Source organism: Vibrio ulleungensis, assembly GCF_016900875.1.
Classification (GTDB): Bacteria; Pseudomonadota; Gammaproteobacteria; order Enterobacterales; family Vibrionaceae; genus Vibrio; species Vibrio ulleungensis.
In genome coordinates, this window is record NZ_JAFEUM010000002.1 from 346,030 (window position 1) to 403,700 (window position 57,671).

Annotated in this window: 49 protein-coding genes; 15 read left to right on the forward strand and 34 right to left on the reverse strand. The window is 45.9% G+C overall.

Translation table 11 applies throughout. The annotated features are described in order from the left end of the window. Window positions 1-407 precede the first annotated feature (407 nt). A complete protein-coding gene (locus tag JQC93_RS06450; protein WP_205157654.1) occupies window positions 408-2,060 on the forward strand; it encodes a sulfatase-like hydrolase/transferase in 1,653 nt (550 codons plus the stop codon). Window positions 2,061-2,406: 346 nt separating this feature from the next. Further along, on the forward strand, window positions 2,407-3,342 hold the full coding sequence (locus tag JQC93_RS06455) for a universal stress protein (RefSeq protein ID WP_205157655.1): 936 nt from the start codon (window positions 2,407-2,409) through the stop codon (window positions 3,340-3,342). Window positions 3,343-3,611: 269 nt separating this feature from the next. Here the strand turns inward: JQC93_RS06455 and JQC93_RS06460 are convergent, their stop codons facing one another. Together JQC93_RS06460 and JQC93_RS06465 are read right to left on the reverse strand one after the other, a co-directional pair. Further along, on the reverse strand, window positions 3,612-4,106 hold the full coding sequence (locus JQC93_RS06460; protein WP_205157656.1) for a peptidylprolyl isomerase: 495 nt from the start codon (window positions 4,104-4,106) through the stop codon (window positions 3,612-3,614). A gap of 342 nt (window positions 4,107-4,448) precedes the next feature. Next, entirely contained in the window at window positions 4,449-5,636 is a 1,188-nt protein-coding gene (locus tag JQC93_RS06465; RefSeq protein ID WP_205157657.1) for a serine hydrolase domain-containing protein, read from the reverse strand. Window positions 5,637-5,753: 117 nt separating this feature from the next. Here JQC93_RS06465 and JQC93_RS06470 point away from each other — a divergent pair, with 117 nt between their 5' ends. Beyond that, window positions 5,754-6,665, forward strand: coding sequence for a LysR family transcriptional regulator (locus JQC93_RS06470; RefSeq protein ID WP_205157658.1), 912 nt, complete (start codon window positions 5,754-5,756; stop codon window positions 6,663-6,665). 737 nt (window positions 6,666-7,402) lie between these two features. Here JQC93_RS06470 and JQC93_RS06475 read toward each other — a convergent pair. Genes JQC93_RS06475 through rimK form a run of 5 tightly spaced genes read right to left on the reverse strand, consistent with a single transcriptional unit; the run spans window position 7,403 to window position 12,080 of the window. Then, window positions 7,403-8,290, reverse strand: a complete 888-nt coding sequence (locus JQC93_RS06475) for a LysR family transcriptional regulator (RefSeq protein ID WP_328833537.1) — start codon at window positions 8,288-8,290, stop codon at window positions 7,403-7,405. A 58-nt stretch (window positions 8,291-8,348) separates the two neighbouring features. Continuing rightward, window positions 8,349-9,692, reverse strand: a complete 1,344-nt coding sequence (locus JQC93_RS06480) for a magnesium transporter (RefSeq protein WP_205157660.1) — start codon at window positions 9,690-9,692, stop codon at window positions 8,349-8,351. Between the two features lie 19 nt (window positions 9,693-9,711). Continuing rightward, window positions 9,712-10,155, reverse strand: coding sequence for an ATP-dependent zinc protease family protein (locus JQC93_RS06485; RefSeq protein ID WP_205157661.1), 444 nt, complete (start codon window positions 10,153-10,155; stop codon window positions 9,712-9,714). Between the two features lie 9 nt (window positions 10,156-10,164). After that, the gene (locus tag JQC93_RS06490; protein ID WP_205157662.1) at window positions 10,165-11,175 is read right to left on the reverse strand and encodes a succinylglutamate desuccinylase/aspartoacylase family protein; all 1,011 of its coding nucleotides are present in this window, start codon (window positions 11,173-11,175) and stop codon (window positions 10,165-10,167) included. After that, window positions 11,175-12,080: a 30S ribosomal protein S6--L-glutamate ligase gene (gene rimK, locus JQC93_RS06495; protein WP_084887585.1), complete on the reverse strand. Its 906-nt coding sequence runs from the start codon at window positions 12,078-12,080 to the stop codon at window positions 11,175-11,177. Before rimK ends, JQC93_RS06490 begins: the two co-directional genes overlap by 1 nt. A gap of 382 nt (window positions 12,081-12,462) precedes the next feature. Here rimK and JQC93_RS06500 point away from each other — a divergent pair, with 382 nt between their 5' ends. Both JQC93_RS06500 and JQC93_RS06505 read left to right on the forward strand, forming a co-directional pair. Then, window positions 12,463-13,050 (forward strand): mechanosensitive ion channel family protein, encoded by a 588-nt coding sequence (locus tag JQC93_RS06500; RefSeq protein ID WP_205157663.1) that lies wholly within the window; start codon window positions 12,463-12,465, stop codon window positions 13,048-13,050. A 123-nt stretch (window positions 13,051-13,173) separates the two neighbouring features. Continuing rightward, a complete protein-coding gene (locus JQC93_RS06505) occupies window positions 13,174-13,581 on the forward strand; it encodes a VF530 family protein (protein ID WP_084887581.1) in 408 nt (135 codons plus the stop codon). Window positions 13,582-13,693: 112 nt separating this feature from the next. Here JQC93_RS06505 and phnE (JQC93_RS06510) read toward each other — a convergent pair whose 3' ends face one another. From phnE (JQC93_RS06510) to phnD, 4 genes are read right to left on the reverse strand one after another with little or no spacing between them, the layout of a single operon-like run. Then, on the reverse strand, window positions 13,694-14,494 hold the full coding sequence (gene phnE / locus JQC93_RS06510) for a phosphonate ABC transporter, permease protein PhnE (protein WP_205157664.1): 801 nt from the start codon (window positions 14,492-14,494) through the stop codon (window positions 13,694-13,696). After that, on the reverse strand, window positions 14,495-15,316 hold the full coding sequence (phnE, locus tag JQC93_RS06515) for a phosphonate ABC transporter, permease protein PhnE (RefSeq protein WP_205157665.1): 822 nt from the start codon (window positions 15,314-15,316) through the stop codon (window positions 14,495-14,497). Continuing rightward, window positions 15,313-16,128, reverse strand: coding sequence for a phosphonate ABC transporter ATP-binding protein (gene phnC / locus JQC93_RS06520; protein WP_205157666.1), 816 nt, complete (start codon window positions 16,126-16,128; stop codon window positions 15,313-15,315). The genes phnE (JQC93_RS06515) and phnC overlap by 4 nt, the downstream gene beginning before the upstream one ends. A gap of 13 nt (window positions 16,129-16,141) precedes the next feature. Further along, window positions 16,142-17,080 (reverse strand): phosphate/phosphite/phosphonate ABC transporter substrate-binding protein, encoded by a 939-nt coding sequence (phnD, locus tag JQC93_RS06525; RefSeq protein ID WP_205157667.1) that lies wholly within the window; start codon window positions 17,078-17,080, stop codon window positions 16,142-16,144. A gap of 263 nt (window positions 17,081-17,343) precedes the next feature. Between phnD and JQC93_RS06530 the strand changes: the two genes are divergently transcribed. Next, on the forward strand, window positions 17,344-18,537 hold the full coding sequence (locus JQC93_RS06530) for a TsoY family (seleno)protein (RefSeq protein ID WP_205157668.1): 1,194 nt from the start codon (window positions 17,344-17,346) through the stop codon (window positions 18,535-18,537). A gap of 55 nt (window positions 18,538-18,592) precedes the next feature. Here JQC93_RS06530 and JQC93_RS06535 read toward each other — a convergent pair whose 3' ends face one another. The 4 genes from JQC93_RS06535 to punR form a co-directional block, all read right to left on the reverse strand. Next, a complete protein-coding gene (locus tag JQC93_RS06535; RefSeq protein WP_205157669.1) occupies window positions 18,593-19,222 on the reverse strand; it encodes an SGNH/GDSL hydrolase family protein in 630 nt (209 codons plus the stop codon). Between the two features lie 65 nt (window positions 19,223-19,287). Then, complete coding sequence (locus JQC93_RS06540; RefSeq protein ID WP_205157670.1) at window positions 19,288-20,286, reverse strand: succinylglutamate desuccinylase/aspartoacylase family protein; 999 nt, start codon at window positions 20,284-20,286, stop codon at window positions 19,288-19,290. A 177-nt stretch (window positions 20,287-20,463) separates the two neighbouring features. Beyond that, on the reverse strand, window positions 20,464-21,813 hold the full coding sequence (locus JQC93_RS06545) for a ferredoxin reductase family protein (protein ID WP_205157671.1): 1,350 nt from the start codon (window positions 21,811-21,813) through the stop codon (window positions 20,464-20,466). 230 nt (window positions 21,814-22,043) lie between these two features. Then, a complete protein-coding gene (gene punR / locus JQC93_RS06550; RefSeq protein ID WP_205157672.1) occupies window positions 22,044-22,952 on the reverse strand; it encodes a DNA-binding transcriptional activator PunR in 909 nt (302 codons plus the stop codon). 170 nt (window positions 22,953-23,122) lie between these two features. On the opposite strand from punR, the gene punC reads away from it, so the two are divergent. From punC to JQC93_RS06575, 5 genes are all read left to right on the forward strand, one after another. After that, complete coding sequence (gene punC / locus JQC93_RS06555; RefSeq protein WP_205157673.1) at window positions 23,123-24,304, forward strand: purine nucleoside transporter PunC; 1,182 nt, start codon at window positions 23,123-23,125, stop codon at window positions 24,302-24,304. 1,070 nt (window positions 24,305-25,374) lie between these two features. Then, window positions 25,375-26,766: a carbohydrate porin gene (locus tag JQC93_RS06560; RefSeq protein WP_205157674.1), complete on the forward strand. Its 1,392-nt coding sequence runs from the start codon at window positions 25,375-25,377 to the stop codon at window positions 26,764-26,766. 815 nt (window positions 26,767-27,581) lie between these two features. Next, window positions 27,582-28,865, forward strand: coding sequence for a carbohydrate porin (locus tag JQC93_RS06565; protein WP_205157675.1), 1,284 nt, complete (start codon window positions 27,582-27,584; stop codon window positions 28,863-28,865). 78 nt (window positions 28,866-28,943) lie between these two features. After that, window positions 28,944-29,792 (forward strand): MalM family protein, encoded by an 849-nt coding sequence (locus JQC93_RS06570; protein ID WP_205157676.1) that lies wholly within the window; start codon window positions 28,944-28,946, stop codon window positions 29,790-29,792. A gap of 286 nt (window positions 29,793-30,078) precedes the next feature. Continuing rightward, the gene (locus tag JQC93_RS06575) at window positions 30,079-30,975 is read left to right on the forward strand and encodes a homocysteine S-methyltransferase family protein (RefSeq protein ID WP_205157677.1); all 897 of its coding nucleotides are present in this window, start codon (window positions 30,079-30,081) and stop codon (window positions 30,973-30,975) included. Between the two features lie 47 nt (window positions 30,976-31,022). Here the strand turns inward: JQC93_RS06575 and JQC93_RS06580 are convergent, their stop codons facing one another. From JQC93_RS06580 to urtA, 14 genes are all read right to left on the reverse strand, one after another. Beyond that, the gene (locus JQC93_RS06580; protein ID WP_205157678.1) at window positions 31,023-33,017 is read right to left on the reverse strand and encodes a HAMP domain-containing methyl-accepting chemotaxis protein; all 1,995 of its coding nucleotides are present in this window, start codon (window positions 33,015-33,017) and stop codon (window positions 31,023-31,025) included. Between the two features lie 255 nt (window positions 33,018-33,272). After that, on the reverse strand, window positions 33,273-33,902 hold the full coding sequence (gene ureG, locus JQC93_RS06585) for an urease accessory protein UreG (RefSeq protein ID WP_205157679.1): 630 nt from the start codon (window positions 33,900-33,902) through the stop codon (window positions 33,273-33,275). An 18-nt stretch (window positions 33,903-33,920) separates the two neighbouring features. Then, window positions 33,921-34,616, reverse strand: a complete 696-nt coding sequence (locus tag JQC93_RS06590) for an urease accessory protein UreF (RefSeq protein WP_205157680.1) — start codon at window positions 34,614-34,616, stop codon at window positions 33,921-33,923. Between the two features lie 22 nt (window positions 34,617-34,638). After that, window positions 34,639-34,851, reverse strand: a complete 213-nt coding sequence (locus JQC93_RS06595) for a hypothetical protein (RefSeq protein WP_205157681.1) — start codon at window positions 34,849-34,851, stop codon at window positions 34,639-34,641. A 37-nt stretch (window positions 34,852-34,888) separates the two neighbouring features. Then, the gene (ureE, locus tag JQC93_RS06600) at window positions 34,889-35,338 is read right to left on the reverse strand and encodes an urease accessory protein UreE (RefSeq protein ID WP_205157682.1); all 450 of its coding nucleotides are present in this window, start codon (window positions 35,336-35,338) and stop codon (window positions 34,889-34,891) included. Window positions 35,339-35,373: 35 nt separating this feature from the next. Then, complete coding sequence (gene ureC, locus JQC93_RS06605) at window positions 35,374-37,077, reverse strand: urease subunit alpha (protein WP_205157683.1); 1,704 nt, start codon at window positions 37,075-37,077, stop codon at window positions 35,374-35,376. Between the two features lie 62 nt (window positions 37,078-37,139). Then, window positions 37,140-37,472, reverse strand: a complete 333-nt coding sequence (locus tag JQC93_RS06610) for an urease subunit beta (RefSeq protein WP_205157684.1) — start codon at window positions 37,470-37,472, stop codon at window positions 37,140-37,142. Window positions 37,473-37,495: 23 nt separating this feature from the next. Further along, complete coding sequence (ureA, locus tag JQC93_RS06615) at window positions 37,496-37,798, reverse strand: urease subunit gamma (RefSeq protein WP_084887545.1); 303 nt, start codon at window positions 37,796-37,798, stop codon at window positions 37,496-37,498. 50 nt (window positions 37,799-37,848) lie between these two features. After that, window positions 37,849-38,781 carry an urease accessory protein UreD gene (locus JQC93_RS06620; RefSeq protein ID WP_205157685.1) on the reverse strand — a complete coding sequence of 311 codons (933 nt, stop codon included), beginning with the start codon at window positions 38,779-38,781 and terminating at the stop codon, window positions 37,849-37,851. Next, window positions 38,778-39,473: an urea ABC transporter ATP-binding subunit UrtE gene (gene urtE, locus JQC93_RS06625; protein WP_205157686.1), complete on the reverse strand. Its 696-nt coding sequence runs from the start codon at window positions 39,471-39,473 to the stop codon at window positions 38,778-38,780. Before urtE ends, JQC93_RS06620 begins: the two co-directional genes overlap by 4 nt. A gap of 1 nt (window position 39,474) precedes the next feature. After that, window positions 39,475-40,326 (reverse strand): urea ABC transporter ATP-binding protein UrtD, encoded by an 852-nt coding sequence (gene urtD, locus JQC93_RS06630; RefSeq protein ID WP_084887539.1) that lies wholly within the window; start codon window positions 40,324-40,326, stop codon window positions 39,475-39,477. Further along, a complete protein-coding gene (gene urtC, locus JQC93_RS06635) occupies window positions 40,323-41,480 on the reverse strand; it encodes an urea ABC transporter permease subunit UrtC (RefSeq protein WP_205157687.1) in 1,158 nt (385 codons plus the stop codon). The genes urtD and urtC overlap by 4 nt, the downstream gene beginning before the upstream one ends. A gap of 10 nt (window positions 41,481-41,490) precedes the next feature. Then, on the reverse strand, window positions 41,491-43,122 hold the full coding sequence (gene urtB, locus JQC93_RS06640) for an urea ABC transporter permease subunit UrtB (RefSeq protein ID WP_205157688.1): 1,632 nt from the start codon (window positions 43,120-43,122) through the stop codon (window positions 41,491-41,493). 114 nt (window positions 43,123-43,236) lie between these two features. Next, on the reverse strand, window positions 43,237-44,514 hold the full coding sequence (gene urtA / locus JQC93_RS06645; protein ID WP_205157689.1) for an urea ABC transporter substrate-binding protein: 1,278 nt from the start codon (window positions 44,512-44,514) through the stop codon (window positions 43,237-43,239). A gap of 256 nt (window positions 44,515-44,770) precedes the next feature. On the opposite strand from urtA, the gene JQC93_RS06650 reads away from it, so the two are divergent. The 3 genes from JQC93_RS06650 (at window position 44,771) to JQC93_RS06660 (ending at window position 50,747) form a co-directional block, all read left to right on the forward strand. Further along, window positions 44,771-48,154: an ATP-binding protein gene (locus JQC93_RS06650; protein ID WP_236009383.1), complete on the forward strand. Its 3,384-nt coding sequence runs from the start codon at window positions 44,771-44,773 to the stop codon at window positions 48,152-48,154. Beyond that, the gene (locus JQC93_RS06655; protein ID WP_205157690.1) at window positions 48,132-49,034 is read left to right on the forward strand and encodes a response regulator transcription factor; all 903 of its coding nucleotides are present in this window, start codon (window positions 48,132-48,134) and stop codon (window positions 49,032-49,034) included. The genes JQC93_RS06650 and JQC93_RS06655 overlap by 23 nt, the downstream gene beginning before the upstream one ends. A gap of 777 nt (window positions 49,035-49,811) precedes the next feature. Continuing rightward, window positions 49,812-50,747 (forward strand): GNAT family N-acetyltransferase, encoded by a 936-nt coding sequence (locus JQC93_RS06660; protein WP_205157691.1) that lies wholly within the window; start codon window positions 49,812-49,814, stop codon window positions 50,745-50,747. A gap of 272 nt (window positions 50,748-51,019) precedes the next feature. Here JQC93_RS06660 and JQC93_RS06665 read toward each other — a convergent pair whose 3' ends face one another. The 5 genes from JQC93_RS06665 to JQC93_RS06685 form a co-directional block, all read right to left on the reverse strand. After that, complete coding sequence (locus JQC93_RS06665) at window positions 51,020-51,898, reverse strand: patatin-like phospholipase family protein (RefSeq protein ID WP_205157692.1); 879 nt, start codon at window positions 51,896-51,898, stop codon at window positions 51,020-51,022. Between the two features lie 249 nt (window positions 51,899-52,147). Further along, window positions 52,148-53,221: an ABC transporter ATP-binding protein gene (locus tag JQC93_RS06670; protein ID WP_205157693.1), complete on the reverse strand. Its 1,074-nt coding sequence runs from the start codon at window positions 53,219-53,221 to the stop codon at window positions 52,148-52,150. 3 nt (window positions 53,222-53,224) lie between these two features. Continuing rightward, on the reverse strand, window positions 53,225-54,052 hold the full coding sequence (locus tag JQC93_RS06675) for a carbohydrate ABC transporter permease (protein ID WP_205158028.1): 828 nt from the start codon (window positions 54,050-54,052) through the stop codon (window positions 53,225-53,227). A gap of 64 nt (window positions 54,053-54,116) precedes the next feature. Further along, window positions 54,117-55,025 (reverse strand): carbohydrate ABC transporter permease, encoded by a 909-nt coding sequence (locus JQC93_RS06680; RefSeq protein WP_205157694.1) that lies wholly within the window; start codon window positions 55,023-55,025, stop codon window positions 54,117-54,119. An 83-nt stretch (window positions 55,026-55,108) separates the two neighbouring features. Continuing rightward, window positions 55,109-56,344 (reverse strand): ABC transporter substrate-binding protein, encoded by a 1,236-nt coding sequence (locus tag JQC93_RS06685; protein WP_205157695.1) that lies wholly within the window; start codon window positions 56,342-56,344, stop codon window positions 55,109-55,111. Between the two features lie 177 nt (window positions 56,345-56,521). On the opposite strand from JQC93_RS06685, the gene JQC93_RS06690 reads away from it, so the two are divergent. Further along, a complete protein-coding gene (locus tag JQC93_RS06690) occupies window positions 56,522-57,526 on the forward strand; it encodes a LacI family transcriptional regulator (protein WP_205157696.1) in 1,005 nt (334 codons plus the stop codon). The last annotated feature ends 145 nt before the right edge of the window (window positions 57,527-57,671 follow it).

A 57,671-nucleotide genomic window follows, 5' to 3' on the forward strand; every position in this document is an offset into this window, starting at 1 on the left:
AAATCAAAAATGTCCAAAAACTCGCAACTAGTTATGAATGCTTGTAGATCGTAGTGATCCTAAAAGTTACGGTGCACAGATGCAGTCAAACAGATAACTATGCTGAATAGCCGCAACCCCAAAATAGAAGCTCCCATTAGAGCAGGTAACAACTTCACTTTTGCTACTAAACTCTATTACCACTTGTTGTCGCACAACTGTTTAAAAGAACATGCGCAGTAATTGCTGCCTTTTCCAGTCAAACCATCTAACAACATGTTTCTCCGTGTTTTACCCAGTGTTCTAGTCTTCTCATTATTATTGTGAAGCCTTATATCGAAAACTACGTTTTGCGCCTATAGTTTGATGAATTGATGTTAATTTTCTTCTCAAGTTAAGTCTAATCAACAATGGAAGTGAGTATAGATATGCGAAAAAAAGTAGTCGCTAGGAGCTTAGTCGGTACTATGGCCACATTGATGGCAGTCAGCACCGTTTATGCAGAAGAGATTGTGCACGACGCCCAGTACAATATTTTAGAGCGTCAACACGGTGAGAAGTGGCAAGCAGAAGACATCGAAATCGACGCTAAACTGGCAGAAATTCGCGATAACAATGGTGGTAAACGCCCAAACATTGTTTACATACTGGTTGATGACTTAAGCTATGGTCAGATGGGCAACCGAAAAATGAACCACGTAATGGGTGTAAAAACTGAAAACATCAATCAGTTTGCGACAGAAGGATTAGCGTTAGAAAGAATGTATACAGAGCCTTCCTGTACCCCTACTCGAGCTGCGATGATGACAGGACGACACCCTATTCGCAGTGGTTCAAGTGAAGTGAAAGTGACATTGGTTGGCGAAGGCCTGTCTAAAGAAGAAGTGACCATTGCTGAGGTACTCTCAGAAGCCGGATACAATACCTCTCATGTAGGAAAATGGCACCAAGGTGATATCGAAGAATCTTACCCACATAATCAAGGATTCGATTACGCCGCTTTTCCTGCGCATCAACAAGTTCAACTCTCATTAATGACAAAAGAAGCCGCGTTCGCAAATAACTTATTTGGTTTCGAACCGAGCATTCAAAGTAACGATTTTGTCATTGATGATACGTTTAGACCCAATGGTATGGTCACAGGCTTAGAAGCACGCAAAGGCGAGAAAGCCAAAGAAGTCGCGATGCCTGCTGGACATGTTTGGTCACAAGCAGACTATCATGCAATGAACGTTAGATACCAAGCTCAAGCTATAGAGCAACTGCAAGAGCTGTCAAAGTCTGAAGACCCATTTTACCTTCAATACTGGCCACTCTATCCTCTTAACTTCGTCCATGACCAAACGCCCAATGAGTCTCTTAATGGGGGCTTTATGGCTGAGAAGCTACAGCTATTAGACACCTGGTTTGGTGAGTTTTTACAAGAAATGGATAACCTTGGCATCACCGATAACACCATCGTAGTTTTAATGGCAGATAATGGTTTAATGTACCATTATGGTGGTCCATCAGGCTTAAGTGAGCTCATTTATCGTGGTGGTAAAACAGACTTTTTAGAAGGCGGCATTCGTACCGACGCATACGTACGCTGGCCCGCTGCAATAGAAGCGAATAGTTCAGCAGGCGATATTATCCATGTTAGCGATTTATTCACGACACTAGCGACTATAGGCCAGGCCACCGATCATATCCCTCGCGATAGAGTTATTGATGGCATTAACCAGACACCACTGCTTTTAAACGGAGAATTCCACGGACGTAGAGATTATGTCTATGTGTATCAAGGGTTCCGCCTTGCAGCCGTTGTTAAGGATGAGTTTAAAATGCATATGCCGGCACCAGGAATGCCAGGTGCTGCCGCTCCTGTTTTCAATGTATATCGCGATCCGAGAGAAGAAAACGCGCATATAGGCATGGCGTTATGGTCAGGGGCGTCGTTTCAGGACATGATCAAGCGACATCAATTGACCATTGAAAAATACCCTCACCTTCCATTAGGAAAGGGCGCACCATACTCTGGTATTGAGAACTTGCGACCAGAAACTGAAAAGTTGGTAGCTGATTTTATGTCTTGGCACTAAAAGCCTAACTCGTAATACTGCTAAAAAGCTCTAATAGGTAAAGCCTGTTAGAGCTTTTTTTGTGCTACTGACTATGAGGGTGTTTGATACCACCTTTCCTACTCTAGGGCCATTAACATTGAAGAGTTCATAAGTGTATTGAGTCATCCTAGCGGCTAGCAAAGTGCTTTCTAGCTCGTTTAGTCTCTCTTAATTCACACAGCTGACAATTAGCAATGGTTATCGCCATAGCCAACCTTGTACGAGTATCACCTTGCATACTGCATAAACAAATCTACAAGGTTTCCTATCTGGTAAGTGGCGCATTACTCAGTTGAGGGCGACAATTATGTAAATGGAGGTGATTATGCAAAAATTTAAAAATATTCTTTATGTCGATCACGGGTTGGATAAAGACCGTGACTCAATATTGCGTGTTTTGGAGCTTGCCGAGCGCAACAATGCAAGACTAAAAGGCTTGATTGTTTGCCCCGCATTACCACCTGATATGGCGGAATATCACGAGGCATACCATCAATCATTGATCAACACGTTGCAAACAGGGGTGCGGGAGCTTCAGTCGATGCGCCACTATGATGCACCGACACTGCCCATATCTATTGAAATCGCAAGTGGTGGTAACCCTGCAATTAATATTATTCACGCCATAACTGAACATGATCACGATCTGTTAGTTAAAGATGCCGAACCTCTTGAAACTGGAAACAAAGGCTTTAAAGCGTTAGATATGAAACTATTGCGTAAATGCCCTTGCCCAGTTTGGCTAAATAGGCATACACATCAATTAGAACACAACGGCCGTGTTGCGGTCGCGATCGACCCCATGGTGACTGAGCCAGAACAAGTTGAATTGGCAATTCGACTATTACAGTTAGGTCATTCCATCGCAGACAATTACGACAGTAATTTACACATTGTTTCTTGTTGGAACTTTGAAATGGAAAATTACCTACGTCATCATGTCTGGATAAACATTGAAGATGACGTACTTGATGAGCAGATCGAAACAACACGGATTAAGCATCGAGCAACTCTCGATTCTTTGATACATCAATCAGGCATTGGGGGGAAAATGGTGATTCATCATTTACACGGCTCCGCAGATGAACAAATCCCGGCATTGGTGAACGTCGAACAGGTGGATGTACTCGTAATGGGTACCGTAGCACGCTCTGGAATAAAAGGCTTAGTCATCGGCAATACGGCAGAAAACATAGTGCAATCCATCCCTTGCTCACTTGTAGCACTTAAACCTCGAGGCTTTATTTCACCCATAACATGAAAAATTTGAGCGTCACATACAACAAAGCCCGCTTAAGCGGGCTTAGGGATTGATCAGTAAAATCTAAATTTGGGGTAATTGAAACTGTAAAGTCGACCAGTAATTGATGGTTTGTTCTAGTGCTTTTCTTTAGCAAAGATTATCTTCAATTTGCCCACCGCTTAGAAATTTAAACAAAGCTTAGTCCAGAGGTAGTAAGACCCCACAAATCTACACACTTTAAAGGAGCCACAATGAGCTCTGTTGAGGTTCTAGCGACCGCCTTCTTCTTATTCTTTTAACGTTACTCGTTCAATCATAACCGTCTCTGCTGGCACATCATCATGTCCCATCCGTGAAAGCGTATGTACCTCTGAAATTTTATTTACGACATCCATTCCAATAGTCACTTTACCAAACACAGCATAACCCCAGCCGTTGTTAGTTTTTGCTGTGTGATCCAAAAACTCATTGTCAGCAAGATTGATAAAAAACTGCGCGGTTGCAGAATGCGGAGCATCAGTTCGAGCCATTGCGATAGTACCGACAGTGTTCTTTAAACCGCGATTCGCTTCGTTGGTGATAGGAGCGCGTGTTTCCTTTTCGTCCATCAACTCTGTCAGGCCACCACCTTGGATCATGAAACCTTTTATCACGCGGTGAAAAGTGGTGCCGTTATAGAAACCATCTTCACAATACTTTTTAAAGTTACGTGAAGACACTGGAGCTTTGTCTTTGTTGAGTTCGATTTGTATGTCACCAAAGTTGGTGTGAAGCGTAATCATTGTGTATTGCAATCTCATTAGAGTGATGGCCGCAATTATAGGTAGAGGGAACATCAAATAACAAGCTTATGCTCCTAACCCAGTTACTATTTGTAGAAGCGATGCATATCAACACGTACTTTGGCTAAAACAGCGGTTATTTTTAATTAGATCACTGCTCGAAATACGACCACTATTATACTTCTCTGCGCGTATAAGTTATCTCTATCAACTCAATTGGATATTGTAACCAGAAAGCAAGATGAGGCTACATAAGTATAAAGCCCATCCGAGAAACGAATAGGCTTTATGGGTAATTTCATGTTAAACGTTCACATCGTTAAGTAGCGATAAAGAACCTTCCTAGTATTGCTCAGCGATGTTATGTAACACCTCGAACCCATCGGTAAACTCTTCAGGACTTTGCCCCTTAACAAAGCTTGAGAATTTCACAATTACTAGATTTTTCGCCTTATCCACATAGATGAACTGACCGCTAGAACCCAATGCTAAAATTACGTCATCACTAAGTTTATACCAGTAGTTTTTGTATCCTTTTGAGAATGGATATTTCTTCATATGAAGTGCATCAGCAGGGTTATTAATGTCACCATTCATATTCCAAACATCACTTACATAAGTTGAGTCTTTAGTTTCCAACATATAGCGACCTATCTTGGCGGCGTCACGAATTGTTAGAGCTTGTCCACCTTCAGCCGATAGTTCATTAAACTGGTTTGTTACGTACCAGCTAGCATCTTCAAAGCCCAACCTATTGTATGAAGCTTGCACTAAATCAGAGTAGTGCTTACCTGCTATTGCTTCGGCAGCAAAAGATGCCGAAATTACCGAGGCGCTTGAATAAATCCATGTTTTTCCATGGTCGTCGTATTTAGGAAAGTCGAACATACGTTCATACCATGACTCTGGTCCGTATTCCTCCACCAAAGGATCCCATCCACCTACTGGACCTGACAACATGGTGGCCGTTGTAGGATCTTCATAGTTTTCACTCCACTCCATTCCCACTTGCATATCTAAAGCTTGAGCCAGTGTCGCTTCTCCAAAATATTTACCTTTCAGTTTTGGGAGGTACTCTGACAACTTCCTATTTAGCCCCTCATCGCCAATGTCATCGTAAATGGGTTGAATCGCAAAGGAAGTGAACGCCTTACCTGCAGAATGAACCAAGTGAATATCGTCAATATCGAAGCCGTAGCGAAAATACTCACCCGTAATGGCACCATCTTTAACAACCAAAACAGCATCGGTAGTGTTTGCCTGTAACTGCGCCTTGATTTCGTCGCTAAATGGTACATTTTTTCCCTCTTTAAACGGGCGGGGTACTGGAGCTGCATCAAACCAACGACCTGACTCTAAGGTTTCGACAGGGTTTGCGTTGGTGATCATTGCTTTCCAGCCTGAAAGGTTGTCCGAATAGGAGCTGTCTGGATACTGACTAGCATCAGACACCGTATCCTCAGTAAAACCTACCGAAGAGAAAGCCATTGAACTTGAGATTGCTACGGCGAGAATGGTCTTTATGTTCATAATTTACTCCTAATAAGCCTAGGCCTTGTTTGCTATGTTTTGTTGATGCAACTATAGTAATGAAATATATGAAACATAATAAATACCAATCGTTCCAAATATAAAACGGTGGCCACGATGAACCTCCCCTATATTGACTCCCGATTACTGGTTTGCTTTCTTGTTGCTGCTGAAACTAACAGTTTTCAAAAAGCTGGAGCGAGGCTAGGAAAGTCAAAATCAACCGTTAGTCGCTGGATTGGTGAGTTAGAAACGCTGTTAGGCTACGAATTATTTGATCGGCAAAGCAACGGCTTAGTGCTCGTACTTAACGACAGAGGAAAATCTCTGCAACCTAAGGTGAGGTTACTTATAGATGCACAGACTAGGCTGGAGTCCTTTATTTTTTCACAGGGGGAAAACAGCTGTCCCCCACAAATATCTTTATGCCTTAATCAGTTAGTCTCTAATGAGTTTATTGCTGAGCTTATCGCAGCTGTTAAAGTGAAATGGCCAGAAACAGGTATAGATTTGTCTCAATGTTTACCCGAAGAAATCGATACGCTACTCACTCAAAGAACCACTGATTTTGTTTTGAGCTTTGTACCAGGAGAACATCATTCAGGGCTAGGAGGTAAACGAGTAGGAGAAGAACAGATGCTGCTCGTGGTACATCCAGACCATCCATTGACTGATGTCGATTGTATTGGCACAAGAGAACTGGTGGCCCAAACGTTAATACTACCCAATAGCCTCAAACCAATAGATAGCAGCAAAGAAGAACCTATAGCAATGGAAACGATTTGGACACCGGATTTTCAGTTAGGGTTGGATTTAGCTCGCCATAAGCTTGGGATTGCTTACTTGCCAGAGCACATAGCGCGTCCATCGATACTAAAAAAAGAGGTCGTTTCACTCAATTTTGATTGGCAAGAGCTGGATCAGCAACAACCATTAATGCTGCTGTATCGAACCGATTATGCATACCCAGAAGTCACACAAACACTGCTTATTGCTTTAAGAGAATGGTTTGGTTACCAAGCACTATAGCCATAGCTACCCAAAGATATCGATAGATTCGATCAGCCATCTATATAGAAGCCCATATTATTATTGTGATACCAATATAAGCATCCGTGTAACGAAAAAATAAACAGTGCCTAGATGAGCACGTAATAACTGTTTAGACATATAGTTTTTTTGAGGAATGAGTGGAGAGCCTTTCAATATAAGTTGGAGACAAAACAACCCTGCTTGGTTTCCCCAACTAATGTATGCTGCATTTTTTAGAGTTTGCAGTACGGAAGCAATGCTTGGCAACGATAGCCAAGCATTGAACTACATAGTGATTAATCGAAGCATACTTGAGTGTAGTCCGAGAAGCGTGGGTTATCACCAGATAACGTACGCACACCCATTAATCGTATCAAATACAACAGACTCTACGGTGACGAAATCTGAGTCATATTTAGCCATGTTAATTGGACGTTGGGAAAGGATATATTGCATCGCGTTAACGTCACGCTCTTTCGCGTAGCTGATGAAGGTATTCCCCGAATCTTCACGTACTCTACCACAGGTTAGACTATCCCCACCAAGACGTTATAGATGAGATTGTTCTTGCTCTAAGAGATTGGTTTGGATACGCGAATTAGCAAAATTAGCGCATATAGGAATATATCGATAGATAGTTTTTTAGCACATGCCTTATCGGCAAGAACTGTATTTTTGCCTATTGATAATAGTTGCGATGAGAGACATTACAGCGCAACAAAATACAATTTCCACTAACGATCTATTTCACTAGCCTGTTGCAGCAAGAACGCGGTCGACGGATCAATACTTTGAACCAGTTTCTCAACTTCCATGATCGCATCGATGGACGAGCTTTTCTTACGGTAGCTGAGATACAAAGGTCGCTCTAATTCTAAACTGTGATTGACTCGCACCAACTGGCCTGACTCGATAAATGGCTTAATGACCGACACGGGTAAGTAAGCGCTGCCGCCCTTCTCTAACATAAAGTCGAGGGCGATTCGGCCTGTCGATGTTCGGAGGAATGGCGCATTGCTTTGGGCGTGTCTAACCGCGTGCTCTTGTGCAAAGGCTGTTCCCCAGTCGACATAGATATAGCCTTTTTCTAGGGCGCTATCGACGTCGCGGGTTTCTGTCGAGACAAACACTAACGGTAAATCGGCGATTTTTTTGCATTCCAGCTCGTCGGCTTTTAGGGGATCAAACGAAAACGCCATATCCAAGGTACGCTCAATGAGTCCGCGGTTCATCTGCTCTCTGCTAAGTACTTCTGCATTAAACCCGTACCCTTGAAAGGCGTCGGTGACCACACTCAAACAGTTTTGCAGGTACGCATCCCAAATATTGGGAGTACCTGCAATGGTCAGTTGCAGCGCTTTGGAGCTTTCCAAAGAGAGTTCATATTTTGCTTGTTGCAGAGTTTTCACCATCACTTCCGCATACGCTATCAGCCTTTCACCGGACGAGGTGAGCTTGATATTGTTACGGTCACGGGTAAACAGCACGGTGCCAAAAAAGCTCTCGAGCTGTTTAATTCGAGCGCTCACTGCCGCTTGGGTAATGTGTAAGTTTTCGGCCGCTCGGCCAAAATGTCTGACACGAGCGACTTCTAAAAAGGTGCTTAATACTCTTACGTCCACTGTATGCTCTTTTTTCTTTGAGTGTGTGCGATGCACGGTTTGACCATTAGACATAAATTTACACCAAAAAAACAGCGCCTAAGCTTAAAAACACCAGAAAACCAACCACATCTGTAACCGTCGTTAACACAACCGAGCCTGCTACTGCAGGGTCGATGTTAAATTTTTTAAGAGTAAAAGGGATTAACGTTCCAGATAGAGCAGCAGCCAAGCTATTTACCGCAATGGCACAACCAATAATGAGCCCTAGCCCAATGGAGCCAAAAACAGCATACACAATGGCGCCTATTACCGAGCCCATCACTAGGCCATTCATCGCCGCAATCTTTAACTCTTTTTGCACCAGCATTTTTAAGTTGCTTTGATGCAAGTGGTTAAGCGCAATACCTCGAATAGCAACGGCCAAGGTTTGGCTGCCCGCAATGCCGCCCATACTCGCCACCACCGGCATTAATATCGCCAGTGCAACAACTTGCTCGACAACGCCTTCAAAGATCCCAATAACCGCCGACGCAACAAACGCGGTGAGCAGATTAATCACCAGCCACAAGCCACGCAAACGCGCCGCGACTTTTAACGGAGTGAACAAGTCCTCTTCGCTCTTACCGCTTTCTTGCACCACAGCTTGTAACCCAAGCTCACGCAGGCTAAGCGCGATAGTCGTCATAGACAATACGCCCATTACTTTTCCAGAGGTCAGCACCGGAAACCATACTTGGCTACCGTCAATCGACACCTGTTTGCTTATCTCATCTAAGTCGTGAGTATCTTCAAGCAGCGGTGACGCCACTGCTAGGTGTTTAAGCTTGGTGGTATCGTCTTGCAATAAAAGCGTGTTGGGATCAACCGTGCCAACAATGCCCGTCATGTCGCGAACAATGATCACTTTCACCGGGCTGTCGATGCGTTTGAGCAGTTCATTTCGAATTCGGCCAACACTGTTCTTGGCATTGGCCATCAAAAAACAGGGCTCGGCATAACGGCCTACTTTATCGTCGGAGTATGACAAAGCCTGCTGAATATGCGCTGCAGTCTCTGAGCTTTGGGTAAGCAAAAACTCGTCGACAAACTCACTTGGCAAGAAATCCGCAAAGGCAATGACATCCGATTCACTAATACAGGCTAGACGCTCATTCGCTCGCTCAGCAGACAGACTGGCGTGAATGTGACGTGCCGTTTCGTACTGCAATAAATTGAGGACCGACCAATACTGGCTAACCGGGATCGTTTCAATAATGGCAAGTCGAATGGGTACTGTCACCGATTCGAGCACATTGGCGATATCTGCGGCGCTGCGACTGGCCAGTAAACTCAAGTCTTCACTGGTCTCGCTCAGTTCGATGATTTCAGCTAGCAGTTCTGGGCGAGTCTCGATGTCGTGTGGTTGAATATTGTCGGTCATTGCAATAGTCCCTAGGTATTCACATTGTCTGTGGTGGATCGTCTTCTAACGTAAATGCGCGGCTCGGATCGACATACACGCGATCCCCCATGCCTTCTCTGCCAAGTAGCATGAGATAACTCATCTCCTGCCTGTTAGTTAGGGTAATTTCTATGGGCCACTGCTGCCCACCCAAGGCAAACGCGGTTTGTATTACGTAGCGCTGCTCTGTCACGCCGTTTGAGGACTTAATCTTCCGAGAGTCCACAACAGGCGCCGAGCATTGCACGGTTTTATCCAAATTGTAGATGTCAGGATGGAGGTCAAACTCGACAAACAACTTGCCCTTTATGCGAAAGCGTCGAATGTTGTCAACATGCAACGAGGAGGTTTTTGCCCCCGTATCAACACGAACTTCTAAGTCAGCAATGCCTAAGTCCGGCAGCTGACAAAGCTCTAGATTACCTATGATCATTCTATCCATCGCCTCTCCTTACTGTGCGACGAGCGTGTCGTTTAATCGCTCAATATGCTCAGCCACATCATCTTCATCTTTTCCAAAATAGGCGATGTGGAACATGGCATCCCCTTCTTGAACCAAGGGAATGTTTTGCTTACCAATCACAATGCCCGAACGGGTAGACACCACCTGCTGAATTAGCTCACCCAAAGGGGAATTAATTTGTGCCAGAATCTGCCCTTTTTCCACCTGTTCACCAAGCTTTGCAAACTCATTAAACACGCCACTTGCGGTCGCTCGGATCCACTCACTTTTGTTGGCAACAAACGGGTCAATCTTGCGTTTGCTTAGGCGCTTTTTGGTCAGCAGTCCTAACGTGGTCAACACATTCTTTACCCCTTTAACTCCAGCTTGCAGCGACAACTCATCAAAGCGCAAGGCTTCACCAGCTTCGTACAGCAATATTCGAGTGTCATTTTGTGTTGCCGCTTCGCGTAAAGAACCATCCCTTAATACTGAGTTTAGAAGCACCGGCACGCCAAAGGCTCTTGCCAGTTCCAGTGTCTCTGTATCACTCAAATCGGCTCGAATTTGAGGGAAATTGGAGCGGTGGATCGCACCAGTATGCAAATCGATTCCATACTGGCAGTGACTCACGATGTTCTTCATAAAAGTGTGCGCCAATCGCGCCGCTAGTGACCCTTTTCCAGAGCCTGGAAAACAGCGATTCAGATCTCTGCGATCGGGTAAGTAGCGGCTTTGATTTAACACGCCATACACGTTCACCATAGGAACAAGAATGAGCGTGCCACGGATCACTTTTAGCTCAGAGGCGATAAGCCTGCGAATAATTTCAATGCCATTCAATTCATCACCATGAATCGCTGCGCTCACAAACACCGTTGGCCCATCGCGACGAGCTCGCTGAACGTGTACAGGAATAGAAAACTCTGTATCGGTGTACAGTTTAGCCACAGGAATATCTATCTGCAGTTTTTGCCCTGGCAATACCTCAGTTCCAGCAATTACCAATGGTTTTGCCATTAGCCTCTACCTCGTGTTTTGGTGGCGTTTGGTTTTGCGTTTTTTTCGATAAAGTCGAAAATAACGCCCGCCACATCTTTTTCTGTTGCCAGCTCAATGCCTTCCAGACCAGGTGAAGAGTTCACTTCCATGACTACCGGCCCGCGATTAGAGCGCAAGATATCGACGCCACAAACGTTCAATCCCATCGCTTTTGCGGCATTTACAGCCGTTAAGCGCTCTTCTTTAGACAGCTTAACCAGTTCAGCGCTGCCGCCGCGGTGTAAGTTCGAGCGAAACTCGCCTTCACCCGCTTGACGCTTCATTGCGGCAATCACACGGTTGCCCACCACAAAGCAGCGAATATCGGCCCCACCCGCCTCAGCAATAAATTCTTGCACCAAGATGTTGGCTTTTAGCCCCATAAAGGCTTCAATCACGCTTTCTGCTGCCTTGTTGGTTTCGGCCAGCACCACACCGATCCCTTGCGTTCCTTCTAGTAACTTGATCACCAACGGTGCGCCGCCGACATTTTTAATCAAGTCTTGGATTTTGTCGGGTTTGCTCGCAAAGCCTGTACGCGGCAGGCCGATCCCTTTACGAGAGAGCAGCTGCAACGAACGCAACTTGTCGCGAGAGCGGCTGATGGCTATCGACTCGTTAACGCAGAACGTTCCCATCATTTCAAACTGTCGCACCACCGCAGTGCCATAAAAGGTAATCGAAGAACCAATCCGTGGGATCACAGCGTCATATTTAGGCAATTCCTGTCCGTTATAGCGCAGGTTGGGGTTGCTGCTAGTGATATCCATATAACAGTGCAATGTATCGATGATATCGACTTGGTGGCCTCTTAATTCACCGGCTTCTTTTAAGCGGCGAGTTGAGTACAAAGATTCATTTCTAGATAAAATTGCGATGCGCATGATTGTGTCCAAATGGAGGTTACGGGTTAATTTGAGGCGAATTTATCCGTCAATCTTTGAACAATAAAGTAAAAGATATTTATCCTAACGATAGAAATTTTTATCGTTCAAAAAGCTTCTGTTTTTTGATGAGAACGCCGTAAAGCCATTGCGGCAGCAATCGTCTTAAATCAACAAAAATAAAACATATAACAATAGGTTACACTGAACCCACCAAATTCAAGCACACATCTATAATGGCCATTCCCCCTGTAAATTTGGGCAAACTTGCTTGTACAAAATATTTTTGTCTTAATGAACAAATAGTTTTGTTGGTGCTATGTTGAAACGTTTGCTATTTAGGCCATATCAACTCACTTTTACCTTTGTATAAATGGATAAAATGATTAACTCACTATTAGAAAGTCAGCTGCTAAAACAAGTATTGATTGGTGTGATTTTGGTTGGTATATACTTGCTGATCAAAAAAATCGCTCACAACAAGCTCTCTTCTTTGGCAGACAAAAAGCGTGTTTCTTTGCCGCGAAAGCAATTTATCCTAAAGTCATTTAACATCGCTGCATTTTTGATGTTTGCGTCTATATTGACCATTTTATTGGGTATCGGTTTTGGCGATATATCGCTGTTTTTGTCGTCGATATTTGCGGTTCTAGGGGTCGCGCTGTTTGCTCAATGGTCGATATTGAGTAACTTAACCGCCAGTATTTTAATTTTCTTTGCTTTTCCATATCGCATTGGCGACAAAATTCAGGTGATTGAAAAAGACGCAGACATCACAGGTCGGATAGTCAATATCACTATGTTTCATGTGCTAATCAAACACAGTACTGGTGACGTGATCAGCTATCCAAATAATTTGCTCCTACAAAAAGGCGTCGTGAAGCTAAGCCATGGTGATAGCAGTGCTGTAATGACTAAGCCCGCCGAACAGGCGAAAGAAAAACACCCCTCTCAACCTGAGCCTAAATAGCTGCAAGTTTTCTCAAATAGATTGCCCATAAGTCTATGTTCATAACATGAGTGAAGATAACACGTGGGCAATTGTCTAATTAGGCTTATAATGGTCGTTGTACGTTATTAAACTGAGTTAACCATGCAAGATAAAAGCCTCGAAGAGCAGCAAAACAACCCATTACACGGTGTGGGGTTAGAGCAAGTGATTACTGAACTTGTGGATCACTACGGATGGGATATTTTGGATACCGCAATGCGGTTCAACTGTTTTCACATGAACCCGTCCATTGCCAGTAGCGTTAAATATCTGAAAAAGACGGAATGGGCACGGGAAAAGCTAGAACGCTTTTATCTGTCTCGCTACAAACGCATGCCAAAGCCAACACCAGAAGAGATGGAAACACCCGCAAGGCAACGAACGTTTGCCGTAGGTGTGACGCCAAGAGAGCCAATGGTGTTAACCGTAGACTCTATTTTGGACTCGCAAGCAAAAGCAGCCTCCACCTATAAAGCGAAGAAGGCACAAAATAGAAAGCCGCGTCGCTAACAATACGCACGATTAACCACGCCTTGTAAGGCAATGCTTTAAAAAAAATGCCCCATCCTAGGATGGGGCATTTTTGTTGTAGTTACCGCTATTGTGAAAAGTTTGCTAAGCGCTATATCAACGCGTGTCGAACTCTTGCCGATACCCACTCTGACACCACAACAGTCGCCAGTATTGCGCAGCAAATAACCGCTACCTGTGGCCACGCCAATACGGCCATCGACTCTTCGAGTTTTAAGCCAATGCCGCCCGCACCAACGAGCCCAAGTACGGTCGATTCTCGGATATTGATGTCCCATCGAAACAGCGATGTACCAATGAAGTTAGGCAATACCTGAGGCCAAACAGCGTAGTTTAGTATCTGCATCTCACCCGCCCCTGTCGCTCTAACCGCATTAACTTGCAAAGGGTTCACTTCCTCGATTGCTTCATACAACAACTTAGCCACAAAACCTATCGAGCGAAGCGCAATCGCAATGATGCCCGCCAGCAATCCAGGACCCAAAATCGCCACTAACAACAATGCCCAAATGATCGAATTAATCGAGCGACTCGCCGCAATAATAAACAGCGCAATGGGTCTTAGTATGTATTGGTTAGGGGTGGTGTTTCTTGCGGCCAAAAATGCTATTGGAAACGCAATCGCCACACCCAGCGCGGTGCCCATTGTCGCTATATTGATAGTGTCCCATAGTGCGCCCCATATTTGATCAAGATAAGACCAACGCGGTGGCCACATTCTGCTGCCGATGTCGGCCATTTGATTGGGCGCGTCGGTAACAAAATACCACAATGTGTCTTGGTTCATTTGTTGCCAGCAAAAGACACACAAAACAACAAACAAAAACCACAGCGTGAATTGGAACAGCGATTGCTGCTGGGAGTGTTTACTCCATTGAGTTGGGTACTTCATTTATCTCACTCTTTGTCTAATCAGCGTAGACGTGTATTCCGCCAACATCACAATCGCGATGATGATAAGTAATATAGCTGCTGCTGTGTTGTACTCGTAACGATCCATTGCGGTGTTCAGTGTTGCGCCAATACCACCAGCACCCACAATGCCAATTACCGCTGACTCGCGAAAGTTAATATCGAATCGGTACAGACACAGTCCTAATAGACGCGGCATCACCTGCGGCTGTATGGCATAGTTAATGCGCTGTAACCAACTGGCTCCTGTCGCTGTCATTGCGGCCAATGGCGCGGGATCCAGTGACTCTATTTCTTCAGCAAACAGTTTTGCCAAAAATCCGATGGTGGCGAAGGTGAGCGTGACAAACCCGGCAAAGGTGCCAAAGCCAAACAGAGCCACACAAAATATGGCGATGATGATCTCTTGCATACTACGCGCGACGGCAATAAAGGCGCGGCAGACTACATAGACTGGCTTAGGCGCCAAATTTTTGGACGCCCCTAATGCGAATGGGACCGACAAAACAATGCCGAACACCGTTGCGCAGAGTGTCATGGTGAGGCTTTCTATCAATCCTTTGACTATGTTGTCCCAGCGACTGCCAAAATCAGGGTTAAGAAACCCAGCCACAAACTTCAATCCGCGCTCAGAGCCTGCAATGATGCGCTCGATGTTGATCTCGATGGAATTAAACGCCACATACAGATACAGCGCAATCAACACCATCAAGCCATGTCGAACCCAAGGGTTCGAAATCATAGGCGGACGTCGCCAGTGTGTCCCATAGCTGGATACAGGGCTAGAAGCCGAAGAACTCATACCGCTGGCTCCAACACTAACCCAAAGTTAGGCGTTGGAGGCTCTGGTGCTGCCTCATCGCTTGACCAGTCCTCTTCGCCATAGATACGCGTCAATTGATCTTCATTCAATTGCTCGGGCGTGCCATCAAAGACCACTTCGCCCGCTTTAAGACCCACAATCCTGTCCACAAAGCGTTTTGCCAAATTCACATCATGAATGTTAATAATGGCAGGCAGTTGCTGCTCTTGGCAGATGTCTGAAATGAGGCGCATTATTTGTCTTGCAGTTTTTGGATCCAGTGCCGCGGTAGGCTCGTCAATGAGCAGTAAAGAAGGCTGCTGTGACAACGCTCGCGCAATACCAACGCGTTGCCTTTGACCACCAGAGAGCGCGTCCGCACGTTTATTGACGTGCTCTGACAAGCCCACACGGTCAAGCAGCGCATAAGCACGTTGAATATCACTTCCAGGAAAGCGGCGCATTAGACTGCGCAAGAAAGGCACATAACCGAGTCGGCCCGAGAGGACATTCTCCATCACCGTCAGCCGTTCAATGAGCGCGTACTCTTGAAAAATCATCCCGATTTGGCGACGGCTCTGCTTAAGTGACGAACGGTTAAGGCCCACCAAATTGACACCTTGAAAGTTCACTTCACCAGACGTTGGCTCAGTCAGTCGGTTAATACAACGGATCAGTGTTGATTTACCGGCCCCAGAGGGACCGATAAGACCAATCACTTCACCCGCTTCGACGTTTAAGGTGACATTGGTTAGCGCTTTATCGTCTGCGCTGTAGTGCTTGGTCAAACCTTTAATGCTTAGTGCGGACATAATGATCTCTCTATTAACTGCAGCTGTACGACACGTCGTTCGCGGTGTCGATAGTACGGATCACTTCCCAGTGCTCTTGGTAGGTGATTGGAATAAATTGAGATTCACCGTTACGCTCAAATTCTTCTTTTAGCTTACTTCCAGACCAATCGAAGGTGAAAAACGACTGCATGATCTTCTCTTGTAGTTCTGGGTGGAGGTTATGAGCCATGCCGTACGCAGTAGTAGGGAACGTCTGTGACTTGTAGATAGACGTTACGTTCTCGTCATTCACAACATCGCGAGAAAGCATACGATTAAGAACTGAATTAGCAACGGCCGCCGCATCGTAATCGCGGTGAGCCACGCCTAAGATTGAGTTGTCATGAGCACCAGAGAACGCTGGGGTGAAGTCTTTTTCTGGGTGCATCGCATATTCCGCAGCTAAGATCGCAGATGGCGCTTTAAAACCCGAATTAGACGTTTGAGACGTAAAGGCTAGATTTTTACCTTTAAGCTCTTCAACACTGTTAATGCCAGAGTCTGGGTGAGTTATGATTTCCATCTCATACCCAAATGAGCCATCTTCTGCGGCCATCATAGTAAAGGGTGCAAATCCTGCACAATTTACCGCAAGCGGCGTTGAGCCAGTATTAAACCCAGCAACATGCAGTCGGCCAGAGCGCATCGCTTCAATTTGTGCCGCGTTACTTTGTACTGGGAAAAAGCGAACATTTTTGCCGGTTGTCTTTTCCATGTGCGCCAAAAACTCGCTCCACACATCCGCATATACCGCAGGATCTTCAACCGGCGTGTAAGCAAAAATCAATGTAGATGGATCTTGCCACTCACTTTTCTCGGTAGGGACGTCTGCAACAAGGTTACCAGAACGATCTTCGTAGCGAGCATCCAAAGCAAACACGCTGCATGAAACAGCGATAGACGCTGCGACGAGGGATTTGATGAGTTTCATTAATGTGTGTCCAGTTAGATTTGTGACGGAGCACACAAAGTAAAGTGAAAGCATGACAGTCACTTTTAACTTAAATGACAGCAAAAAGTCACAATGAAACAAAATGTTAATTCAAACACTAACCACAAATTCAAAAAACGGGTCACGACTAAAAAGCCGCAAATAATAGAAATCACTAAATTAGATATTGCTAATAAAGTAAATACTGTTATTATTCTTGTATTAGATTTCGCTAATATACTTTGTATGGCAAGGAGCTCATCATGTTAGTTCAAAATGTTAAACACTATTCCCCACTCTATTTTCTCGCAGCATTAGGTCCAGGTGGTCTGGCTGTCTCGTTTTTTATGTACCTGATGTTTCTCGTTCCACACAAAGGCACTCCGATGGCTGCAATGGAACATTGGTTGCCCATCGTTGCTCAAGGTGGGATCTCTTCGATTTTAATTCTGCTGGTGCTATCAATAGTTTTGGCTCTGGCGATTCTCCACTTCACGCTACTGGGTTGGAACTTCAAGCAGTTTCGTCAGTTCAAGAACAGCGATGACATCAACCAACTTCGTTCAAGTAACGCGGCGGTAACAGAGATGGCCATGCCATTAACTGTGTCAATGTCTATCAATATGGGTTTTATTCTAGGTTCGCTGTTTGTGCCAAACTTGTGGCAGTTCATCCAACCGGTATTTCCTGTTGCAACATTAGGGTTTTTAAGCGTAGGCGTATGGGCTTTGACTATTTATGGCCGCTTCCTAACCAATGTCGTTATGGCTGGCAAATTTAATCCCGATGCCAACACCAACTTTAGTCAACTACTCGCACCCTTTACCTTTTCTATGGTAGCGGTAGGTCTCGCAGCGCCTGGGGCGATGAGTCACAGCACATTAGTCAGTGGCGTATCACTCACACTTGCGGTTATGTTTGGCGTGCTTGCTGCAGTGACTACCGTTATTTGGCTTATTAATGGATTTTCTCAAATCGTTAAGAATGGGCTAGACCTTAATGGCTCACCAACACTTTGGATCCTAATCCCAATATTAACGCTGCTTGGCATTACTTACGTTCGCTACACCATGGGTACACACCACAATTTTGTTGCTCCGCTTATTAACAGCCAATTTATCACGGTGATGGGCGCTATTTTGGGGCTGCAGCTTTTTGTGGGACTGTTTGGGCTTAAAGCGATGAAACGTAATAGTTATTTTGCAGAGTTTGTGTCTGGTGACAAAACCAATCCAGCCACATTCGGTCTAGTGTGCCCGGGTGTTGCACTGGTGGTATTTGGGTTCTTTTTCGTGAACTACGCGCTAATTGGCAATGCTATTATCGTTAAGTACAGCTTAGCTAACTTCATCTTGTTGTTACCGATTCTGGTACTTCAACTTAAAACCACTGCCGTGATGTTCAAGTTGATGGGAAAAACGGTGTTCAATCTAGAAAAAAACGTGAAAACGGCCTAGAAAAGAGAACCCAACAACCCAAAAAAGCGAGCATTGCTCGCTTTTTTTATACTCGTTAGTCAGCAGGAATCAAGGTTGGAACCAACGAAGATAGGTGTTTTGCCAACGTCGCATGTTGATCTACTGGCCAATGAATCCCCTCTTTATCGCATGGCCGAATCAGCTTTGATGCATCCAAGAAGTGACAATTAAGTTCGTCTGCTCGCAGCGCATAATAGTGTGCCAACTGTTTCGATTTCTCCTCTGCGCCGTCGAAACCTTCTTGACCATTGCCTACTTCTAGAACGTGTGGCGGTGATATCAATAACACCTCTGGCGGCTTTTCCATAAACCCATGGTGAAACTGTTGAACAACCTGAACCAAACGAGCAGCACCTTTCGATATGTCACTCGCTGCCACGTTATATCGAGACTTAAGATCATTGGTTCCCAACAGAATGATCACCAGATCTGGGTGATGGCTTTCGAGACAAGGCAGTAAATAGTCAAGCCCCTTCTTGCCAATTTCAAACGGGTCTTCGAATACCGTGGTTCGGCTATTTTGACCCTCTTCTATAATGCGATAGCGCCCTTCCAGCGCATTTTGCAATCGCATAGTCCAGCGCTCTGTTTCATTGTAACGTCGCTGTAAGTCCGGGGCGTATCCCCAGGTATTTGAATCACCAAAACACAGTACCGTTTTCATGGTTGGTTTATTCCTAGTCAATTATTAACGTAATAAAGGGTTTAAGTAGATAGGCCAACATCCGTTTAGCTTATTAAGCGAACCACCAAAGACCCAGGGGCTCTGACCGACTCAACGTTATGACTGATCACAACACCATCACCGGGCGAATAGTATTCGTCGATAATATCGCCAAAACTGTTGTATTGCGTAGCGATGTGCTCACCTTGGCGCACCTTTTCGAGCAAATTGACGTGACAAAGGACAAAGCCACCTTGCTTCGCTCGCACACTGGTTATGATATCCCCTTCGACGCAGGGTAAGGTTTGCGTTTTTACCTCACCTTCAATCAACTGATAAGCTCGCAAAATATTCAGCAGACCTTCTACCGCTCTATCTACCATGGTGAGGTCGGTATACCGGCCTACGCCAATTTCTAGAGTTACTGAAGGAATACCTGCTCGGTTGTAGGCGGTTTCTAAAATTCCAGGATCGCCTGGGTCATTAAGGATCACATCAGGATTAATCAGACGAGCCATGATCAGTGCATCGTCTAACCGATAATCGGCAAACGCATACAGTGGATACGCCGAGCCCGAAGTTTGTGAATGCAGGTCAATCGCTAAGTCCGCATTAGGTTTAAGTAGATGGGTCCAAAGGCTGTGCGCGTAACGATGCGCATCGTCACCGTCTTCTTGTCCTGGGAAGACTCGATTTAAATTGGTCGATGAGCTATCTGGCGCTGCTGAGTGAAAATCCCGACTGTGCCGAGCAATACCAGAAAGGTTAATAGCGGGAACAATAGTCACGACCCCAGCCACCATTTTACTGACTAGCTCGCGTGCCAGTTTTTGCGCGGTCAAAATCCCGTTCTGCTCATCACCATGAATGCCTGCTGTGATCATGATTTTTCGACCTGGCTTTTTTCCTTTAAATACACGCACAGGCAATGTTTGTGGGTGGCCAATCGCGTCTGTCGCTACGGCAAACCAAAACTTGTGCTCTCCAGCATCAAGCGCATCCACGTCCAGCGCTTGCAATGTGGGATACATAGGAACGATGCTTTGGTTTAGCGATGTTGTCATGATAACTCCAAGAGGTTGACGAGGTGACGATAAGGGTTAGCGGCTAAATAACCATACAGCAATGTATATAACATATTGAGCCACATAAACAAAAACCGCAGCCTATTAGCCGCGGTTTTCAATCTATCGTAATGAGAACCGTCAAGTAGTGGCGCAGCTAAACGATCCTGGTGAGGGTTACCTCATTTCAAACAACTCTTGATGAAACGCGTCTTTCGCAATACCTGACTCTACAAGAGCCGACTTAATTGTCTTGCCAAACTGAGTGGGCCCACAGAACCAATAGTCTGCGCGTCGCCAATGGGCAACCCGTTGTTTTATGATCTCAGCATTTAATTGACCATCTCTGTCTTCGATATAGATATACAGTTTCACATTGGCGTTTTTTGCTGCGCGATTGACGTACTCGATCATAGGAACATCCATCTCTTTAACGCAATAGAACAAGGTGGCCGGTTGTTCAAAGCGTTTTGTCATCGCTAAGTATTTCATTCTGGCTAAAAACGGCGTGATGCCAATACCACCAGCAATCCAAACCTGCTCATCTTTCTGACTCGCGAAGTCAAACTCTCCATACGGTCCTTCAACGGATACCTCTGCTCCCTTTGATATTGAATGCACGATCTGCTGGGTATGATCGCCTAGAGCTTTCACTATAAACGACGCACGATTGTCGTCTTCCCAAGCCGATGAAAGGGTAAATGGGTGCGCTTCTTTAGTGTCATTAAATCGCACGAACGCAAACTGCCCTGCTCGGTGACCTGGCCAACGACCGTCTAGTGTGACTTCTATTTTAACTTGTTGAGTGTTATCGAAACGAGTCACTTTATCGACGGTTGCTTGATGTCGGTTTCGCCCGCCTATTGCACCAAACAAACTTAACAGAGCAGAAACGGTCCCACCGATTAACAATATCGCGGTGAACCACCCGATTGGCTGCAACCAATACGATGTTTTCACCAGAATCAGCGCATGAAACACTAAGGCCAAATAGACCACTGAAAACACTCGGTGGAAATTAAAACTGCGGTTATATGCCACGCGTTTGATTAGCGCCAGCGCTATTAGTATCACGGTAATATAAAAAGCCCACTCACCGACAGTTTCGGCGAGGCTTCGCTGACTTCTCAACCAAGTCGCTAGTGCATCTAACTCTTGGCCGCCCGCTCCGCGCGGACCTCTTCCTCCCCGAGCGCCACCTTCCAATAGTCCCAGAGAAAATGCCCACTTTGGACCAACTGCAAACAGGAAATGAGTCACTGACGTCACTAATGCCGTGATACCAAGCCACTTATGAAGTCTATAGCCTTTATCTAAACCATTAATCATAGGTTCAATAAACTTGGGGCGCACCGCCAAAATCATCGCTACGCTCATCACCGCTATCGACATAAATCCAGTGTAATCAACCATAAACCCACGCAAACTCATAAACGTGGCAGAGTAAGTAGAGAAATCTGCGGCAAGCATCCATGCTGCTGAGACAATCCCAATGAGAAGCAAATAAGTCAGTTTGATATTTTTCACGCGGTTTCCTTTTCGCCTGTAAGCCAGAACGCTAGCTATTTTCACTAGGCTCCAACTATAATATCCATGACTTATGTGGGCCCTTTGTTTTACCCATCTTTTCAGTAATTTACATTGCTTTACCTAGCAATTGACCACGATCAATTTACCAGTGAACTGCCCTCGCAGTTCACTGGTACCGCGCAAACCTCTCGCTACGAATGATACCAACCATTAAGCGGTAAGCATGATTAATTCTTGGAAGATAGCCATTGAGAATGCAGTTGCTGACTGTTGCCTAAATAGTCTATAAACCAGCTCAATAGCTTGTGGTTAGGGTCTCTTTTCCAAACTAGGCAGCAGTGGCTGTCTGGCTGTTTTGCGGGGATCTCTTTTGCAATCAACACGCCTTCCTCTAGCATAGGTTTAGCGATGTGTTTAGGTAAATAACCAACGCCACCTCCGCTGCGAATCATAGAGATTGCGCTGTGCCAATTGGGTAACAACAAACGTCGCTGCTGAGGATAGTTTCCCATGTGCCTTTTAGGCAGTTGTGTTGAAGTGTCATCAAGGCAAATAAATGGATATTGCGAGAGTTGATCCTCTGTCAGATAGGTCACTTGCGAAAGAGGATGAGTGTTGGCCACTACAAACTGCCATTCCAAATGCCCCATATCTTTAACTTCAAAGTCACCGTTGACTGGAATCGACGACGTAGCACCTATGACCACATCCGTTCGGCCTTGAGATATAGCCTCCCACGAGCCGTTATACACTTCCATGTTGATCTGTAGCTCTGCGTGTTCGAAAGTGCGATAGAAATCGTCTACCATGGGTTGCAAACGATCAAGCTTAACCACATTATCCAAAGTCACTCTTAGCCGTGACTGCCAACCTAAAGCGGCGCGCTGAGTTTGTACCGTCGCTTGTTCCATTTTTAACAGCAATGACCGCGCTTCTTCGATAAATATTTGGCCAGCAGGAGTCAGTTCGACTCGCCTAGGAAGCCGTTTAAATAACACGACATCCAACTCTTGTTCCACCTGTCGTACCGAGTAGCTAATGGCCGATGGGACTTTATGCAACACCTCAGCTGCAGCCGTAAAACTTTCCAACCGCGCAACGGTGACCAACATTTCTAAAGAAGACCTTGAAAACATGTACTTACACCCTTTTAACGCTATGCATTCTTATCAATCAAATAATTTGATTGATAACCACAAAGATTATCGCTTAATTGTACGCTCTAATACCCATAAAATCCCTGCTAACTGCGATGTAAGTCGCTAAACACTAAATATTTACAATCAAATAATTTAAATGAGATAGCATGACAGTATCTAAGTACCAAATTTTTTACCTTTCCGCATTGTCTATGCTGGGTTTTGTCGCAACCGATATGTACTTGCCTGCGTTTGATGCGATGCAAACGTCTTTGGCTACTGGTCCGCAACAAATGGCGCTATCACTAACCGTTTTCTTAGCCGGCTTGGGTATAGGTCAGATCGTCTGGGGTATGTTGTCCGATAAATATGGTGATCGAAACTCATTGATTATGGGATTGCTCATCTTTACGGCAGCTTCATTTGGGCTGACTCAAAGCACTGAAGTGTCTCAACTTTTAGGATTTCGCTTTGTTCAGGCTGTAGGGGTATGTGCACCTGCTGTAATTTGGCAAGCAATGGTTATTCGTCGCTACCCTGAAAAAACGAGCCAGCAATTGCTCGCAACCATTATGCCGCTTGTCGCTCTTTCTCCGGCACTTGCTCCTCAGCTAGGTGTATTGCTTCTAAGCACATTCGGTTGGGAAAGTATCTTTACTGCACTAACCGTTATTGGTGGCTTGCTTATCGTCGCATCGTTCGCGCAGCCAGCAACGAAAGTTACAGCAAAACAAAGCAGCTTTATCCAAGATGTTGGAAATCTCGTTAAGTCAAAAGTCTATATGGGAAACATTACGATCTATGCGTTTGCATCGGCGGTGTTTTTTGCCTACCTCACCGGTATGCCAGAAATCATGAATAAACTGGGTTACTCGCCAAAAGATATTGGGTTAAGTTTTGTACCACAAACTATTGCCTTTATTATCGGTGGTTTTTTAGGTAAAAAATGCACGCCAAAATTTGGCTCGGACAAAACGCTATTTGCTTTACTGATCGTATTTACTGTAGCGACCTCGTTAGTCGGCATATTCTCTCAGACCACGATGACCACAATTTGGCCGTTGCTAATACCATTCTGCTTTGTTGCTATGGTCAATGGTGCGCTTTACCCAATCGTTGTGAGTAAAGCATTAAGCAGTGCAAAAGAAAGCCCAGCCACTGCTGCGGGATTCCAAAATAGCTTCCAAATAGCCATCAGTAGTTTAGCCAGTGCGTTAGTTGCCGCCTTTGCGTATAACGCGTTAGAAGTCACTGGTGCGGTGATCATGCTGTGTACATTAGGCTTATGGTCAGGTTACCTACTTGCTACAAAAGCGACGAAAAGTATCCCTGAGACTGAGCTTGCATAATTAGACGTAACCGACACAAGTCATTGGCATACAATCTATTGCCATGGCTTGTGTTGTTCCCTCAAGCGAAATCCAATAAGCGGGTGGTCAATAAATGGTGATACATCGAATCGCCAATAGCAAGCTACTAACTCATCAACTCTTTGCGTAGCTAACACTCTAAAGCCTCCTCACTGCCTCAAAAAAAGAATCGACTAAAATTGGCGAGGTGATTTAGTCTATTAAGAAGCACATGAAGATTGCGACGACAAACGCATAAGTGGCAAATTTCAGTCACGCTGAGTTTTTTCTACAAGTCGCTGCGAGTTCACTCCTACTGCCTATTACACAGTGCTCTTGACGTTTAGACATGATGCAATCACGCACTGTATCGCGATCAAAACACATTCATTGACTGACCCAATTATTATCGCTTTTGCAGCGCAGCAACTGCACCATCTCACAAACCAAACCTATTTAATTTCAATTCACGTAGATAGATTAGCGTTACTTTGCTCCATTTCTCTTAAAACCTGACTTTTTAATAATGATTTAGCACATCACGCTCTGTTTTTTCGCCAATTCGCTTGTCAGTCCCAAATACAACTAAACTCATATACCCGTTTAAAATATAGTCACAACTACTTATATGTGATTGGTTTCTAGTAAAAACCCTAAGATCTTTCACCAAATTTAATTGCATGCAGTCATGACACCACATAAAAACATATGAGTAACTGTAAATAAATGTGTGATAAACCTGTAGCTTAAACACTTTTACTAATTAAACTGTTAATAAAATTAACTTAATCAGTGACCACACTCACAATAAACCTTCCGCAAGTACTAAAAACAACCCTTAAGCTCATATAAATTACACAAACAATCCGATATCGTTGTTTTGTGATCGATATTGTCGCTAAAACTCCAAATCATCCCTATAGTGGTCGCAATTGCGAGACAGACTGAGCATTTTCTAACAGTCGCCATTTAAAAATAACTCGCAATATTAATTTGGCCGTTCAAACTTTCAACACTTTATAAGCGAACAATTGAGCCAAATAACTATAATAATATTTGGAGTATCCTACATGAAGTACCGCTATTCTCTCTTAGCAGTGGCCTGTAATATGGCCTTATGCCCTATCGCATTTGCAGATGTTGCTACAGAAAATACTAAGGAATTAAACACCGACGAAGTTATTCAGGAGATTATGGATCTCAGAAGTGAATTAGAACGTCAAAAAGATGAGTCCGTGCAGTTTAACGGATACATGCGCGCAGGATTCGCGACCAACGAACATGGGTCTGCTGGCAACGACAGCCGTATGCAAGTTCCTAACTCTCGCGGATTTTTCCGTTTGGGTGCGGCTGAAAACAACTACACCGCATGGAACGTAAACAAGAAAATTAACACTGACAACGGCGCTTGGGCTCGCGTATTTCTTGGCATGGCCTATGAGGACAGAGAGGCAAGACGTTGGGTGTATGACACTCAAGGTGACGCTGCCTTTATGGACAAAATGTACGCAGAAATGGGCAATCTCGATTTTGCTCCCGACGCAACGTTTTGGGCTGGCCGTGTGAACTATGGATGGGACATCCATATTCTCGACCAAAAATACTACGAAATCCGCAGCCCAGGTATGGGGATGAAAAACCAACCACTAGGTAACGGTACCGTCGATATGTATTTGATTTCGCACGACACTGCACCAGACAGTGAGTTTGACGACGCAGACGGTAATTCGATTACATACCCTAACGATGCTAAACCTAGAACGCACACCTTTGGTATGGAATATAAGGAAGGGCCTTGGTGGTTTGCCGGAAGTCTGCAATCCAACAGCAATGGAACTGAATATCGCCTAAAAGATCGCTTAGACGGTGTTCACACCGTTAAACCTGCACAAAATGGTGCTGATCTCATGGTCAATTATGCAGGCTCAAGTTTCTTGGGGCTTGGTGAAGGTTCAACACGTATTGTTGGTCAAGTCGGTACAGGCACCGCAGCGGCTATCTTAGGTCGTCATGGTGACACCGGTCAGTCCAACGAAGGTGGCTTGGCGTATCGAGGCATTGTTGATGGCGTATGGGATCTAGGTAGATGGCAAGTCAACACTGTGTTAGTGGGTCAAGTAGACGAAGATGTGATGTTTGATGGACATAAGCAGCAAGAGCTGAGTGTTGGTGCACGCCCAATGTATCAAGTGACAGATAACTTTGTGATGCAGTTTGAAGTAGGTCACGTGGCAACAAGCTTTGAGAATCAATCTGACAAAGAGTCTGGCGGCCTTACCACACTGACAGTAGCGCCGACAATCAAATTGAATGCCAACTCGTTCTTTAGTCGACCTGAAATTCGTACCTACGCAACCTACGCCAATTACAGCGGCGATTACAATGCAGGTGGCTTAGAAGGTTACAGTGGTGATGATCAAGACGCTTGGATGTTCGGTGTTCAGCTAGAAGCGTGGTTCTAACCTCTACTACTACCAACATTTATCTATGTTTCATGTCATACAGATGTAGATGGATGAACTTATAATACAAAGAGCCTTTAAAGTATCTCTCCTTACTTTTAGAGGCTCTTTTTTTGCTTTTCCCCTTTCTCGCTCTAAATGTTTATTGAACAAGTCTAAGGCCTTTGGCTCATTTATTTCACTAAAGAAATTCATACAATCCTTTGTTAATAATTATTCGTAATTAGCTTGATTATTAACCACACGGAATTAATAACGTGATGTTCATTCAATAATAACTACTCATGTATATTTTCTAGTCGCTTCTTATTTTTAGCGAAGTCTAACTAATCACTATTCTCATTTATTAATTTTGTTCTAGAATTAAATATGGCATGTTTCTATTTTAACAACTTACTCATTAATAATTACTCTGTAACTATATTAATATTGTAGTCCACCATTTAGTTCAACCCTGTGTGTATCAAAACACTTCAAATCAATTCAAACATAACAATATTGCGTATCATAAAGTTTGCACATAACTTGAAATACGCCACCTTTTGCGTATAAAAATAAGCCATTTAGTATCCCCTACGCCTTATTTTAATGATCCAAATAGGTGAGCTAATACTCCTATTAATAATATCCACCCTGCATCTACTCCCCACTCCTCCTTTTAATAGGGTGACGCTGAAAAAAATCACATCCATAAACTAATTGATGTTGATTCAGCAAAGCTTCCAGCATGAATTCAATTCCTTAACTCAACTGCCTATGAGTTTGATTTAGTTAAAAAAACAAAGGTTACCCTACCTTTTAATGGAGATAATAAAATGAACAAACGCAGCCTAGTTGCAATAGCCGTGGCCTCCACCTTCAGCGCACTTCCTGTCATCGCCAACGAAAAAGTCGAAGACGGTTGGGACGTAAACGGATACATGTCGTCAAATGTTCGTACCGTTAACGGTAAAACAGTTGATACTGAATACGGTCGACCAGATTACAAAACTGCAGGTACACACGGTCAAAGTACCAACCAAGTGGAGTTTTCGATCATTAACCGTTCAACCTATGAGAACGGTGTACGAGCAGATTATGTATTGCGCTCTGAGTTTGGTAACGGTAACTCACTAGCCTACTCATCGGACGGTGGCCAATACGTCAACAACACCGACGGGTTTGCGTTAAAAGAAGCCTATGTCGAACTCCATGGAGTCTTAGGTGAAGAAACTTCCATTTGGGGTGGTCAACGTTACCTTAATCGTGCGGCAGGTCTTTTATCTGGCGAGTTTTGGAAACAATCTTCTGGTGTAGGTGCAGGTATTGAAACTAAACTGGCAGGCAACACCGCAGGTATCGCGTACATTTTAGCGGATGCCATTGTTAATGAAGAAACCGATAGCGATGTTGATGAACGTGCTACTAACAGCAGCATTGATCTTTACTACTACGGCGTTGACGTTGGTTTTGGTAGCATGGACTTTGACTTTAAATATGGCCAGCAAAAAGCCAAGAAAGGTGAAGAAGACCAAGATGGTATTGGCCTTTCTGCCACCCTTAACAGCAGCTACTATGGATTAGACGGCTGGACCCAGACCGCATTTGGTTACGGCACTGGGGTAATGCAAAACCGTGGAGTTAACTTCGGCAACTGGTCTGGTGGTGACGATAACGCTGAATCACTGTTTATCACTTCTTACGGTGTTCTAAACGTGACTGACCGTTTCCAAATTGGGTCTGAAATCGTGTATATGACCGGTATTGATGAACTGTTCGGTGTAGATGGTTTAACGCGAGCAATGATTGCAGCACGCCCATCGTATAAACTTAACGATAACATGCGTTTAGAAGCCACACTTTCTTATGCCGATGAATCTGGTCTTTCTGTAGGCGATTGGGGGGGAGAAATTCCCACTGAAGATCACACAACCAGTCAAATCTTTAATGCGGAAATCGCGATGGCCTTTACTGTCAATGCCGATTACTTTGGACGTCCACAGATCAAGCCTTACGTGAGCTACATCTCTGCCGATGATAGAGCCAGTGCAGAAATGATTGGCATCACCAACGGGACAAGCGAAACCGTGGTAGGTGTACACACTGAAATTTGGTTCTAAACCACGCACCGTAAACAAAGCCGCAACAATGCGGCTTTGTTTATCGACATAATTAACTATATTGGGCGAATTACCGTTATGAGAGCACAACCGTTTTTAATTAGCCTTTGCGCACTAGTACTCACTGCCTGCAGCAGCACGCAATCTGTCGATCATAAGATTGATCCGCCGCTATGCCAATTGACGTGTAGCAGCAATTTTGCAGCGTTTCCGTATATCCAACTTAAAGAAAATGAAACCATAAACTTGGATATCGATGGAAAGAGCCCAGTTGGGCAGTTTACTGCAGGAAACAGTCACTTTGGTGCGTTTAGGTTGAACGAGCGCAGCGCCGAATCGCAAGTCACCATATCTGGCCTCATGATCAACGACTCCGTGTTTGCCCCTGAAGTGCATATTCTGACCCCTGATTTTCAAGTCGCAGAGACATTCACACTCGACCAATTTGATATTTTGCCGTCTGACGCGTTTACTCGTACTCGTTTTGTTTTACGTACCAACGTCGACGTTGCAAAAACCCCTTACTTTATCGTGTACACCGACGCCTCAAGACTTGGTGAGCACATTCAAGTGGAGCATCCAGCGCGTCGCCGTGCCAAAGAATTTGGAGAAGTGATGCCAATGGTTACCGATCCTCGCTATATTCATCAGCCAACCGGTAAAATTGAAATACAAATTAAATCGTTGAAGCTACAGTCAATGAACGCATTGGGTACCACTTTACATAACAGCCAACAGGGTTCCACGTCCCCCTTAGTGACGGTACTTCCCGAGACCAAACAATATTTCTTTAGCGCTATTCAACAAGCCGTTGCCAACGATGACTTAGATTCTGCAATGGCACTCGTTGCAGAAGCCAGTGCGCTCAATATCCCTGAAGCTCGTGATGTATTTATCGATGCTGTTCGTTCTACCACGTTGCAATAAGCTTTGATAAAACATTCAGCAATACCTACTCCAATTTACTACTCCTAATTCGTCCTACTTATGCTCTCCGCCCTTACGTTTTGGACAGCGGCCTTCGGGTCGCTTTTTTTTACCTTTTAGTAAGCTAAACGACTTAACTCGCTTATAGCCGACACACTACCCTCTCGTTTTGTAACTACCTAAATCCAATCACTTGCTAGCAGTTACGCTGTAGCGACAAAGATACCAATATGATCCATTTGAGATTAGGATAGAGCCTGTCTCTAGCATTCACTTACACAACACTATGAAGCCATTAACTCTTCTCGACGGCGGTATGGGTCGCGAGCTAAAACGCATCGGCGCTCCTTTTTCGCAACCTCTTTGGAGCGCACAAGCCCTAATTGAGTCGCCACAGCATGTTACTCATGCGCATCAACGCTTTATTGACGCTGGTGCAGAGGTGATCATTACCAACAGTTACGCCTGCGTGCCCTTTCACCTCGGTGAAGAGCGTTACCGACAACAAGGCGCTCAGCTTGCTCACTTGGCAGCAAAATTGGCCAAAGATGTCTCTTTGAAACATCCTAATGTTCACGTTGCGGGATGCCTCCCACCACCTATGGGGAGCTACCGACCGGATCTGTTTGATAAGCAGCGCGCAGAAGATATCTACCAGACACTCTATAGCGCCCAACAGGATCATGTCGATCTGTGGATGGTAGAAACACTCTCTTCCATTGAAGAGTTTCAGTCTGCACAGACTGTCCTTTCAAGCAGTACACTACCAAGCTATTACGCCTTTTCATTACAAGACACCATTAAAGAGGCAGCATGCATTCGTTCAGGTGAGACAGTCACTGACGCTATACAGGCCGTAATAAATGCGGGAGAGAGCAAGTTTTTGTTTAACTGTTCAATGCCAGAGGTTATGTTACAGGCGGTTGTAGACGCTAAACTGTGCGCAGCTAAACAAGGTAAAGAGATTGAGCTAGGCGTTTACGCTAATAACTTCACTGCCATTGATCCTGACCATCAAGCCAACACACTTTTTCAAGCCGAGAGAAGTGTATCACCAGACGAGTATTTGCGCTTTGCTCAGCAATGGTATGATGCTGGCGCAACCATTATTGGGGGCTGCTGCGGCATAGGTCCAGAACATATTAAACGACTAAGCGAATGGAAAGCGTCATTGGCATCTTGAAAGGTAGCCACAGAAGATAGAATCAACTTCTGTGGCCATTAAGTCTGTTAAGCTTGTCTTAATTTAAACGCACTCACCTGCTCAGACTGTTGCTCCGATTGTGCCAGTAAGGTGCGACTCACTTCGGCATTTTTTACCGCTTCTACCACGGTCGATTCACCCAGCTGCACAATCTCTTTCATGCTATTGTCGACTTGCTCAGCAACTCGCATCTTATCTTGCGCCGTCCCTGCAATACGGACACTGTTACTCTTAACTTGCTGTAGTAGCTCTGCAATACCTTGGAGCTGCAGTTCATTTTTTTCCGTTTGCGAAAAGCATTGAGTCGCTTTGTCGTCACCATGTTCCATTATAGTGACAGCTTCACTGGATGACTCTTGCAATCCTTGGATAACATTTAAAATTTCCACCGTCGCTTCTTGAGTCCTACCCGCTAACACTCGTACTTCATCGGCCACAACTGCAAAGCCTCGCCCTTGCTCACCGGCGCGTGCCGCTTCGATCGCGGCATTTAAAGCCAGCAAGTTGGTTTGGTCGGCAATCGCTCGGATCACATCCAATATGCTAGAAATGTCTTGGGATTGCGTTTTCAGGTCGTGAGCTTTTGCCACTGCTTCTTTCATTTCATCGCGCAAGGATTGAACAATCTGGTGGGTAACATTGACATCCGATTGCCCCTGCTCGGCCAAAGAAACGACCTTTTCGATGTCGATTTTAGCCCCGTCTGCAAGCCCTGACACCTCGTGTATGCCCACGTTCATATCATTAAACGCTTCTGCTGCCTGTTCTATCGCCTGCTTTTGATCATCGATTAACGAACGAGTTTCTTGGCTGCTGCGCATTCCTGTTTCGGCACCCGACGCAAGCTTTTGAGTATTAATTACGACGGCGCCAATGATCTGATCAAGTTGTTCATTGAGAGTGTTTAAATGATTGCTGATCTGGCCAAATTCATCACTGGTTTTTACATCAACCTGATGGGTGAAATCGCCGGCGACGAGATGCTCTATCTGACCCATTATACGTTTTAGTGAGTGTCGAATATTGGAAATGATGCTCCAGATAACCGCCGATGAAATAGCTACAGCAATGCCCACCAACACTAACATTTGGACATACGCTGTCTGACTGGTGTTTTGTGCGTCACCTTTGGCATTGGCTAATTCTACTTCAACCAACGCGCTGGCTTGATCCATAAGCGGCAAAGTTAGATCAACAACCTCACTAATTGTGGTTAAATTTTGATTTTGCTGCGCTAATAAATCACTGGTTGCGGAAAGCGACTGCAATAATCCTCCATCACTGGTTGCTGCCTGTGCCAATTGATAATACTGGTCCAGATTCGCAATGTCGGTATTACCTGCTGCGCGAAGCTGTTGCTGCTTAGTGAGCATCGATTTATGGTGCGAGGCGACCGCAAGTAAATGAGTGTTTTGCTGATCGATATCCAATGAAAATAGCGCTTTTTCTATCGCGCGACCCAGTAACTCTCCGTCGCTCTTTAAGCCTTCTACCATCCACTTATTGGCCGAAGAGGTACCTTCAATCACCGATTCAATATCAAAGCTAAAAAACTCCCACTCTTGCATAAACTCAGTCGCAAGTTGGCCTTGACGGTTATTGGCTTGAATCCAGTTTTCTCTGGTCACAAACTGCTGATCGGCAGTTGCAAACAACGATTGAGATTGCTCCGAAATCTGAGCCATAAAAGATTGGTATTCAACATCGTTCGCAGCGTGCTTGGTTAACGTGGTGGCTATTTGGTCGAAAGTCGCTATCAGCGTAGTGGCTTGTTGCCTAAGGACCTCACGCTCTTGAGCGTCATCAGTAATAGCATGCAGGCTAACAAGCCTAGAAACATTAAGAAGAACACCGGATAAACGATTGGTCTGTTCAGCTTTTGGAGCAAGGTGATCAACGGTTGTTCTTAGTTGACCGTTTAGAGTATTGGTATTCATCAAACTGATCGTGGTTAAAATCACGATGAATGAGAACAACACCAAAAAGCTAAAAAGTGTTCTCTGTACGACCGATAGGTTCATTTAGTTCCGCCTTTAGGCTACTGTGTAACTCAAACTACTTGTATTACAAGAATACAAAAGAGTAGCGGATAGTGCAGCGATCGGGTTCAAATAATAGCCAATTACCGTACTAAATACGGACAACGTATTATTTGCCATTGAGGATGGAGACAGTAAGTTCGGGTAAAATAACGGCCTTAAAGCAAGTTTCGAATAAAGTAGCTGAATACTACAAGGTTGCCCCTATTATGGAGCAACCTTGTAACCATCGTTAATTTACACCGCTTCTTTAAGGGTCAACATCCCTTCAGTCACGATAAAATCAATAATGGTGTCTAAGCCTACGCCTTCTTTTAAATTGGTAAATACGTAGGGCTTGGTCGGTCGCATGCGCGCCGTATCTTGCTCCATCACTTCAAGCGATGCACCCACGTACGGGGCCAAATCGATTTTGTTGATGATCAACAGGTCTGAGCGAGTAATGCCTGGTCCACCTTTACGAGGGATTTTTTCACCTTCAGCAACATCAATCACATAGATGGTTAAATCTGCCAATTCGGGACTGAACGTTGCGCTTAGGTTGTCACCGCCGCTTTCGACAAACACCACGTCCAAGTTTTGATGAAGTTTGGCCAACTCTTCTACCGCCGCCAGGTTCATTGACGCATCTTCGCGAATCGCAGTATGAGGGCAGCCTCCAGTTTCGACGCCAATGATGCGGTCAGGCTCTAATGCCTCTGCACGGGTTAAGATTTTGGCGTCTTCTTGGGTGTAAATATCGTTAGTCACTACCGCGATATTAAGTTTGTCGCGGATGGTTTTACACAAGATTTCGAGCAGAGCGGTTTTTCCAGATCCAACTGGGCCACCAATGCCAATGCGAAGCGGTTGTTTATAAGTTTGCATGAGGGTTCCTTTACATGTTTAAGACCGGAAAAGTCGAGTGTATTGAGTTTGATGAAGCGCACTTGCCATCGCAATCGAGGGGGTAAAACTGCCAATCATCCAGCTCTCTTGGCGAGAAGCCTTAGCGATCACCGACGGAAATGCAGCGCTAATATTAATAAGCACCACTTGACCTGCGGTTTGCCCAAGCGGAATGAGTTTTACACCCGCGGTTACGATGTTTTCGAGCCAGCTCCAAAGGTAGCCTTGCTTTAAGCTCTCTAAGTCGATTTGCCAGTGGTGCGCCGCAACACAAAAGCCAAGCAGCTGATTGGGATGACTGTCGACGTTTTCTAGCCAAGACAAGTCCATATCAAGCTGCTTAAGCAAGGTATATAACGCGTTTCCTCGCTGACGCTCTTCGGCTCGCAGCTCACTGGTTTCACGACTCGAGTACAAGACGTCGCTCCAGTGTGTGCACGCCTGATGATCCTTCTCTAACACAGCGTGATAAAGATGCTCAATGATGGGTAACTCGAGCGTGGCAACGCTCGACTCCACCATGTGCATAAGCCAGCGCTCCATGCTCTCGCGATCGTTCACCCAACCGGCTTCAACCGCATACTCCAGACCTTGCGAGTAGGTAAAGCCACCGATAGGCAGTGCGGGACTTATCAGTTGAAATAGCCGATAGCTGGCGAGCGACTCGCCGCGGACATCGGTAGCTAGCTTCATCGTAGTGTTCTCTTGTTACGCGTTATGACGACTTTTTGTGCTTGAACATCGCATATGCGGCACCTAACAAAACGATGGCCCCTACGCTAACAAGCAGGTCTGGATTACTCAGAAGGTGAATCAAATCAGCCCACACTGAATGGTGATCGTGACCGGCGTGAGCAAAGGCAAGTGATGGGCTTGCTAAAAGAGCTGCTAGAAGCGTTTTTTTGATAGTCAATTTGGGGGTAATCATGGTGCGTTCCTTAAAGTAAAAATCCATAAAATTTAAATTAGTGATGATGGTGATGACCGCCAGATCGGCCGCCGTAAGCGCCGCCTTCAGGCTCAAAGGGCTGCTTTTCGCAGGTAACTTCTGCGCCCAGTCCCTCAACCATTTCATCCAATACGTGATCATGCTGATAGCGCACCCATCCTGGTTCTACTTGCAGCGGAACATGGCGGTTGCCTAAATGGTATGCAACGCGGGTCAGTAAATGTGGGTCGTCGCAATACACAGTCGAGACCTGCTCTGGTGCGGCCTTCACTTCCACAATCAAACCACACACGCTGGCGAGCTTTTCGCCGCCACGTAAAATATGCCCACGAGGTAAAAACAGTCCTGCGTCACGGCCATCGTCTAAGCTCACTTTGAGTCGACTTTTAATGCGGCTGTCGATGGGCAAACTTAGGTAGCCGTCGGCGCCACATTCATTAACCGTAATTTTGGTTAGTTCAATCATTGTTTCGCTCCTATCAAGCTCAATTAGGAAAAGATTTAAAACAGAAAATAACGCTGCGCCATCGGCAGCACTTCAGCGGGCTCGCACACCAACAACTCGCCGTCGGCACGCACCTGATAGGTTTGTGAGTCCACTTCGATGTTAGGCATCCAATCGTTGAGTTTCATGTCGCGCTTACTGATGTCCCGACAATGACTCACCACACCTATCTGACTTTGCAGACCCAGTTGCCCTGCAACGTCTTCGCGTTTTGCCTGCTGTGAGACAAACAGCATTGAGGTGCTTTTATTGGCCTTACCATAGCTACCAAACATTGAGCGATAGTGCACCGGCTGAGGCGTTGGAATAGAGGCATTGGGATCGCCCATTGGCGCCATGGCAATCATGCCCCCTTTAAGCACGACGCTTGGCTTCACGCCAAAAAAAGCCGGCTTCCACAGCACTAGATCGGCGAGTTTGCCCGCTTCAATCGAGCCCACTTCGTGAGCCATTCCGTGCGTGATCGCAGGGTTAATGGTGTATTTTGCAACGTATCGCTTTAAACGAAAGTTATCACTGTAGCTAGAATCTTCAGCCAAGCTGCCACGTTGTACTTTCATTTTGTGTGCGGTTTGCCAAGTTCTTGTGATCACCTCACCCACGCGCCCCATGGCTTGAGAGTCGGACGCGATCATCGAAAATGCGCCCAAATCATGCAGAATATCTTCGGCGGCAATGGTCTCTCTTCGTATTCGAGATTCAGCGAACGCCACATCTTCAGCAATAGACGGCGACAAGTGGTGACATACCATCAACATGTCTAAATGCTCGTCTACGGTGTTAATGGTATAGGGGCGTGTTGGGTTGGTTGACGATGGCAATACATTGGCTTCACCAGCGGCTTTAATAATATCGGGGGCGTGACCGCCTCCGGCGCCTTCGGTATGGTAAGTATGAATAACCCGATCGCCAATGGCGCCCAATGTAGATTCAACAAAACCTGATTCATTGAGTGTATCGGTGTGAATGGCTACCTGCACGTCCATTTCATCTGCAACGGATAGGCAGGTGTCGATAGAAGCTGGCGTAGTGCCCCAGTCTTCATGAAGCTTAAGGCCCACCGCACCTGCGGCGACTTGCTCACGCAACGCCTCTGGTTGACTGGCATTACCTTTACCCAGCAAGCCAAAATTCATAGGAAAGTCGTCCAGCGACTCCAACATTCGGTGCATGTTCCAAGGCCCCGGCGTACACGTGGTGGCGTTGGTTCCTGTATTGGGGCCTGTTCCGCCACCAATCATGGTGGTCACCCCAGACGCCAGCGCTTCTTCAATTTGCTGAGGGCAAATGAAATGAATGTGCGAATCGATGCCGCCAGCCGTCAAAATGTTACCCTCACCGGCCAACACTTCGGTTCCTGGGCCAATCACAATGTCCACACCTGGCTGTACATCAGGGTTACCGGCTTTGCCCAGAGCTTGAATACGACCATTTTTGATAGCGACATCGGCTTTTACGATGCCCCAATAGTCCAAAACCACTGCGTTGGTGATCACTAAATCTGGTGTCTCTTGGCTCGGTCTTTGGCTCTGGCCCATGCCATCGCGGATCACCTTGCCGCCACCAAATTTTACTTCGTCACCATACACCGTGTAGTCACGTTCAACTTCCAACCACAGTTCGGTGTCGGCCAAGCGAACTCTGTCGCCCAGCGTTGGACCAAACATCTCTGCGTAACCTTGTCTGGATATCGTTGCCATCTGCTTTCCCTAATTCATGCCTTATGTGCGCGCCCTAGCCTGATTCATTGCTCGCCATTCACTTATAACTTGCCCATCACTTTGCCTTGGAAGCCATAGACTTCTTGCTTACCCGCGTATCGCACCAGCTCTACCGTGCGAGATTGCCCTGGTTCAAATCGAGTGGCGGTTCCTGCAGCGATATTGAGTCGAAAACCTTTGGTTTTGTCTCGGTCGAATTCCAACGCGTTGTTGGCTTCAAAAAAATGGTAGTGAGAGCCGATTTGTACTGGGCGATCACCCAAGTTCTTCACTTTTACCGTTGTCGTTTCTCGCCCCTCATTGAGAACAATGTCGCCATTGGGGGTCTGAATTTCGCCGGGTTTAAATCCATGATGTGTGGTTGTGGTAGCCATCGAACGCTCCTTTAATTCCCTATTTACACAATCGGTTCATGCACCGTGACAAGCTTGGTGCCGTCAGGAAACGTCGCTTCCACTTGAACATCAGGGATCATCGACGCAACACCGTCCATCACATCTTCAACGCCGAGTAAGGTGCGGCCATAATCCATCAATTGCGCCACCGTTTTACCTTCTCTGGCCCCTTCTAATATGGCGCTACTAATCAGTGCTATCGCCTCTGGGTAGTTCAGTTTTATGCCTCGCTCTTTGCGCTGATTGGCAAGCATGCCCGCGCAAAAAATTAGTAATTTGTCTTTCTCTCTCGGTGTCAGTTCCATACCGCTATCCGCCTTTGTATCCTTTGCCCAACAGATGACTTTTGCTTTCTTTAAGTCGCCCAAATCCGTGGTTTATCCGGGGTTGCCCCAGTCATCTTTCCGCGCGTTAATCGCCAAATATCGCCAAAAAGGTTAATAAGATCTTCGCTCCAATGCCCAAGCGCGCGCACCACTATGACCCCTTCCAACTCAGTCGCACCGGCAATCCAACTCGTTGGTGAGGCTGCCGACGCAGATGTTTTCTCGGTGAGGTATGCCTGAATCGGCTCAAGTAGCGACGAATCAAAATGTCGAATGTATAACGTGCCCATCAATGGGTAGTTGAGCAGTCCTTTTTCCATTAACAGTTCATCACCACCCACCATCTGTATGCCTTCAGTGAGGATGATTTTTTGGTCAATAAACAGCTGCGTCTTTCCGATTAAGTGCCCCGCGCTAAACGGCTCGTCCAGAGCAGGACGCCCAAAACAGTTAAGCTCCCACCCCCAAAATTGTGCATCGCCTTCAAGGTGAATATCGGTGTCTAAGCGAACATGGGCGTGAGGAAAGAAAATATTGTCTTGCGGAAACCATTCCAAACGCCCGCCAGCCTCTACTCGAAGAACTTGCTTTTGCTGTGCGTATCGGTGATTAGAGCGGTAAAACTTGGTCGAGCCAGGTGTTGTAATTAACACCTCGGCATTACTCTCTACCCTGATATCGATGTTTAAAGTGTCACCACCCACCACGCCACCTGGGGGATGCAATAAGTAGGCGTGACAGGTAGTGCCATCTGGATATAACGGGCGTTGGATGGCCAGCGGGCCACTTTGATGACGATGTTTGAGCACCGTTTTATCGCCGCGTTGAGTAAACGACAGCGACAAGTCCGCTTTCCAACCCTCGCGTATATCGTCTTCGATCACTTGATCTATCGCTCGAAGGGGCGGGCTTTGGGTAAGCAGCTGCGGGGCTGGCTCCGTTAATTCGTTCACCATCGTCATACAGTGAGGTACTCTTTGATTAAACGCTCGTCCAACTGCTCAATATCGCCCGACGCCACTTGTCTGCCTCTGTCTAAGATGCAAAACACGTCGCCGACTTTTCGAGCGAAGGGAAGCTTTTGTTCAACCAGCAAAACGGTTAAACCCATCTTCTCGTTGAGCATACGAATGATGTCACCAATCTCTTGTACGATGTTAGGTTGAATACCCTCTGTCGGCTCATCAAGGATCAATAGCTTGGGTTCAACCACTAACGCGCGACCAATCGCCAATTGTTGCTGTTGACCCCCAGATAAATCGCCTCCTCGGCGATGCAGCATCTCTTTGAGTACAGGAAACAGGTCAAAGATAAATTCTGGAATTTGGCGATCGCCCTTAGCGCGGATCGGCAAACCCACTTCGAGATTTTCCTGTACCGTCAGCATAGGAAAGATTTGGCGGCCTTGAGGTACGTAGCCAATGCCGTGGCGTGGTCTCTCTTCGGTTTCCATAGACAGCAGAGACTGTCCAGACAGCGTAATGTCGCCGCTCTTCACCGATACCAAGCCCATGATGCATTGCAGCAGCGTGGTTTTACCGACGCCATTTCGCCCCATCAATACAGTGCATTTCCCCTCGGGCACACTCATATTAAGGTCCCACAAGGTATGACTTTCACCGTAATACTGGTTCAGTGATTCAATCTCTAGCATGCTACTCTCCAAGGTACACTTGTTTGACTTCGGGGTGGGCTTGGACCTGATCCATGCTGCCTTCTGCCAGCACGTGTCCTTGGTGCAAAACGGTAACGTGACTGGCAATAGAACGGACAAAGTCCATATCGTGCTCAACCACCACCACTGAATGTTTTCCCGCAAGAGAATTCAGCAGCTCTGAAGTGCGGTCCATTTCTTGGTGTGTCATTCCTGCTACTGGCTCATCCACCAACAGAAGCTTCGGGTTTTGCATCAGCAGCATGCCAATTTCTAGCCACTGCTTTTGACCGTGAGACAGGTTTTTAGCCAGATTTGCCGCGTCGTCTTTTAAGTGAATAAGTTCGAGTACGGACGCCAACTTGTCGCGCTGTTCGCCACTCATTTGCGCAGTAAAGGTTCCCCACACTGAGCGGGCTCCCGCCATGGACAATTCAAGATTTTGCCAAACACTTAGGCATTCAATGACGGTCGGCTTTTGAAATTTTCGACCGATACCCGCATTGGCAATCTCGGCTTCATTCATTTTAAGAAGGTTAATGTTCGACCCAAGCCAAACCTCACCAGAGTCCGGTTTGGTTTTGCCTGTGATGATGTCCATCATGGTGGTTTTACCCGCACCATTTGGACCGATAATGCAGCGAAGCTCACCTTCTCGGATATACAGGTTCAAATCGTTGATTGCTTTAAACCCATCGAAGCTTTTGTTTACCCCTTCGATATACAGCAATACATTGTGACGAGTATCGATGGCCGGATGCACATCTGGCTTTAGAAAAGAGAACACCTCATCACGACGGGTAAACGACTGGTAGTTACGCTTGAGCTGCTCAAGTTGTTTTAGCTCTGTCATGCTGAGGCCTCCTTGGTATTAGCCGCGTTTGGCGTTGACCGTCCAAGACGAGATTTGAGTTGGGCACTGCGTTCACTGACAAAACCAATCACCCCTTGAGGCAAATACATGGTCGACAGCACAAACAAGCCACCTAATGCAAACAACCACACTTCGGGAAACTCAACCGTGAACCAACTTTTGGCGTAATTAATGATCAGTGCCCCAACAATCGCACCGAACAACGTTGCACGACCACCAAGAGCCACCCACACCACCACTTCAATCGAGTTAAGCGGTGCAAACTCACCAGGGTTAATGATGCCCACCTGCGGGACATACAGCGCGCCTGCTACCCCGGCAATAACTGCGGACAGTACAAACACCCACAACTTAATGCCATCCACGTCATAGCCCATAAATCGGGTGCGTGATTCGGTATCGCGAATCGACAATGCGACTCGCCCTAGACGACTGCTTACCACTATTCTGCACACGGCATAGCTGAGCATCAGTGCCACACCGGTTGCGACAAATAGCGCAACTTTGGTGGCATCACTTTGCAAGCTAAAGCCTAAAATGTCTTTAAAATCGGTCAGGCCGTTGTTGCCACCAAAACCCATTTCGTTGCGGAAAAATGCCAACATCAATGCGTAGGTTAATGCTTGGGTCATGATAGAGAGATACACCCCAGATACCCGCGAACGAAACGCTAGATAACCAAACAAGTAAGCCAAGGCACCTGGCACCAGCACCACCATCAAGCAAGCAAACCAAAACTGATCAAAGCCGAGCCAAAACCAAGGCAACGCATCCCAATTTAGAAACACCATAAAATCGGGTAACACTGGGTCGCCATACACACCACGAGTACCAATTTGGCGCATCAAATACATTCCCATGGCGTAACCGCCTATGGCAAAAAACGCGGCGTGCCCCAAACTCAAAATACCCAAGTAGCCCCACACCAAATCCAGTGCCAGCGCTAACATGGCGTAACTGAGGTATTTCCCCATCAGCGAGATGGTAAAGGTCTCGACATGCAACGGGTGACCTGAGGGCAATAGGGTGTTGGCCAACGGTACCAAAATCGTTGCCGCCAAAATGACAATTAGCGTCAGTTGGCCACCACGATCCCCTTTAAAAGCTGAAAGTACGAAAGACTTCGACTGCATACTGCGCTCCTTATCCTTCAGCTGCTCGTCCGCGTTGAGGGAATAGCCCTCTTGGACGTTTTTGAATAAATAAAATGATGAACACTAGAACCAAAATCTTGGCCAAGACTGCGCCTGTCCACGGTTCGAGTACTTTGTTAAAGAGTCCAAGGCTAAGACCTGCGACCAACGTGCCCCATAAGTTGCCGACGCCACCAAATACCACCACCATAAAGGAGTCGATAATGTACGCTTGTCCCATATTAGGTCCGACGTTAGTCAACTGAGACAGCGCCACACCGGCAATACCAGCAACCCCAGAGCCCAAACCAAAGGTCATTGCGTCCACACGCTCAGAGCGGATCCCCATTGCGCGCGCCATCGCACGGTTTTGCGAGACGGCGCGAACCTGCAAGCCCAACGGTGTTTTCTTAAGCACCATCAGCAGTCCTACAAACACTAAGAAGCAGAACAGCACGATATAAAGGCGGTTATAGGTAAGTGATAGCATTGGGTTAATTTGCAGCGCGCCCGACATCCATTCCGGTGTGCTAACAGACCGGTTAAGCGGCGAGAAAATAGAACGAACCGCTTGTTGTAAAATCAAACTGATACCAAAGGTCGCCAGCAGTGTTTCGAGCGGCCGACCATATAAATGGCGGATCACGCTGCGCTCAATGGCAACGCCCACCAACCCTGAGACGATAAACGCCATTGGAATAGAAAGGATTAAGGCAACGCCAACATGATTAGGCAGCAATAACTGCATCACGTAGGTGGTGTATGCGCCAATCATGATCAGTTCACCGTGGGCCATGTTAATCACGCCCATCACGCCAAAGGTGATCGCAAGGCCGATGCCCGCAAGCACCAGTACGGAGCCTAAACTCAGTCCGAAAAAGGCGGTTTCGATTCCGGTATAAAGGGATTGATACTGCTGATAGGTGGCAATGCCTTTGTTGGCAGCTTCATAAACCGGCGAATTTTCTTCAACATCGTTAGCCACTTGGTTGAGTGTTTGCGCGACGATCGGCAGTTTGTAGTCGGCAACGGTTTCTATCGCTGCAATTCGGCTAGGCTCGTCTAATGCGCTGTCTTTGGCCGCATCAATTGCCAGCGCAAGCTCAATCATCTCGGTTACGTCTGAATCATTTTCAATGGTGAGTCGCTTGCTCAATGCTGCCAGTAAGTCATCGTCGGTGGTGCCTAATAGCGTTGATACTGCGTTGTACCGCTCACTTTGCCGTTCGCTATTAATGCCGATTGACGCAAGTTCTGCACGAATTTCACCGCGTAGGCGGTTATTCACTCGTACTTTTTTGAAATCTCTTGAATTTTCGATAGCAAGGGTCGAATCGCTCCATGCCGCTAGGGCAACGCTATCGGTTTTGGGGTTTTCTACCACATAAAAGGTTTGGTAGTGTTCGCTTTTGCGGTCGCCATAATAATAGAGATCGCCTTCTAACCATGCGCTCAGCAACGTTTTGGCTTGATCTGTAGACTGAGTGCCCACCAACCACTCTATGGCTTGAGTCTTATCTGAATTATTCTTGCCAAGCAGCGCAGCGTTGAAACTTGCTGTGTCATTCACCTCGGCCCATGACGCGGCGGTGAATACCCACATTAGCAAGACTGCTTTCAATAAATTTGACACCATTTGCATGACTTCCTGCTCGTTTTCGAGCTTAAATGACGAGGCAATTAAGAACCTGCTACGCCAAAATAGACAAACTATTTAGAGTGCTCCAGCAAGCCGGAGCACTCAGGGTTTACTCAGTTACTGTGCGCCAGAACAGGTTTTAGTTTCCATGTTGTACGCACCACAAGAGAACGGTTTGGTCCAGCTAGAGTAGAGCTTCGCCGACTCTGGTAGGAAGTTTGACCAAGCGTCACCGGCAACCAGACCTGTCGTTTCCCACACCACATCAAACTGACCATCGTCTTGGATTTCACCAATCAATACCGGCTTAGTAATGTGGTGGTTTGGCATCATGGTTGAATAACCACCTGACAGGTTAGGTACAGAGACACCAATCAACGCATCTTGTACTGCTTCTGCGTCTGTTGTACCTGCGTTGGTCACCGCTTGTGCCCACATGTTAAATCCAATGTAGTGCGCTTCCATTGGGTCGTTAGTTACACGGTCTTCACTCTTAATAAACTCTTGCCACACTTCCACAAACTCTTCGTTCGATTCGGTGTCAACGCTCATAAAGTAGTTCCAAGCTGCTAGGTGACCGACTAGTGGTTCGGTATCCATGCCGGACAACTCTTCTTCACCTACCGAGAACGCAATGACTGGAATGTCTTCAGACGAAAGACCTTGTGCACCTAGCTCTTTGTAGAATGGCACGTTGGCATCGCCATTGATGGTTGATACCACCGCGGTTTTCTTGCCTTCGCCACCAAAGCGTTTGATGTCGGCAACGATTGATTGCCAGTCAGAATGACCAAATGGCGTGTAGTTGATCATGATGTCGGCTTCAGCAACGCCTTTGCTCGCCAAGTAAGACTCCAAGATTTTGTTGGTTGTGCGCGGATAGACGTAGTCGGTTCCTGCTAATACCCAACGCTCAACTTCAAGCTCATCCATTAAGTAATCCACTGCAGGGATCGCTTGTTGGTTTGGCGCAGCGCCGGTATAGAAAACGTTTTTAGACGACTCTTCACCTTCGTATTGAACAGGGTAAAATAAGATACTGTTAAGCTCTTCAAATACAGGTAGCATCGATTTACGCGACACTGAAGTCCAGCCACCGAACACCACATCCACCTGCTCTTTTTCGATCAGCTCGCGAGCTTTCTCTGCAAAAAGAGGCCAGTTTGACGCAGGGTCGACCACGACCGCTTCCAGTTTCTTACCAAGCAAACCGCCTTTTTTGTTTTGCTCGTCCACCAGCATCATAACCGTGTCTTTCAGTGTGGTTTCACTGATTGCCATGGTGCCAGAGAGCGAGTGCAGAACTCCGACCTTGATGGTGTCTTCCGCTGCCATTGCAGGGATGCTAAACAGTGATGCCGCCAATAACGAGCTAGCAACTAAATTCCTTTTCATGAGTGATTTCCTTAATACGTTTGTTTTGAAGTAAAACCAGTAACAGGGCAGAAAAGCACACGCTGACCTATCAAACATCTACCTCTAGTATTCACCCATCACTAAGATTTGGGTATGCGCAATTAGGGCAGCTTATGTACGTCAAATTACGCATAGTCTTTGATGAATTTTTATGCGTATAATCGAAGAAGGGTTGAGGAGCATCGGACGCTCGCTCAAACGAAGGACTGTTTTTATTGAGAAATGAACCCACTTTATGCATGAAGTTCCACCTATACGGCGAAAATACAATCGGCTGGTTGCCAACGAGTTATTAGAAGATTTTGCGCTGCGTTTTACCGCCAAGCGAGCTCGAAAATGGTCGTCTGGCTGGATAGCCAATACCGCACTTGGCATTGTCTCTTTTTTGGTGCTCGAAGCATTAGGAGGGTCGATCACCCTTTCTTATGGCACCATTAATGCGCTGTGGGCGATCGCCGCTGTGTCTGGCGTGGTGGTGTTTAGCGGGATCCCGATTTGCTATTACGCTGCTAAGCACGGGGTCGATATCGACCTTCTGAGTCGAGGTGCTGGCTTTGGCTACATTGGCTCAACCATTGTGTCGCTCATCTATGCCTCGTTTACCTTCATATTTTTTGCTTTAGAAGCCGCCATTATGTCGATGGCGTTGCTGCTAATGTTTGGGTTGCCGCTGTTTTGGGGCTACATACTCAGCGCGGTCATCGTTATCCCTATAGTGGTGCTTGGGATCACCAACATCAGTCGCTTTCAAATGTTTTCACAGCCCCTTTGGTTGTTGATGCAGTTGGTGGCGGTGTTTTACGTATTCAGTCACCCACAAACCGATGTCGATAACTGGCTGCAATATGCAGGGATTTCTGGCTCGCACAGTGAGTTTAACTGGTTGCTGTTTGGTGGAGCCTCTGCGGTACTATTGTCAGTGGTCGCTCAAATTGGCGAACAGGTCGATATCCTGCGCTTTTTGCCAGAACAAAAAGAGTGTGGCCGCACCAAATGGTGGCTGGCTATATTACTTGGCGGCCCTGGCTGGATACTGTTTGGCGCAGCCAAAATGGTACTAGGAAGCTTTTTAGCTTGGCTTGCGATTAGCTCTGGCGTGGCTGCATCAGTGGCGGGCGACCCTGCCAACATGTACCTAAATGTGTTTAGTGCCATCACCGAAAATACCCAACTGGCGCTGATCATGGCCGGTGTGTTTGTGATCATCTCTCAGCTTAAAATCAATGTTGCAAATGCCTACGCAGGCTCATTGGCCTGGTCCAACTTTTTCTCTCGCCTCACCCATAGCCACCCAGGTCGCGTTGTGTGGATGGTGTTCAATGTGATCATAGCGTTGCTGCTCATGGAGCTGGGCGTCTATCAACTGCTCGAAAAAACCCTACAGATTTATTCTGTTTTGGTTCTAGCATGGATAGGCTCATTGGTGGCGGATCTGGTGATCAACAAACCGCTTGGATTAAGCCCCTCGGGGGTTGAGTTTAAACGCTCTAAGCTGTTTGATATTAACCCAGTCGGGCTTGGCTCGATGATCATAGCCTCTTACGTGGGTCTCACTGCCCATCTGGATATGTACAACGACACGGTTAAAGCCTTTGCCTCTTATATCGCGTTTGCGCTGCCTTTTATAACTGCCCCACTCATCGCTTACCTTACAAAAGGCCGTTACTACTTGGTGGACTCTGACACCGAGATTAGAGGACACCACCATGGCGATATTGGGTGCAGCGTCTGTGAAATTGCTTTCGAACCTGAAGACATGGCCTATTGCCCAGCCTACGGCGGACATATCTGTTCGCTGTGCTGCTCATTGGATGTGCGATGCCAAAATAAATGTCGCCCGCAAGCCACCTTGTCACAACAACTGCACACGATGTTGACCCCATTTGTACCAGTATCAATTCTACGCAAGATTTCGTCTCCTGTAGGGCAGCTTTTCGCGGTACTCACCATTGTCAGTACCTTTATGGGGTGCATCTTTATTGTCGCGTATAACCAAATACCCTTTGTCTCATCGCAGGACATGCAAAACATTCACCTAGGCCTAATTAAAGCTTTTGTGATGCTCCTTATTCCTGTTGGGATCATCAGTGGCTTGCTGGTACTTGCGCGCAATAGTACTAAATCGGCCATTAGTGAATTGCAGTCGCACACCCAATTGCTGGTTCACGAAATCGAAGCGCACGAAGTCACCTCGCAACAATTGGAACAAGCGAAGAAGTTAGCGGAGACCGAAAATAATGCCAAAAGCCGCTATTTAGCAGGCTTAAGTCACGAATTAAGAACCCCACTTAACGTGTTACTTGGGTATTCACAGTTACTTGGCGACGACAAAGAACTGGACAAACAGACGCGAGATTACGCTCACACCATCCACCGAAATGGAGAGCACCTGGCTAACCTCATTGAAGGCTTGTTAGAGATATCTAAGATAGAGGCGGGTCGGTTAGAGCTGCGATATGAGGAGTTTAATTTACACAACCTGCTCGAACAGTTAGTCGACATGTTTTCGATGCAAGCGGCACAAAAGGGGCTCATGTTTGAGTACCACCCAAACCCCAACTTGCCCACGCATATTGCATCGGATCAGCAGCGCCTTCGCCAAATACTAATAAACTTGCTGACTAATGCGGTTAAGTATACCCGTAATGGTTCGGTTAAATTCAATGTCCATTACCGCAATCAAGTAGCAAGCTTTGAAGTTGAAGATACGGGTGTGGGCTTGTCTGAGCAAGAACAAGAACTGGTGTTTAAGCCCTTTGAACGCATTGAGTCGACTCACGCAAACAAGGTCTCTGGTACTGGCCTGGGACTGACCATTTCTAATGCACTTGCGAGTATGATGGGGGGCGAGATATCTTGTCGGAGTGAGCTCGGCATTGGCAGTACATTTGTGCTTAAATTGATGGTCTCACCTATCACCGCAGCCGACACAATTAGCGAGTTAGCGAACGGCGACATCATCGCATATAGGGGCAACCGACAAACTATTTTAGTGGTTGATGACATAGAAGATCAACGCAATTTGGTCCGCAATATTCTTACACCACTAGGGTTTAACGTGTTGCTAGCAGACAGCGCCGACACGGCTTTAGAACTGACTAAACATCATACTATAGACCTATTCATTCTAGACATTACCATGCCACAAGTCAGTGGCTGGCAATTGGCCATCCAATTGCGAAAGCAAGGGATCCGCAACCCCATTATGATGCTGTCGGCCAATATTCACGAGCTTGAGAAAAGTAACCTGCTGGCGCAGTATCATAATGATTACTTGAGCAAACCGGTTGACCGTGACTTGCTGTTGGCAAAGCTCAATAAACTGCTCGCCATCGATTGGGTTTTTGACGCAGAGATTGGCCAAACTGGCGATGTTATAGACACTACTGAAAGTAAAGCTATAGAGATACCTAGTAACGAAGATTTAATCATATTGCGCGATTATGCCTCCATCGGATTCATGTCTGCGTTTAATGATAAAGTCACTGAGCTACAAACAGCGCAGCAAAACAATAGCGCTTTTTACGCTACACTCAAAAGCGATATGTCACAGTGTAACTTTGAGAAAATTGTCACCCACCTTGATGAGTTAATAAATGAGCATTATCCAGTCCAATAACATAATCGCCCTTGTCGTCGATGACTCACCTGAATCTCTGGGTATGTTAAACGCTACGCTAAATCAGGAAGGGCTCACTGTCCTTGTCGCATTAAGCGGCCTACAAGCGCTGTCGATTGTCGATAAAGTGCAACCTGACGTTATTTTGCTTGATGCCGTCATGCCAGAGATGGATGGATTTGAAACCTGTATTCGCCTTAAAGAGAAACTCCCGTCTACCCCTATCCTATTTATGACCGGACTCAACGATTCCGAGCACATTGTTAGAGGGTTTGAAGTTGGTGGTGTCGATTACATCACTAAACCCGTCGTGCCCAATGAAGTATTGGCGCGAATCAAAGCACACAGCCACAACGCCAAGCTGGCTAAATCGGCGCAAATTGCACTCGATTACGCTGGGCAATACATCTTTTGCGTATCTCAAAGCGGCAAGCTTGAATGGGCAACCCCACACGCACAGGAACTGCTAGAAGAGTTGAGCGGCAATTTAGTCGACGACTGGGAAACCATCGGATCTGAGATAGCTGTATGGCTTAAATCGGAGCAGCGAACCACCCCATTAGCCCTGCACTATTTTGAAACACCTCTTCAGGCAGAATACGCCGGCGACTATGACCAACTCCACTCTCTCATTCGTTTAGTCACTAAAAAAGTCATGGGTAAAGAGCAAGACCTGCAAGCTGCGCTCAACGTGACTAAGCGCGAGTCGCAAGTGCTGTATTGGCTTTCATTTGGTAAAACTAACTGGGAAATTGCGCAGATTTTAGATATTAGTCCCAGAACCATCAACAAACACCTTGAGCAGATATTTAGAAAGTTAGATGTGGATAATCGCACCGCTGCGGCGAGTATTTCCATTCGAATATTGGAAGGGAATTAGCCTCGCTCAATATTCCGATTAATGACGTACCCATCAGGACGAGAACATTAGTGTGCAAAAACCGCACAATTCTGTGTATGCCTTAGCAAAGCGCTGTGAAATCTTTCCTGATGGCCGCCCTTTTCCATTCAGTCTATCAAGACCTTGCTGCTTGGTGGCTATGTAGCCTTGTGGGATTTCATACGAGGACTTCCCAAACAGGAAGCCAATTATAAAAAGGTTGGCAATATGTAACGCGAGTTGATTACTCATTAGATAAATAATGAAGAATCTAGTCATGTCCTCATTCTTTATCTGTGGTTCGTTATTTTGCTTGAGAGCATCACACACCACCATTCTCTGTGGTCATCTATCCCTAGAACAAAGTATATGAAGCGCAGCATTATGCAGCTCTGATTGCGCAAAAAGGATTCTACTCTCCTAAAACGTCTCTCATTCCATTGATGAGCTGTCTCACTTCGTGTAGACACAGCTCTTCATGATGTCCCTAATTCAAAGTGATAATCAACTATCTGATTTATATCATGCAATTCGATTAGGGGTTTGTGTACTATTATCCTTCACAAATTAAAATGGATTGATCGCCAACATGATTTTATAAGCAGCCACAAACCTAATTTTTACATATTAATACTGTAGAACGGCTGCTGGTTGGCGACTTTGTCATACCCAAATCAAACTGATTATTTCTGTATGCAACGGCTTTTTTTGTACCTGTACTTTGGGGAAAAAGAGGTCATCAGCTGCCTTAAATTTCTCTATTCGGAGCAAGGAATAATGACATCTGATTACACAATTTCTCACAGAGCATACACGGATGCAGACTACCAAATCGTAATCGATTTTCTTGGTGTACTTTTGAACGAAGACCCAGAAAACCACAATTGGTTGCCTGGTCGTTTTGAGTATGCCGAATACTTAATATCTCCACTATTCAAAGAACGCGGTCTACCTGATTGGAAAGAGACCATACATTTATGGTTTGATGGGGAAAAGCTTATCGGTATGGTGAACTCTGAAAATCCAGACGCTAACACCTATATACAGATCCTGCCTAGCTATCAGTTCTTAACCGAGGAGCTCATCGATTGGGCTGAGAATTCTCTTGTTATTGCAGACTGGGATAACATCACACCACGTTTAGCCGTTTGGGCAAATGATAGTGATGTTAACCGGCAGACAATTTTAAACAAGAGAGGCTTTCGACGTACAGAACAAGAAGACTATATACAGCGCCAGTTGATCCCCGATAACTTTACAGCTCCAGAGTTGCCTGATGGTTACCAATATTCATCTTTTGCAAATGGTTTGGATTTCAATAGTCGCACAGAGGTAACAGCATTGGCCTTTGGGGATGAAGTACCTTTATCGGAGTCTATTTACGAAGTCGTTCGCTCAGCACCTAATTATCGACCAGAACTAGATATAGCAGTTGTTGACACCAAAAATAAGGCCATTGCGGTTGCAACATTTTGGCTTGACGAAACCAATAGACTAGCCTATCTGGAACCAGTTGCTACTAGACCTGAATACCACGGAAAAGGATTTGCGAAGAAGCTTTTACATCACGGAATGTATAAGCTGAAAGAGCGAGGTATTGACAATGTTTATGTAGGAGCTCACGCCGGAGTTAGGCTTTTCTACATGTCTTGCGGGTTTCGAGAGGCAAAAATGAATCAAATGTGGGAAAAATGGTACCCTCAAAAATCATGAACTAATAGGACTCACCATTAGCGGTTGAATTTATGAGCCAGCATACAGTTGAACTGGCTCAGTTACTTCATTTGACACTTTGAAAACTACCTATGATTGTTCATATGCCGCCTTTGTCCACAAGTGTTCAACATAGAGCGGCATTTTCAAATGTTGCTAAAACCGTAGATTGCTCATAGGACATTAACTAGACGAATCCGATAAATTCTAAATTAGTAAAGCAACCGAAAGGTTTTTGACCAAAACTGCGCCACAAGCGAACCTAGCCACATTTACAAAGCATAACAGGCCGAGCACTCTTCAAGAGTATAGCGCTTAACGCCTTTAAGATTTGCTAGGTAATGCGTGCCAGCTTCAACGCCCATTTGATAGCCTGACTCTAATACAGCAGGTTTGCGCGATAAGCGCTTAACCGGAAAGTCTTCTGGTGGAGCAATAACCCGCACTTTGGCATCCTTTGGCGGGTTACGAATGAAGTCTAAGGCTTGGTTGTATCTATCGGCTCTGGTTTTCAGTGCATCAGCAACGACCGGATTGTCGGACAACAACCGCTTCATTAGCCAGTGGCTATTAGATTTTTGCATTGAGTAACTAAGCGGATGAGACAAAATTACAGTGATGTCACGCGCCCCCCGTCTATAGGCTTCCTTTACAGGAATCGAGTCCGCTACTGCACCATCAGTAAAGCAGCTCCCAGAAAAGCAAGGGGTCTCTTTGTAAGCTACGGGCAGTGCGGTGGTGGCTTCCATGACATCTAGCAAGTTGTCTTTTGTCACTTGGAAGTAATTCGCGGTACCCGTATTGATGTCGGTAGTGGCGGCATACAGCGGTACATTATCAAGTAAGGTATCTAGGTGCAGCGGGTACTGCTGCAAGGACGTTTCGCTAAGCCATTTGACATCGGTTAAGTGTCCGCCTTTTACAAAACGAGCAGGGTTATAGAAGTCTTTAGATATGCCAAGGTCGGTAATGATTTGATAACTTCGTTTGTGTTGTTTTGCGAGATAACCAAGTAAGTTGGATGCACCTGCCGACGCCCCAATGGTAAATTGAAAAGGGTTGAATTCTTCTTGTATAAAAGCATCCAAAACGCCTGCTGCAAAAATGCCACGCATTGCTCCGCCTTCAATTACTAACGCTTTCTTGTCCATCTAACTTGCTCACTAAACCTAAGAACACTGATTCTATTGAATAAACAGAATTAGCTTAAATCAATAGTTCTTATCAATTTAATAGTCAGCAACTATGAATTGAAGGTATAGGGATATAAATAAATTAGTGGGCTATTTAGAGGATTTTGTTGTCCTAGGTTTCTCGATGGCTAGGTCTTTGCCGCAAAACCGCCCATCTATGTCTTCCACAAATGGGCGGATATCTCACTTTGTTAACTGCGATTATACCTAGATTGGCAGTTCACTCGCTTTATCAAACAGCGCACAACGCTGAATATCGATGCCTACACGAATTTTATCGCCATTGCTGACCTTCATTTGCCCATCAACACGAATGCGGAAGCTCTGCTCGCCCAGTCGAGTCCAAATTTGAGTATCTGACCCCATAGGCTCAAACAATTCCACTTCGAGTTCGGTGCTAAAGTGATGATCTTTTATCGCTTCACCAATCAATATGTGCTCGGGTCTTACCCCTAAAATGGCGTCGCCATTTCTAGCATCCGTTACATAATGGTATTGAGTTAAATCGATGGTCACGTCACCAAACTGGAACTGCCCTTCTTTGAGGTTTCCGTCAAGGAAGTTCATTGCCGGCGAACCGATGAATCCAGCCACATAGAGGTTGGCAGGCTCATTGTATATCTCACTGGGAGTACCCAACTGCTGTATTTTACCGTTACGCATAATGGCAATTCGATCAGCAAGGGTCATTGCCTCAACTTGGTCGTGAGTCACGTACACCATGGTGTTACCCAACTGATTGTGCAACCGTTTGATCTCTACACGCAGATCGGCGCGTAGTTTAGCGTCCAAATTAGACAAAGGTTCGTCAAATAAGAACACATCCACTTCACGCACTAATGCACGGCCAATGGCAACACGTTGACGCTGTCCACCAGACAATGCACCAGGTTTACGCTTTAACCAATCTTCCATTTGTAAGATTTCGGCGGTGCGTTTAACCCGTTTTGCGATCTCATCTTTTGGTACCTTCGCGTTCTTCAAACCAAAAGAGAGATTCCCCTCGACGGTCATTTGCGGATATAGCGCGTAGGACTGAAACACCATGCCTATGCCACGATCAGACGGCTCACACCAAGTGACGTTTTCGCCATTAATAAATATTTGTCCATCAGAAATGTCCAAAAGCCCGGCAATGCAATTAAGTAGCGTAGATTTCCCACACCCACTTGCGCCCAGTAACACCAAAAACTCCCCTTCTGGGATATCTAGGTTTAACTGCTTTAAGACTTCTACATTGTCGAAATTTAAATCCAGATTTCGAATGCTTACACTGCTCATTAATTATCCCTTTACTGCGCCTGCCGCGATACCACGAACAAATAATTTCCCTGAAACCAAGTAGATGACCAACGGCAATAGCCCGGTCAATAATGTGGCTGCCATATTGACGTTATACTCTTTCACGCCTTGAACCGAGTTCACGATATTGTTGAGTTGGACGGTCATTGGATAGAGTTTAGGTTCGGTGAAGATCACGCCAAATAGGAAGTCATTCCAAATACCCGTTACCTGCAAAATGATCGCTACCACAAAGATAGGCAGCGACATAGGCACCATGATTTTCCAATAGATGCCCCAGAATCCCGCACCATCAATACGGGCGGCTTTAAATAACTCATCCGGAATACTTGCGAAATAATTCCGAAATAGCAGCGTCAAAATAGGCATACCAAAAATAGAGTGCACCAATACCAATCCCCAAAGCGACCCATATAGCCCAAGCTCTCGCAATATAATTACGATGGGATACAGCATCACTTGATAGGGAATAAATGCACCAATAACTAAGATGGAAAAGAATACTTCTGACCCTTTAAATTTCCAGTTTGATAACGCGTACCCGTTGACTGATGCAATCAAAATCGACAGCACCACAGATGGAATGAGAATTTGAATAGAGTTACCAAACCCTCGGCTTAATCCATCACAATTAATGCCCGTACATGCTTCGGACCAAGCTTTCACCCAAGGCTCGAAGGTGATTTCAACTGGTGGTGCAAATACGTTACCAATGCGAATTTCCGGCATGCCTTTCATGGAGGTAACCACCATCACATAAAGGGGCAATAAGTAGTACAATGCCACCACAATCAATGTGCCGTACAACATTATGTTTGTGCGACTAAACCGGCGTTTAGGTTTTGGGCCTTTAGGGCCCGATGAAATCGTTGAATTAGCCACTTTTCTTCCCTCTAAATTCTAAATAGGCCCACGGAATTAAAATGATGGCTACTGTCACCAGCATCATGGTAGAAGCGGCAAAACCTTGAGCTAGATTCTGGCTTGCAAACATTTTGTCGTAAACGTACTTGGCGGGGACTTCGGACGCTATGCCCGGTCCACCTGACGTTTGCGCCACCACTAAGTCATAGACTTTAACGATGCCAGAAGAAATCAGCACAAGAGCCGTGACAAATACAGGCTTCATCATTGGAATTATCACCAACACGTAGGTTTTCCAGGTTGGGATCCCATCGACTCGCGCAGCCTTCCAAATGTCTTCATCAATGCCACGCAATCCAGCCAGCATGATCACCATAATGAGACCTGTACCTTGCCATAAACCAGCGATCAGGATGCCGTAAATAACGATGTCGGGATCGTACAGTGGATCGAAGGTGAAATTTTCGAACCCTAACGATCTCACCACTTTTTGAACACCAAATTCGGGGTTTAATATCCATTGCCACACCAAGCCAGTCACGATAAAACTGAGGGCAAAGGGATAAAGAAAAATGGTACGAAAAGCGTTTTCGAAGCGAATTTTTCGGTCAAGGAAAGTGGCTAAGGTAAAGCCAATCACCAAACTGAGCACCAGCGAACAGATGCCAAACACTGCTAAGTTTTCTATGGACACCAACCAACGTCTGGTGCTCCACAGTCGCTCGTATTGATCAAAGCCAACAAAATCGAGCTTGGGCAACAGTCGAGACTTGGTAAAGGAATGAACGATCGTCCAAACCGAACAACCGATGAAAATGCCCAAAGCGGTCATGATCATCGGTATGGCTGCAATTTTCGCGCTAAGGTTTTTACGCCACGGCGACTTGGGTTTTACGTTATTAGAATTAGAACGTTCCATGTCTACTCCAATATGGCAGCAGCTAACGCTGCTGCCATAGACTTCGAGGTATACTTATTAACTCGTCGTTAAAGATGTGCGTATTAATCTGCGTCAGCAATGATTTCTGCGTAACGCATTTGCGCATCTTTAGCGCTGTAGCTTGGGTCGTTCCAGAACTCAACCATCAAATCTTCAACCTGACCTTGAGTATCTGCCGAAAGCAACATATCGCCACTTGGTAATACATTTCCGTCAGCCAGAATTTTCAGACCTTTCTGCATACAGTCGTTGGCTGTAGACATGTCGATATCGCCACGAACTGGCAGTGACCCTTTCTTCAGGTTGAACGCTACTTGTACAGACTGAGACAGCATTAAAGACGCAAGCTCTTTTTGCGCTGCTTCAATTTCTGGATCGTCTTGTTTAGGGAAGTAGAACGCATCACCACCGGTTGAGATAACTTCGTTCGCGCCTAGACCTGGTAGACAGGTGTAGTCTTCGCCAGCCACTTGATTTGCCACAGAGAATTCACCTTGTGCCCAATCCCCCATGATTTGACCACCTGCTTGACCGGTGATAACCATATTGGTGGCTTGGTTCCAATCCTGAACTTTTGACTCTGACGCCATTTCACGGGCTGCAACCGCAGCTTCAAACACTTTTTGATACTCAGGTCCATTGGCTACATCGACGTTCTTATCGATGTTTACCGCTTTCCATGCATCAATACCTGCAATGGCAATAGCCATTACGCCAAAGGCACCATTGGCCTGCCATGCTTGTTTACCCATAGCGAGTGGGATTTTCCCGGCTTTTTCAAGCGCCGGTGCAGCCGCAACAAATTCATCCCAGTTGGTTGGTACAGCAACGCCTGCGTCTTTATAGGCTTTGTGCGATAACCAAATCCACTCCCAAGAGTGAATGTTTACCGGCACACAGTAAATCTTGCCATCTAAGGTACAAGAGTCGAGCAGCGAGCTTGGGTTTACAACATCTTGCCAACCCTCTTTCATCGCGACATCGGTCAAATCAAGAAGCAGCCCTTCTTCGATTAACTCTTCTGCCTGACGACCGTGGTTAAGCTGAGTCGCCCCCATTGGTTTACCACCCAAGATTCGGCTGATAATAATTGGACGAGCAGTACCGCCCGAGCCAGCAATGGCTCCATCCACCCAGTTGTGGTCCGTGTTTTCGTTAAATGCCTTTGCAAATTCAGCTACCGCTGCCGCTTCACCACCCGATGTCCACCAGTGGGTCACTTCTAGGTCTACCGCTTGTGCGGCTGTCGCCGTCATAATGGCGGCGCTTAGTATGCTTACTGAACGTAATTTTTCCATGGCTCTCATTAAATAGTTCTCCTAAAATCAGTAAAATCCTACCGAACTTTGATATCTACAACGTTTTAGTTCATATAATGGATAAACCCTTTATGTAAATTAATCTAGCTGCTACTGTTAATTTTTTGTAAACATAGATCTGAGTCACAAGCTATTGGCAAATCAACGAGGTGCACCTTGAGTAACTCCAAATCGGACGAAAGACCAACCCTAAAAACCATTGCTCAAATCAGTGGCTTAGCAATAACAACTGTTTCTCGTGCTTTGAAAGATGCACCCGATTTGAGTAAAAACACCAAAAAGCGTGTGAAACAGATTGCAAAAGAGATTGGTTATGTTCCAGATCGAGCAGGGATTCGACTTCGAACCGGTAAAAGTCAGGTCATTGCAGTGGTGCTTTCAACCAGTGAAAACATATCGGATTTAATTGGTGAGCTGATAAGCCACATCACTCACGCCATCGCTCACACTTCCTACCACATTGTGGTCACGCCCGAATTGCCGAGTCAGAATCGCATGGACCCAATTGAATATTTGGTGCAAAACCAAGCAGCTGATGCGGTCATTTTTGATCGAACAGAAGTTGACGACGAACGTGTCGCCTACCTACTTGAAAATAAAATGCCGTTTGCGACCTTTGGGCGTACACAGTGGAGCGCGCAACACGCCTATTTCGATTTTGACAATTATGATTTTGGCTGTCATGCCGCCAATAAACTGCTGCAGCAAGGACGCCGAAGTCTACTCATGGTCGCACCACCAGAAAAACATCAGTACACTCAGCACCTTGTCGAAGGCGCAAAACGAGTTGCTGTGGCCAATCAGGCTCAATTCAATATTTTGCCCAATGCCAACAACGACGATAGCGAGCAAAAAATCACCACAGCGTTAGAAGATTACTTACGTGAATACCCAATGACCGACGGCATCATCTGTTCATCAACCATGGCCAGTGTGTCAGCGATAAAATGCATCGATAAACTGGGCCGAAGTCTTGGTAAAGATATTGATTTATATACCAAAAACTCCTCTCCTTACCTTAGCTATTTTAGACCGCAGATTTTTACCGCGAAAGAAGATGTTGAGCTCGCTGGAACCTTTCTGGCTGAAGCGGTAATTCATGCAATTGAACACCCCGACGAACCGCCGATGCAGCGCGTCGAATCGGCTCAGTTCAGTTAGGGGTCAGAGTCAATCGACTCTGACCCCTAAATTGGTAGCACCAATAAGCACTAAAAGTTAAATCAGTTAGCGACTAAAACCTCGATAACCCACCCTTCCCTGCTTGTTTAACACTATATATGTGACATAGATTGCTTTTCTATGC

Coding starts and splice junctions, on each gene's coding strand:
- urtD (WP_084887539.1), bottom strand. CDS start 40,326: ATGACAGAGCTAAAACAACTTGAGCAGCTCAAGCGTAACTACCAGTCG.
- JQC93_RS06465 (WP_205157657.1), bottom strand. CDS start 5,636: ATGAACATAAAGACCATTCTCGCCGTAGCAATCTCAAGTTCAATGGCT.
- JQC93_RS06535 (WP_205157669.1), bottom strand. CDS start 19,222: ATGAAAACGGTACTGTGTTTTGGTGATTCAAATACCTGGGGATACGCC.
- ureE (WP_205157682.1), bottom strand. CDS start 35,338: ATGATTGAACTAACCAAAATTACGGTTAATGAATGTGGCGCCGACGGC.
- JQC93_RS06595 (WP_205157681.1), bottom strand. CDS start 34,851: ATGATTACCCCCAAATTGACTATCAAAAAAACGCTTCTAGCAGCTCTT.
- JQC93_RS06680 (WP_205157694.1), bottom strand. CDS start 55,025: ATGGAACGTTCTAATTCTAATAACGTAAAACCCAAGTCGCCGTGGCGT.
- JQC93_RS06530 (WP_205157668.1), top strand. CDS start 17,344: ATGTTAGTTCAAAATGTTAAACACTATTCCCCACTCTATTTTCTCGCA.
- JQC93_RS06455 (WP_205157655.1), top strand. CDS start 2,407: ATGCAAAAATTTAAAAATATTCTTTATGTCGATCACGGGTTGGATAAA.
- JQC93_RS06565 (WP_205157675.1), top strand. CDS start 27,582: ATGAACAAACGCAGCCTAGTTGCAATAGCCGTGGCCTCCACCTTCAGC.
- phnD (WP_205157667.1), bottom strand. CDS start 17,080: ATGAAACTCATCAAATCCCTCGTCGCAGCGTCTATCGCTGTTTCATGC.
- JQC93_RS06655 (WP_205157690.1), top strand. CDS start 48,132: ATGAGCATTATCCAGTCCAATAACATAATCGCCCTTGTCGTCGATGAC.
- phnE (WP_205157664.1), bottom strand. CDS start 14,494: ATGAAGTACCCAACTCAATGGAGTAAACACTCCCAGCAGCAATCGCTG.
- JQC93_RS06485 (WP_205157661.1), bottom strand. CDS start 10,155: ATGGATAGAATGATCATAGGTAATCTAGAGCTTTGTCAGCTGCCGGAC.
- urtA (WP_205157689.1), bottom strand. CDS start 44,514: ATGAAAAGGAATTTAGTTGCTAGCTCGTTATTGGCGGCATCACTGTTT.
- JQC93_RS06480 (WP_205157660.1), bottom strand. CDS start 9,692: ATGACCGACAATATTCAACCACACGACATCGAGACTCGCCCAGAACTG.
- ureC (WP_205157683.1), bottom strand. CDS start 37,077: ATGGCAACGATATCCAGACAAGGTTACGCAGAGATGTTTGGTCCAACG.
- JQC93_RS06675 (WP_205158028.1), bottom strand. CDS start 54,052: ATGTTGTACGGCACATTGATTGTGGTGGCATTGTACTACTTATTGCCC.
- JQC93_RS06505 (WP_084887581.1), top strand. CDS start 13,174: ATGCAAGATAAAAGCCTCGAAGAGCAGCAAAACAACCCATTACACGGT.
- JQC93_RS06650 (WP_236009383.1), top strand. CDS start 44,771: ATGCATGAAGTTCCACCTATACGGCGAAAATACAATCGGCTGGTTGCC.
- JQC93_RS06580 (WP_205157678.1), bottom strand. CDS start 33,017: ATGAACCTATCGGTCGTACAGAGAACACTTTTTAGCTTTTTGGTGTTG.
- JQC93_RS06575 (WP_205157677.1), top strand. CDS start 30,079: ATGAAGCCATTAACTCTTCTCGACGGCGGTATGGGTCGCGAGCTAAAA.
- JQC93_RS06570 (WP_205157676.1), top strand. CDS start 28,944: ATGAGAGCACAACCGTTTTTAATTAGCCTTTGCGCACTAGTACTCACT.
- JQC93_RS06660 (WP_205157691.1), top strand. CDS start 49,812: ATGACATCTGATTACACAATTTCTCACAGAGCATACACGGATGCAGAC.
- JQC93_RS06460 (WP_205157656.1), bottom strand. CDS start 4,106: ATGATTACGCTTCACACCAACTTTGGTGACATACAAATCGAACTCAAC.
- rimK (WP_084887585.1), bottom strand. CDS start 12,080: ATGCGCATCGCAATTTTATCTAGAAATGAATCTTTGTACTCAACTCGC.
- ureG (WP_205157679.1), bottom strand. CDS start 33,902: ATGCAAACTTATAAACAACCGCTTCGCATTGGCATTGGTGGCCCAGTT.
- JQC93_RS06670 (WP_205157693.1), bottom strand. CDS start 53,221: ATGAGCAGTGTAAGCATTCGAAATCTGGATTTAAATTTCGACAATGTA.
- urtB (WP_205157688.1), bottom strand. CDS start 43,122: ATGCAAATGGTGTCAAATTTATTGAAAGCAGTCTTGCTAATGTGGGTA.
- urtC (WP_205157687.1), bottom strand. CDS start 41,480: ATGCAGTCGAAGTCTTTCGTACTTTCAGCTTTTAAAGGGGATCGTGGT.
- punR (WP_205157672.1), bottom strand. CDS start 22,952: ATGTTTTCAAGGTCTTCTTTAGAAATGTTGGTCACCGTTGCGCGGTTG.
- punC (WP_205157673.1), top strand. CDS start 23,123: ATGACAGTATCTAAGTACCAAATTTTTTACCTTTCCGCATTGTCTATG.
- JQC93_RS06610 (WP_205157684.1), bottom strand. CDS start 37,472: ATGGCTACCACAACCACACATCATGGATTTAAACCCGGCGAAATTCAG.
- JQC93_RS06540 (WP_205157670.1), bottom strand. CDS start 20,286: ATGACAACATCGCTAAACCAAAGCATCGTTCCTATGTATCCCACATTG.
- ureA (WP_084887545.1), bottom strand. CDS start 37,798: ATGGAACTGACACCGAGAGAGAAAGACAAATTACTAATTTTTTGCGCG.
- urtE (WP_205157686.1), bottom strand. CDS start 39,473: ATGCTAGAGATTGAATCACTGAACCAGTATTACGGTGAAAGTCATACC.
- JQC93_RS06490 (WP_205157662.1), bottom strand. CDS start 11,175: ATGGCAAAACCATTGGTAATTGCTGGAACTGAGGTATTGCCAGGGCAA.
- phnE (WP_205157665.1), bottom strand. CDS start 15,316: ATGAGTTCTTCGGCTTCTAGCCCTGTATCCAGCTATGGGACACACTGG.
- JQC93_RS06450 (WP_205157654.1), top strand. CDS start 408: ATGCGAAAAAAAGTAGTCGCTAGGAGCTTAGTCGGTACTATGGCCACA.
- JQC93_RS06590 (WP_205157680.1), bottom strand. CDS start 34,616: ATGAAGCTAGCTACCGATGTCCGCGGCGAGTCGCTCGCCAGCTATCGG.
- JQC93_RS06620 (WP_205157685.1), bottom strand. CDS start 38,781: ATGACGATGGTGAACGAATTAACGGAGCCAGCCCCGCAGCTGCTTACC.
- JQC93_RS06470 (WP_205157658.1), top strand. CDS start 5,754: ATGAACCTCCCCTATATTGACTCCCGATTACTGGTTTGCTTTCTTGTT.
- JQC93_RS06500 (WP_205157663.1), top strand. CDS start 12,463: ATGATTAACTCACTATTAGAAAGTCAGCTGCTAAAACAAGTATTGATT.
- JQC93_RS06665 (WP_205157692.1), bottom strand. CDS start 51,898: ATGGACAAGAAAGCGTTAGTAATTGAAGGCGGAGCAATGCGTGGCATT.
- phnC (WP_205157666.1), bottom strand. CDS start 16,128: ATGTCCGCACTAAGCATTAAAGGTTTGACCAAGCACTACAGCGCAGAC.
- JQC93_RS06685 (WP_205157695.1), bottom strand. CDS start 56,344: ATGGAAAAATTACGTTCAGTAAGCATACTAAGCGCCGCCATTATGACG.
- JQC93_RS06560 (WP_205157674.1), top strand. CDS start 25,375: ATGAAGTACCGCTATTCTCTCTTAGCAGTGGCCTGTAATATGGCCTTA.